Source organism: Coleofasciculus sp. F4-SAH-05 (assembly GCF_040222985.1).
In the GTDB taxonomy this organism is placed as follows: Bacteria; Cyanobacteriota; Cyanobacteriia; order Cyanobacteriales; family Coleofasciculaceae; genus Coleofasciculus; species Coleofasciculus chthonoplastes.
Genome location: NZ_JAVKBY010000097.1, coordinates 1 through 57,671 on the forward strand (window position 1 = coordinate 1; position 57,671 = coordinate 57,671).

Here is a 57,671-nt window from a genome sequence, read left to right on the forward strand (position 1 = left end):
TGATCATAACGCAGCTATCAACATAAAAAATAGAGCGGAGGGGCATCCCGTTCTTAAAGCTCAACGTCTCCTACGCAATAGCCGGATTGGTTGAGAAGCCTACACTATACCTGTACTCAGGTTAGTGTAGGAGTATGTCACTTTTGGTTCAAGGAACAGATGAGCAAATTCAACAAGCCGAAACCATTCTACGCGATCGGGGGATTGAGGAATGGGATATCTACAACAGTCCCAGCGCCCCCATGACCCACCCTGGCCGTGTCTTTCCATAGTTATAGCAACCGCCAAGCTAACTAACCTAGTTTGACAGAAAACCCTATCACCCATAGGATTGATAGTTCTAGTTAGCACTCAACGTGAATCCCTTCTGATCAGTCCAAGTTTGGCTATAAGTAGTTATATCTAAACTTGGTGCTGGTCTAGTCCTAAAAAATATGTCATCCATCCAACGATTGACCCCAAGCAAAAGTAAGCGTAAATTTCGTCTCGCCCTTTTGTGGGAACGAGCGGTTGCACTTGTGGCTTCGCTGAATTACCTATTGGTTTTGTTTGACTTAACCTACCTACCTCTAAGAGATTTTTGGCTACATGGGGAAGTCCAATTATTGAGTTTTGAAATCGGTCCATGGAGTTTTCCCGGTTTGCCCTTAGAGGTTCCCCTACCGCCGATTACCCAGTGGTATGACCCAATCAAGGGGATTCAACCATATCGAGACACCGAACAATATTTGGATAAGGTTAATGCATTGGAAGCGGAGATTGATGCAACCAATCTCAGAACAAAACTGAGGAGCTTACAATCTCCTGAAGTTACCCAAATTTTGGAAAATCTGCGCCAACGCAGCCTAGACATGATTGATACAAACCCTTTCCAACTTGCCAATAAAACGGGAGATTTGGAAAAAATAAAAAATAAGATGCGGGAGCATATTGACAATGACGAGGATTCTGCCAAAGAAGCCTTTAGAGAATTTTGGAGTCAAGCAAACTTCACCGCTAAAGACCCCCAGAATGAACTCGAATTTTTCAATGAAGAAATTCGTCCGCTAATTGAAGCCAACTACTACCGTCCCATTGGAGAAACAGGTGATTTTGTAGATTACTTTGGACTCCTCATTGACTTCCCGTTTTTCCTAATCTTTTTAACAGATTTCTTGGGTCGTACTTGGTTAATCAGTCACCACCGCACTGGGGTCAGTTGGCTCGATGCGATGTTATGGCGTTGGTATGACATCTTTTTGTTGATTCCCCTCTGGCGCTGGCTGCGAATCATCCCAGTGACAATTAGACTGGATCAAGCGAAGTTAATCGATATGAGTGCGATTCAGAAACAAGCGCGTCAAGGATTTGTCGCTGAAATCGCTGGCGATATGACCCAAGTGGTAGTGATTCAGATTATTAACGAACTCCAATCGTCCATTCGCCAAGGGGAGATAGCCAATTTTCTTCAGCAACGGGAAGTTCGCCCCTACATCGATCTCAACGAAACCGACGAAGTCGCAGCACTGACTAAGATCATGGTGCAGATGACAGTGAATCAAGTGCTTCCCGCCATCCGTTCCGATGTAGAAGACTTGCTAAAGTATAACGTGGACAAAATTTTGAATCAGTCTCAAGCGTATCAGGGACTAGAGAGAGTACCCGGTGTAGAAAGCATTCGCAATCAGTTAACCGAGCGACTGGTGCAACAAATCACCCAAGCGCTTTACGATGGATTAGAGAGTGCGATCGCAGATGATCCAGTTGGGGATCAAATTCTGCAACGGTTAATTCGTCATCTGGGCGAAGCTTATGGCTCTCAAATGCAGACCCAGAAAACCTTAGATGAAATTCAATACTTGCTCAACGCCTTCTTAGAGGAAGTCAAAGTTAATTACGTCGAACGTTTGTCCCAAGAGGACTTAGAAGACATTCTAGACCAAACTCGGGCAATTCGGCAAAAGCGACAGGTGTAGTTGAGGGAGATGAGGGAGATAGGGGAGATAGGGGAGATAGAGGGTTAACTCACGCGCCATGCCCTCTTGCCGAAGTGAAGGGTCAACACTCCACCGTCATCCCCCTTTGCTTGTGGTAACCCGATCCCACAACGTGCAAAGATTGCGCTAAACTCGAACATAGCAACGGAAGTCAATCTATCCTGATGTCGGCGTCTGGGGGAGCTATAAAACTGCTCCCAAGTACACAAGCAGGGTATAGATTGTGTTAATTATTGCTAGGACATCGGTCAAGAAACCGGGTTTCTTTGGGTGAAAGGTTGATATTGCGTTGTCATCCTGACGAGAAACCCGGTTTCTAGGAATACTTAACCGACGCTCTAGGCTTCTTGGCAGAAATTTTACCTGGAGGTGGGTTGAACCCACTTTTTTTGTTGAAGTTTTTCTATGACTCATCCCCTGATTCCACAACTAATCGATTTGGCAACCCCAGTAGCCGAAAAATTGGGATTGGAGTTCGTTGGGGCGGTGTTTCACACGAACAGACGTCCCCCTGTACTTCGGGTAGATATCCGCAACCGCGACGGCGATACGGGTTTAGATGACTGTGAACGCATGAGTCGGGCTTTAGAAGCTGAATTAGATGCCGTGGATCTGATTCCAGATGCTTATGTTTTGGAAATTTCTAGTCCTGGGATCTCGCAAGAGCTAACGACAGACCGAGACTTCATCGCATTTAAAGGATTTTCCGTGGTGGTTAACACCGCTGAACCTGACCAAGGACATAAAGAATGGCGAGGGAAATTAATTCGCCGGGATGATACCCGTGTATATATCAACCAAAAAGGACGGGCGATCGCCATTCCTCGCGATCAAGTGACTAAAGTACTGTTCGATGAGCAGGGTTAAACCTGTTTAGATCTTATGGAATTTAGTCATTGTTGAGCATGGGTTCTGTTGTTCACGACCCCTAATAAACAGTTTATGGAGATTTGCCTATGTCTATCGTTAATCTGCCAGGATTAAAAAAGATGATCGAAGAGATCTCTCAAAGCCATAATTTACCCAAATCAGCCGTCCAACAGGCACTGAGAGAAGCACTGATCAAAGGCTATGAGCGCTATCGTCGAGCGCAACGCATGGAGCGACCTCATTTTGATGATGAGTATTTTAACAACTTTGAAGTCGATTTAGATATCGAAGAAGAAGGATTCCGCATTCTTTGTACCAAAACCATTGTTGAGGAAGTTGGCAACACCGATCATCATATTTCCCTCAAAGAAGTTCAAGAAGTGGCATCAGAGGCACAATTAGGTGACTCGGTGGTTCTGGATGTTACCCCAGATCAACGTGATTTTGGTCGAATGGCTGCCATTCAAACCAAGCAGGTACTCTCCCAAAAACTACGAGATCAACAGCGCAAGTTGATCCAAGAAGAATTTGAAGAGTTAGAAGGAACGGTTCTCCAAGCCAGAGTGCTACGATTTGAGCGGCAATCGGTGATCATGGCGATTAGCAGCAGCTTTGGTCAGCCGGAAGTGGAAGCCGAACTGCCCAAGCGCGAACAATTACCCAACGATACCTATCGCATTGGTAGTACCTTTAAGGTTTTTCTCAAAAAAGTGCGTGAAGGTCCTCACCGTGGACCCCAGCTTGTGGTTTCGCGAGCTTCGGCTGGTTTAGTGGTCTATCTGTTTGCCAATGAAGTCCCAGAAATCGAAGATGAAGTCGTGCGAATCGTGGCGGTGGCGCGAGAAGCTAATCCACCTTCGCGTCATGTCGGACCTCGGACTAAAATTGCCGTGGATACCCTAGAGCGGGATGTTGATCCCGTTGGGGCTTGTATCGGCGCTAGGGGATCGCGCATTCAAGTGGTCGTCAATGAATTGCGTGGCGAAAAAATAGATGTGATTCGCTGGTCGCCTGATCCCGCTACCTATATAGCTAATGCACTGAGTCCCGCACGAGTAGAGGAAGTCTTATTGGTGAATCCAGAAGGGCGTCAGGCTCACATTTTGGTCGCGGAAGATCAGCTAAGTTTAGCTATTGGCAAAGAGGGACAGAATGTTCGCCTAGCAGCTCGTCTCACAGGTTGGAAGATTGATATTAAAGATATCGCCAAGTACGACTACGAAGCTGAACACCAGAAAATGCAGGAGTTACAAGCCGCGATCGCACAGAGGGAAGCCGAACTCGCTGATGAAGAAGAGGATGAGGAGCAACTAGAGAGAGAAACTTCCTCACCAGCCGAGTTAGAGGCAAAGGTGACAAATCCTCAATCCTTAGCCGAGGAGGAATTTGCTGAAGACAAGGAGGAATTTGCTGAAGACGAGGAAGAATTTGCTGAAGATGAGGAAGAATTTGCTGAAGACGAGGAAGAGGAGGATATTTTGTCCTAATCTTAGGAGGATCAAAGTAAGGTGGTAGATTCCTTAAGGGCGTTCATGAACCGCGCCTTACTTCGTGAAGACGCGGATTATGCCTTAAGAGACGTAAACATTTACACGAGTGGATTATCTCTATGAATCGTGTCCCAGTAATCAGTAAAGAAGGAAAGCCACTGATGCCCACTAAACCATCCAGGGCTAGACGGTGGATAAAAGAGGGCAAAGCTGTCGGGAAATGGTCAGATCTAGGCATTTACTATGTCCAACTTGCTTCAAGCACGGCGGAAGTAGTGCAACCGATTACTGTCGGAGTAGATCCCGGAAAATCGTATTCTGGCGTCGGTGTCCAGTCGGCTAAATGTACCCTGCTGCAATTGCACCAAAATCATTGTCCGAATCTTATGGAACCCAATTACCGACGTTGCCTAAGTTGTCGCCGGGTGGCTCAAAAACAAGCATTATGGCGAGTTGTGCGAATCCATCCATCGCGACAGGTAAAATTAGATCAGGGCATGGGACGTTCGGCTTATATCTGTCCTCAAGCGAGTTGTCTGGCAGCGGCTCAGAAAAAAAATCGATTGGGACGAGCGCTGAGGGCATCGGTTCCCGACGAAATTTATCAACGATTATGGCAACGTTTAGAACCTTGTCCCTGGAGCATCCAACGCCGCAGCGATTGAGCATAGCATCCAAAAAACTCCAGCAAGGCTCTCAATGAACCTAAGCAATCGCTAGGATGGTAAAGGAGTACCATTACTAATGGTGTTCGGAGGTGAGTCTGACCCTGATCAAGTTAACAACTCCTACCTGAGGAAGAGACTGAGGATCTAGGGATCTAGAAAATCTATCTAGTTTTGTTAAGATTTGTGTAAGTTAACTATCCAGGCTCTGATTAAGAGTGTAGAGATATCCAACTGGCTTACAGTCAATCAATGATCGCCTGTGTAACATGAGTTATTGGTGAGTTATCGAGTAGACTCTTAAAGACACCTTATTGATTTAAGCCAATCCGGCACGGAAACCAATGACCACGCACGCTTTCAATCATTTAGTTATGGTGTAACAATATGTACGACGGGGGAATAGTGGATGAACAACGGCAAAGTCAGAATTTACGAATTATCACGGGAATTGAATTTGGACAACAAGGACATTTTGAATATTTGCGAAGGACTTCATATTGCAGTCAAAAGTCACAGTAGCACGATTACAGAATCTGAAGCTGAGCGAATCAGAGCGGCGGCGGAAAAATATGCTGAGGGGATCACTAGCCTCAAAGGTCGTGACCAAACAACCTCAGCATCTGCTAACCATGCAGATGGACGCTCTAACAATAATAATCAGCGCAAACAGCAAATTTTGAGCGTTAAACCTAAGCCTCGTTCCAGTTTTAGCTCTTCCCAGGGATCAGAATCTGGGTCAAAGTCTTCTCAACCCCCCGTCAAGCCGACTGTGAATCCACCGCGTCCACCCGCCCAGCTTAATCGACCGACGACACCAGTGAATTTGCAGGAGGACGATTCTGAGTCAGAAACAGAAACAGAAACACCAACTCCATCTCAAGGGTCACAGGAGAACGATACTAAAGCTGAAGTGGAAGCAAAACCCAAACTTATCCAACCCCCCGTTCGACCAGCGTCACCGAAACCCAGTCAACCCACCCAGGTCGAACGACCGAAATTGAAGCGCGAACGATCGGATGAGACCCCTGTCGAGACGGCTAAGCTTTCTGAGCCGTCTGAATCGACGAGTGAGCCTCAACCGCAAACTCCGGCTAAATCTCCCGCCCCAGCTCATCCGAAACCTCCAGCTCAGCCTGTTCCTAAACTTCAATCTCCCCCCAAACGCTCCCGACCGACTCGTCCGGGTGAGAGTCCTGAAGTGGCGGCTATCGATTCGGGTGATCAAGAACAGAAGCAGGACGAGGTCGATGAGGGCGTAGAAACCCTTCTGGAACCACCGGAACTTAAAAATCTTAAAGTCAAACGACCCACGCCGCCACGTCAGTCGAAGAAACGAGAATGGATTGATGAAGAAGAAGATCGCGAAGGAGCTAAACCCGGAAAAGCGGCTAAGCTCAAGCGGCGACCTAAACTGATCGAAGAGGATGAGGAAGAGTTTGATGGTGACTACCAACAAGCTGACACTCCTTTGGCAGTCAGTATGTCGGTCGCTCGTCCTCCTAAACCTAAATCTCAAACGGGACAGACTCCCCCACCAACGGCAGCCAGTCAGGTTAGGAAAAAGCCAGAAGTTAAAACCGGCAGTAAACCAGAAAGTCGCGATCGCCGTCGTGAAAAGCAAGAAGTCGCTGAACGTCCCGAGCAAATTGTGCTAAACGATTCGCTAACCGTTCGAGAACTGGCGAATAAGTTGAACCTTGCCGAAACAGAAGTGATTAAGCAGCTATTCTTCAAGGGATTGGCAGTGAATATTACCCAAACCCTGGATCTGCACACCGCTCAAATGGTTGCCGAAGAACTTGGCGTTGATGTTCAGACAGAAGAAGCTGAATCGGAAGCCACTAAAGTGACCGAAATGCTGGATGCGGCTGACTTGGAATACCTGGTTCGGCGTCCACCCGTAGTCACAATCATGGGTCACGTCGATCACGGTAAAACCACGCTGCTGGATGCCATTCGCGAAACCAAAGTGGCACAAGGCGAAGCGGGAGGAATTACCCAGCACATCGGTGCTTACCATGTCGATGTGGAGCATGAAGATAAAGTCCAACAGGTGGTCTTCCTGGATACTCCAGGTCACGAAGCCTTTACCGCAATGCGGGCACGGGGAGCGCGAGTGACCGATATTGCCATTTTGGTCGTCGCCGCCGATGATGGGGTGCAACCGCAAACCCGAGAAGCGATCAGCCATGCTAAAGCCGCAGAGGTGCCGATTGTGGTTGCCGTTAACAAAATCGACAAGGAAGGGGCTCAACCTGACCGAGTGAAGCAGGAGTTAATGGAACATGGATTAGTCCCAGAAGAATGGGGCGGTGACACGATCATGGTGCCCGTGAGTGCAATCCAAAAAGAAAACTTGGATACGCTCCTGGAAATGATCCTACTCGTTTCTGACATTGAAGAACTCTCCGCTAACCCCACCCGATTAGCCAAAGGCACGGTCATTGAAGCCAACCTGGATAAATCCAGAGGTCCAGTTGCCACATTGTTAGTGCAAAATGGCACGCTGCGGGTGGGTGATACCTTGGTTGCGGGATCGGTCTTCGGTAAAGTACGAGCCATGACCGATGACCGAGGCAAACGAGTAGACGAGGCAGCACCCTCCTTTGCCGTAGAGGTATTGGGTTTAAGCGATGTCCCGGCTGCTGGTGATGAGTTTGACGTCTTTGAACAAGAAAAAGAAGCTCGCGCCGTTGCGGATACGAGAAGCCAAGAACAGCGAGAATCTCGTCTGCAACAGGTGATGTCGTCCCGTCGAGTCAGCCTGAATAGCCTCTCTGCCAAAGCTCAAGAAGGGGAACTCAAAGAACTCAACTTGATCCTGAAGGCAGATGTACAAGGTTCGGTTGAAGCCATTCTGGGTTCACTCAAACAGTTACCCCAAAATGAAGTTCAAATCCGAGTCCTATTAGCGACGGCTGGAGAAGTCACCGAAACCGATGTTGACTTAGCGGCGGCTAGTGGTGCGGTAATCATTGGCTTTAATACCACTTTGGCTCACGGCGCTCGCTCGGCTGCTGAACAAGAGAGTGTTGATGTGCGCGAATACAACATCATCTATAATCTCTTGGATGACATTCAAGCGGCGATGGAAGGGTTACTGGAGCCAGAATTGGTGGAAGAACCCTTAGGTCAAGTGGAAGTCCGAGCTGTCTTCCCCGTCGGTCGTGGTGCGGTGGCAGGTTGCTACGTGCAGTCAGGCAAAGCAGTGCGCAACTGCAAGATCCGAGTGCAACGTCGGGGTCAAATGATCTACGAAGGGGTGCTTGATTCGCTGAAGCGGATGAAGGATGATGTCAAAGAGGTCAATGCCGGATTTGAATGCGGTATTCGTGTTGATAGATTCAATGATTGGACTGAAGGTGACATCATCGAAACCTATAAGATGGTGAGCAAGCGCCGGACTCTATCAGCGACTTAGGTCAAAAGTAATTAGTCCTTGGTTCATCACTAAGGACTAATGACAACAGAGAAAGGATAACCTAATGCGTTCTTTTTGGTCTGAACCATTTTTGTGGATACATTTGGCGGGTTTAGCGGCACTGCCTCTCACGTTAGAAATTGTCGCCCTAGGGCTGGCAACGGGTGAACCCCTGTTACCTATCTGGCTAGAACTTCTGATTGTGGCAGCTATTGGTATTGCACCAGTGTTGTGGATGCAATTGACCCGCCCTTTTGACATTTTTAGCCTGCTCATCGTTGCTTTGACACCTGATCGCCTCACGGAATCCCAGCGACGACTGTTGAGCTTATTTAACCGGAAAACCAACCCGCTGCTAACGACTATGGCAGCAGGTTTTATGGTATGGGTACTGTGGCAAATTTATAGCATCGCTCCTTTAGCTGCAGGGGTCGTTCCCTGGACAGTTCAATGGCACATCGCTGGATTGGCTTTGGCAGGAGTTGGGTTTCTGGCAAGCCACTTATTTTTGCAAGTGCCTTTGAGTGTGGTTCAAGTTCTATTCACGAGCGAGGCGGAGTGGGCAGCAACTCAACCTTATCCAGTGGAAAAAATACCGGAAAACTTTACAGTACCAGGGTTTCGGGTCAAACAAATTTTACCTGCGATCGCCCCAGAGTCTTCCTCTGCTGAATCGTCCCCTGAACAAGTGGATTGAAAATCATGACTTACCCAAAAATTTGGGTAGGTTGGCAATCAGTTGTTGCAAATGTAACAATTTAAACAACCCAGCTCCGTTATTCTGAGAATAAGGTTAAAAAATAAAAATAACAGTTAAGAATTGCTACGAACTCATTCTGTTTAGCTCACGATAAAGGTTTATGAAAAGCACAACTGTATCCGAATCCAACCAAATTTCCACAGATAGTCCAGTTTGGGACAATCTCAAAGAAGCGATCGCAGCCAGTTCTGGATTTCAACGCTGGCAGATGGAGCATCCCGCCGCCCATCACCTTCAGGATCGCAGCTTGGAGCATCGGGTGCGTCGATATTTGCGGGATACCCTAGAGACTCTGGCTTATTAAAAAATCTGAGGCATACCCTCACTCAGGCGGGTAATCTGTTGCACGATTTCCGCTAAGCGATTGCCTTCAACATGAACATCGGCGGTTGGGTAGTTTTCCAGGATTTCGATCAGGGTGATTTGATTATCATTGAGCGCCGAGATCACTAAGGCAGATCGCAACGACTGGCGATTTGCCCGGTTAGTCGGAGTATGAATCACCTCACTCACTTGATCAAGCATTACTTCTCCCACAGGAGTATTGAGAATCCGAGAAAGCATAATCCCATTAACTGAAATGGGTTGGGTTAAAGTCGTCCGCAATTCCTCGGGTTGCTTCCCAGCCAAATCCAGATACGCTTGTAGAGAACGTGATAACTCACCTGTTTGGGCAAATGTCGAGAGTTCGGAAACCGATATCGTCTCTCGCAGAAAACGATATTTTAAGACGACGGATTCTGAGGCGTTAGCAGCCAAGCTATAAGACCAGACACCAAGGACAATGATCCCACTATACAGAAAACGTCGTAAATTTGATAAATAATTAAACATTTGAAAGATGAATAGGGAACAATCAACAATTAACAATTAACAATTCATAAATTAAGGTAATAAAGTGCCATCAGGCATAATAGCGTAGCTAAGTTTAGCGTTATTGAGGATAGTATTATCCAAGTCTGCCTCTCTCAAGTCAGCACCACTCAAATCAGCCCCCCTCAAATTCGCATTACTTAAATCCGCCGCCCTTAGTTCAGCAAGGCTTAAATTGGCACCAACTAGGTTAGTATTCGCTAGTTTAGCCAGACTTAATCCAGCGCCAGCCAGATTCGCACGAGTTAGATTCGCACCGATTAATGCAGCCACAATCAGATTAGCTCCAGTTAACTTCGCATCCGTAAGATTCGCAGAAACCAGACTCGCACCACTCAGGTTTGCATACTCAAGATTGGCACGTCTTAAATCGGCGCGGATAAGATTAGCACCAGCCAGATTAGCCCCCTTCAAATTCGTATTGCTCAAGAGAGCATCCGGCAATTGTACTCCACTCAAATCACACTCAACACAGCTACCTGTTTGTCGCAATTGTTCTAGGTGTGCTGGATTGAAGGCTGGTGCTGAGGGGTGTAGCCAGAGAGAGGCAAACAGGATGAGAGGGGGAAAGACTTTAAATCTCATGGCATGACGTTTGACTTTTTGATGATGGCTAACTGTGAGAACTAAACCCGACGCTCTAGAATCTATGACTCCTATCACCTAAAGCTTAGACTATCATCACAAAAAATTAACGGTTTGCATCACCAGCTCCTTAATTGAAATCACAGATAGTGAGAAGATACTGGCAGTTGACAGGTCAAAAGAGCGACAATCAGAGGAGTGGGTTATGCTAGAAAGACTACTGCTAGCGATCGCGGTTACATTCTCAGTGTATCTATCGGTAGACGGTGGATTTGACAAAACACCGATCCCTTCAGTCTTACAACTGCCAACTTTTCCCGAACAAAATTTGAGTCCATGGCAATAAACAAGCGCTATGACACTTAGCAGCGATTTATGGCAATCTAACCAAGACTTGGCACAGGAGTGCCTCGCACACCCTTTTGTCCAAGGTATCGCCACAGGAACACTTGAGCGCCGGAAATTTGCTTACTAATTTGCTTACTAATTTGCTTACTATTTGCTTACTATGTTGGTCAAGATGCGTAGTTATGGAATTTAGTTTTTGCTGTCAATTTACCAGCTTTTACAGCTTTGTCAATGAAATACAAAAACAATTTACCCTTAATATTAGCTTACAACTTGCTTGTTGTCAGCTAATAAACTGGCGATTCATCCCACGCTCAATCGAAGATTAGAGCGTGGGGAACCTATCGCCGGATAAGCTAAATGTTCCGACTGGGATGGATTTAACACGTTTCATAATCTCGCTAGCGGCGTTCTCGAAGAATTACGCCTGCATCAGAATTATGCCACAGCCTGGGGAGTCAACTTACACCAGATTGAACCCGCCGTAGCGACGCGGCGTTATACTGACTTCTTGTTGGCAACGGCTTGGGGACGTGAGATTGGTTTAATTACAGTAGCAATGACACCCTGCATGCGCTTGTATGCGTTTTTGGGTCAAGAATTAGCTAAAGATGGTATTCCCGAACACACCTATACGGATTGGATTCGCACGTATAGTAATCCAGAGTTTGAGCAGTTAGCGCAGCAACTAGAGAGGTTGACGGATTACGCCTCACTCTCAGCCACCGTCAAATCCAGCTATCGCTATGCTATGCTGTTTGAACGAGAGTTCTTTCAGGCAGCTTGGCAGATTAAAACATGACTAGGGCTTAGTGCTAATCACTAGCTTGATGGTTATATAGATTAATTAAATTCAACCAATAGACTCTATGATAAACCCTAATAACTGACTTGTGATGAAAAATTTTTGTATTTTGGAGCAAGGTGGTTTGTGCAACGAACAAATCACCATCGAAAAGAAAAATTTATTTACAACTGAATTTAGTGATTTTTATAGATTAAATTGGAGAACCGAAAATGACCCTTATGCTTTTATCACCCGAAAGAATATAACGTGGAGTGAAGGGCGCAGCTTCCTATACGAATGTGTTCCCAAGAATTATGATTATTATATATTTATAGATGACGATATTGTTTTTAATTCTGATGTTGAAGATATCGCGTCAACAATAAAAGAATTACTGATTGAATATAAACCACTTACTGGTACTTTTTTCAATTGGGAAAGCTGGGGCTTTAAAGGACATCTTAACAGGGAAGTAGCTCTGGCTAAGAAGGCTTTTCCCATTTCCGGTTACGATCAGCAAGTTCAGATTTTTTCAAAAAGCTTTGCTGATGTGATGTTTCCAGTGCCTTATCATGGGGCAAGGAGATCAATGTGGTATTCCCAATGGGCTTGTTACAAGCTTTTCCCTTTTAAACAGCTATGTCTTACAAAAATTCAAGTTAAGGGGGTTCGTAGTAGTAAACAAGCTAGCACTCAAAAAATTTTAAATTACATGACCTTTTCTCCCTATGACGAAATAACATTATTATTTAATCAGGATGTATTCGATAAATCTTTTAATTCCCCTAAAAGTCAGGTTGTTGCAAATAACTTAGCTATCTTCGATAATCAGCCAGATAAAACTGAAGTCAACATTTATTTGAGTGATTTAGCGAAACTTTATGACATCAATAATTTAAACTTTAAATACCGGACATCATTGGCAAATAATAGTTATAAACTAAGGCTTTTAGTCAAGCGATTACGCCAGCCCAGATATTTCATTAGAAAACTATATTCATCAGTCAGAAAAACATTATGAATTAATAAGTAATAAATATCAAGTTAGGAAATATCCGCAAATTAACTAAATTTCACTAGTCTAACATCTTGTTTAAATATGATAAAACCTACAACAAAACATCCAACCTTTCTAGTCATAGGAGCCCATAAAGCTGCCACAACATCTCTCCATTACTACCTGCAACAGCATCCAGAGGTGTATTTAATTCCAAACAAGGGTACGGATCTTTTAGCAAAACGTCATATCAGTTCCCTTGATGATGCAGGTGAATATCTCGCTCAATACGAAAATGCCCGCAGCGAAATTGCGTTAGGCGAAGTTTCTAGCGTGTATCTTCATGGAGAAGGAATTCCGGCAAGAATTAAGCGCTTATTCCCCAACGCTAAGCTTATTGCGGTACTTCGTAATCCTGTTGAAAGGGCTTACTCCCACGCTCTTTTCAATGAGGAAATCATAACAAAAGACAATATAGAAAGCATTCAGTTAAATATTTTAGAATCAAAAGAGTTTTTGCAACCCGGATACTACTATAAATATCTTAAAACCTATTTTGAGTTATTTGATAGAGAACAAATTCAATTAATGATTTATGATGATTTGGCAACTAAAAAAGATGATTTTTTTAAAGAAATTTTAATGTTTATTGGTGTAAACCCCAATTTTGAGCTGAGTGCCAATCGTCGTTATCACAAGAGTAAACTCAGTCGTCAAGGAATCATTTTGAATGTTGTGGAAGTTATTCGCGCTAACAGTAACATTAAAACTTATTTGAAGTTTTTCCTTAAGCCGGTATTCCCACAGATCAAACGCTTCGTTGCCCAAAAGACTGAAATGCCTATACCACCATTATCAGAGGAAGTGAGACGGAAACTTATTGAGATTTACCGGGATGACATTCTTCAACTACAAGAACTTACTGGATTAAATTGTTCCCATTGGCTGGTATAAATAGGGGCTGCTGCACAAAGCCGAAACTCTTATCAATAAATGCTTTGAGTGGTATTGACAGTTGGCTTTGTGCAAGGAAATCTGGTAAAATCGCTCAAAATTTTTGCATCATGATTAGGTAGATGTACAAGCTCAAGAAGACGAGAGAATTCGGAGTTAATTTATTATTAAAGCTTATAATTAGCTGGATTGTTAACAATAAACGATCATGTCTACTGTCGTCTGTATATAACTACTTAATCCATCAGTTGTGTCTAACCGACTTATTCAGCCGACCCTAAATATGTTAAACTGTAATTAGCTTTAAACGCTAATTACTATATTATTTTACTCAAATACCCTGAATAAAAACCCCTGAAACCCTTGTTTTTAAAACATGGCAATTATGGGCAATCGTCAGGACATGATATTACGGCTAATTTTTTTTTGAATCCGTTGCCACAGATTTTGCTGTTTCTGGATCTGTAAAAATTCATCATCCGGGATATGTTCACCAAGATAGCGATAATATTTCCAGATATCCCAATAGGGGCAACCTGGCTGGATGCGAATCCCTGCCCAGTGTAAATAGTCTAGCGGTTGATTGACATTCGGATCAATGAGGTGATGATCTTGAACCTGAAAATGTTTGCTACCCGCCCAACTTCCTGGGGCACCACCGGGGCGGCGCACGATATTAAATCGCTGGGGAACCTGCTTCAAGATCATATAGTTAATGATGGGTTGATCTGATGTTTTTTGGGAAAAGTCAAAGTATTCCGGATGTGATGCACATTCGGTGAATGTTTGATAGAGCGTTTCCTCTGATATCGTATTTTTCTTGGCTCCCCAAAATCCACCATTGAACATATCCTGAATATCATTCTCGCTAAATACACCGTCTTCTAAAACTTTTGGCGTAAATACATTTTTGATTCCACCGCTATGTTGATAGTCATAACAAATAAAATCATACTGATCTAAATAGTCGGTTGTCTCTATTATTTTATTAAAGACAACAATATCTGTATCAATATAAATAAATTTATCAAATGCACCAAACCAACAAGCTTGTTTACGGAATTGATTTGGGCGAGCAAAAAATCCTTTGCCAAATATTTCGTATAACTGATTGGAAAGACGTTCAATAAAGTCTAAGTCTTTATAGAGTTCTACCTGATAGGAGTCTTTTAAAATTTGAGCAATGGTTTGGTGATTATCATCATAAGGAATTAAGCAAATCGGCGTATCCGGATCATGCAAGCGGATACTTTTGAGCAGCGCGATCGCCTGTTCGATTACTTTGTCATTTGCTGTAATATAAATGCCGCGTTTTTTGGTCATTTGCTTGAGTTATATTAATAATTTTGGAGTTTGATTAAGATAATTTCAATTTTTTCAAGAGTCGCTGAGGTAAACTGGGAGGTTGATTGTAAGGTTTGGGTTTAGTGGTAAATTGTGGCTTTTTCTGTGGTTCGTGAAGATAGCGATAATGTAAAAACAAATCTCGATACGGAAAATCAATATTTTCGCCAGCACAGACTTTAGCAATTAATTGGGAAGATACGCCAATGTAGTGCATATAAGTAAGTCGATTGCCTTTATCATACAGAATATGGTCTTTTTCCTGAAAATGTGCTGAAGTTACACAACATCCTGTTCTTTGGGCTTGGGATAACTCTAACGCGAAATTATAGATCGATAAATTCGGTCGCATCATCATGTAGTTGAGGAGAGTTTGATCCGGTGCCATGGGATAAAGAACTTCAGCCTCTCCTGCTTCGAGTTGACCAATGATCCAGTTGCGCCGTTCTTGATCAAATAAGCCTTGTTTCGAGGCATAAAAACCCGAACAAAAGATTTCTGTTTTCAGTCTTTTGGGAGGGAAGAGTTCCGTTAGCTGGGGCGAATCAATATTATAGACATGAGTTAAGTCTTTGTGCTGAAAGTCATAAACCACACAGTCATTGTCCTGAAGTTTAGCCAAGATAAACTCGACAGGTGACATCAGCAATGTATCCGCATCCATATACAGGAAGCGCTCAAACGGGGCATCAAAAGCACAGTAACGCCGATGAGTACCGAATCGATGATAACCGCTACTACCAAGTTGACGCCAACGTTGGTGGGCTGTGGGATGACTATCCCAGGCAGATTGAGCAAACTGATCCCAGCCCTGGATGGACTCAAGATTATCATAGAGTTGAACGTTGGGACGACGGGCAATTTCCGCCGCAATTTTTGTCGTGTTGTCGTTGTAGGGATAGACACAGACAGGCATTTGTGACCCAACAATTGCCTCAATACTGTTGAGTAAGGCAACCAGTTGGTCGTAAACTGGGTCACTAGCTAGGGTACAAATTCCGTCCATGATGTTTAATCGAATTTAGCGACAAAATCAGATAACCAGTTCAGGAGATTGAGTTTGTGTAGGATGATTTGTCTGGCTTGTGCGATCGCGTCCTTGGCTTCATACCAAGCATCGGGGGTTGAGGTTACTTCTTTAATATAAGCGATGCTCTGCTCATCTAAGCTAGGGAGTCGCAAAAAGCTTCCCGGTGGCAGTAATTTATCCGCTGCTGAACCTCCGTAGTAAATGGGTAAACACCAGGCGAGTAAAGCATCCCAGAGTTTTTCGCTGACATACCAATCATTCCCGGCATAGTTTTCGATCGCGAGATTATAGTAGTACGGTGCCATGCCATGCCATTTGTTTTTCAGGCTACCCTTTGCCTGTGCCCAGTCGGGTAATCCGCGCCCGTAGAGGTCAAACTCAAATCCACTATCTTGTAGTGACTTCAAGAAGGCTAAACGTTGACGATGTTCAGGAGTACGATCAATTCCAGAGGTGATCCAACTACAAGCGTGTATTTTTTCCGGTGGTATCATTTCATTTAATTCTCGGAAGGAATTAGCGTGATACCAAATCGCGGGCATATAATCAGGGGTTGGGGCAAAATCATCGGGACCTGAAATGTAACCACAATACTCTTTCGCGGCTTCATAATTTGCCCGATTAGTTTGAACAACTTTTTCCAGGGGCGGTTCTCGTAATAAGTAGATGATTCGCTCTTTGGGAACGCCGCGTAACTGGGAGGCTACATCGGGTTTTGATGTCTTTTTTTGGCGTAAACGTTGCCACCAGGGAAGTTGGGGACTAGGTTTGGGAAAGGAATACTGGTACATGAGCAGAAAATCAGGCTCAGAGGCTTGGGAGAGCATTTGAATGTTATCCCAGATTCCACAAGGGTTTGGCGTTTGTTGCCATAGCCAGTCCGCTTGATTAAGCCCACGATAACTACTAATCATTCCGACAATTTTTCTGCCCATGTTTTTTTGTCAGTCTACCGTATTAGTCTTAGCATTTATTCTGTGAGTCAGCCAACTGAAAAGGATGATTGGGCGCAATGCTTTCGCCCCTACAATTTCTACACATAAGGCTAATCTATCTGGTTCAGGTGTATCACCCCACTGGCTCGGCACAGCTACAATGGGGTTTAAATTTCACCATTAAATCGGGCGCACGTCAGTCATCCGTGTCAACTTAAGGTAGAAAACCAATGCTGGCAAGGTTTTAAGCTGTGTCTATCTACTCCTCAACATTTCCCCCTCACCCCCAGCCCCTCTCCCCGGCGTGGGAGAGGGGTTTTCATTTGGTTATTTTTGTTATAACATTATTTTGTGATAAAATTATATTATCGCAACATAAACAAAAGAACGCCATGAAACCGTTACCCCCTCAATTCGACAATTCCCATACGCCCGAAACAACTGCCCAGCAAGCGTTAGCGGAATTTGGCATTAACCAACTCCTCTCTCGACTCAAGCATTACCGCGACATTGACTTCGATGCATTGCAAATGCACCTAACCGATGCAGAAGTCCATGCGATCGCACAGCTATTTATCCAAGAATTGATTCAAAGCCTCAACGGTAAACTCATCGCTGGTACTTTAAATACCCTGCGTCATGGTGAGGAGATGGAGGAGATAAGGGAGCAGGGGAAGCTGGGGGAGCAGGGGAAGCTGGGGGAGAATTTCTGTAGCCGCCATTTGCCATTCTCCACCCCTGGCTATAAAGAAGGCGATCGCGTTCAGTGGAAAACCGCTAATCCTGACTGGGGCGTAATTCTGGGGCGTTTCTATGACTACAATCACCATCAATGGATGGTTTATTACATCATCCAACTCGCCTCTGATTCTCCCAGTGCAGGTTGGGTAACCACGGATACGGCGGCTGAAGCGGATTTAGAAAAAATACCTGATACTGTTGAACCCAATCAAGAGAATGGCAACTCCTACCGTTATCCCACCCATTCTCGCCGGGGGATACCGCCCCTATCTGTGCAATGTCCAACTGAACGCTATTATCCCCGACGGCGACACAATCTCCGCCCCATTAACCAGCGGGAAAAATACATTATTGACCTGTATTGTTACTGTGAATTAGGGATGACGCCAAAGCAGTTTTATGGCAAATGGGATGTCACGTATGAGCAATTGTCTCATATCTGTTCCCGTTCCCTGGGGACTGTACAGAATTGGTTCAACCGAGGTCAAGGATATTACCCGCCTAAACCCGTTGATTTGCGCCATCTAGCAATCATGGATTTTTTGTTAGAGCATTTTGAAGAAATACCCCAATCTCTGATCAACCTGCTGTGTTCGTCTTGAGAATTGAGGGAGATGGGGGAGATTGTGTCGGGGCGGGTTTTACTATTATCGTTTGAAATGGTGCGTTACGCTTCGCTAACGCACCCTACACCAGCCCCGACTTTACATAAGACGAATGACGAATGACAAATGACGAATGACGAATGACAAATGACGAATGACGAATGACGAATGACGAATGACGAATGACAAATGACAATCAAACCACTTGTTCTACAATTAAGCCACCAGTTAAGAAAATTTTCGGTACATCCAGAATGCTGATCATTTTTTCCCCATAGACTGCTTTTCCTTGCAAATAGTCAGGATTTATGCTAATCATTTCAGGAGTCACGGCGATGATCTGGAGCCGATTCAGCAGGAACATCGATTCACGCACGTCTTCAACAATCACACCCGCCAAAATCTCCTCAATCTGCACAATCAGCGCTTTGGAACTTCGGGTTATCGGGGTTAAGGGCAATTTCAACACCGGGCGAATATCCACTAAGGTGACAATTTCCCCGCGCAGATTCATGTTTCCCACAATATGAGGGGGACAACAGGGAATCGGTGTCACCTGTTGGATATCGGTAAACTCCCGCACGATTCCTAAATCAATCCCGAATAATTGATCATTTAAAACAATAATCGTTAACGGTTTGACACTGGTTAAGTCTTGACTCTCGAAGGGAAGCTTGAGACTATTCGCTCGTTCTCGGAAAACCTCTCGTTCTTCGGGTGTCGCATTTGGAACAAATACGGCTTGTTTGGTAAGTAATTCTCCACTCGATTGATTTCGGTTAAGTTCTTGGTTGAGATAGTTCTCCACTAATTTAAAGGTGTGGCTATCTATTGAGCTTAACCAATTCTCTGGATCACTTAAAATAAGGATATCACCTGCATGGCGGGTGAGTCCACCAATGACGCCATTTTCGCTAACGGTTTGATTCGGCTCAAGTTCAGTGGTAATTTCATCTGGGGCTATCGTCAGGACTTCACAAACCTGATTCACAATCATCCCAACTTTGGTTTTTTCTCGTCTTATAACGATAATACTGTCGGTTAAACGATAGTTCGATGATTGTAAGCCAAGACTCTGATTAAAATCGATAACGGGTATCATTTCTCCCCGCAAATTGACCACGCCAATCATTTCACGCGGCGCTTCGGGAATGGATATTAATTCTGGGAGAGGAAAGACTTCCTCCACGTAAGCTGTACTGATACCATACAGCCGATCATTTAAACCGAAACTAAAATAGGAGTTGTCTGTCATGGGGAGTCTGGATCGATACTATTTAAAGAGGATTGGAGTTGTTTAATCAGTTCAGATGGCGTCAAATTGCCTAATTTTTGTAGGGGAGTATTGGGCGGTAACTGTTTGAGCAGATTCAATGCCACATGCTGCATTTTGATTGTATTTTTTTCTAGGTCATTTTCGAGGGTTTCCGGATTAAACGTTAAGGTGTAATCATCTTCAGTATCCCAAGTTAGCGGACTAGGGACATCGCCTAAAGGTGTATAGACTAAGCTCTCGGTTTGACGTTGATAAACTAAGGATTCGGGGAAAACATTGGTTTGAAACTGCTTTAAAACTTGACCATACAGTTCAGAATGCCCGGTAATCAGATAGCCTAAGGGCTGGAGGGCGTGGTAAAACTTATCCAAAACTTGGGCAATGGCGGAGGATTCAAAGTAGATAAAGACATTTCGACAAATAATTAAATCAAACTCTTGTAAATCTAAGTGAGCTTGTGGGAAAGGATCTTTGACTAAATTGATTTGTTGCCATTTCACTAATGATTTAATTTTGTCATCAATGTGGTAGTGATTCTTGATCGGCTTTAAATAGTTGTGTTTGATTTTGGGATCAATACTTCTTAATGACCAAGCCCGATAAATTCCTTGTTTTGCTTTGTCTAGCGCCTCTTGATTAATATCGATGCCAAAAATAACTAGGTTCCATTTCTGAATATCTGGAATCAGTTCGTTGAGCATAATCGCCAGGGAATAGGGTTCCTCTCCCGTTGAACATCCCGCACTACAAAGACGTAAGGTTTTATCGGCTTGATGGCGCTGGAGCAGTTCCGGTAAAATTTGAGTTTTGAGTAAATTACATTGCTCTTTATCGCGAAAAAAGTAACTTTCCAGATTAGTGAGCAAAACAACTAAATTGTTCCACTCTTGTTCGGCTTCTCTGGTTTGACAATTTAGCAGCAAATAATAATCTTCCGGAAAGGCTAGTTTAATTGCCTTCATCCTGGCGAAAATTTTGTCTTGTAAAGCGGCTTGATCTCGCTCTCGAATAACTAAACCTGTATGGTGAGCAATTAAGCGAATAAAGCCTTGTTTTATTTTAGGACTTAACTGTTTGGGTGTTGACACATTCATTACCTAATCGGTTTACTGTAGAATCGACTGTTTTTGTAAAAGTTCCAGCAACATTGGCGCGATCGCGTTCAGAGGTAAGACTTCCCTAGCTCCTCCTAATTCAATGGCTTCCTTGGGCATTCCGAAGATGATTGATGTGGCTTCATCCTGAGCAATGGTTAAACCCCCCGCTTGGGTAACTGTAAACATTCCTTGTGCGCCGTCTCTGCCCATTCCGGTTAATAATATGGCGGTTGTTTTCTTGCCATAAACTTTTGCTACTGACTCAAATGTGACCGTTGCTGATGGGCAATGTCCGTCTAAAGGCATGGCATCTGAACAAACAAAATTACCCTGATTATCTAATTTTAGCTGATGTTGTTCGGGAGGAAAATAAATAATTCCGGGTTGCGGTTTATTTCCCGATTTAGCAATTTTAATCGGCAGTTTACAGGTTTGAGATAACCAATCGATTAAGCCCTGTAAAAATCCATTACAAATGTGTTGTACACAAAGTATGGGAACCGAAAAATTGGCGGGAAGTTGGGAAAAAATTTCCTGCAATGCTGGAGGTCCGCCCGTTGATGTGCCAATGGCAATTATTTTAGGCTTCGGGTATGATTTGGTTGGAGCCGTGGTCAGATTGTTCAGATTAACGGCTTGGCGTGGCAGCGAATATCTGCGTTTTCGTTTAAAAACTTTAACCCCAGAAATGATACTAATTTTATTAACTAATTCCCGTCTAAATTCTTGGTTTTCTGTGGTTAAGCCAGCTAGAGGCTTGGGACAAATTTCGACGGCGCCAGCTTCGAGGACATCAAAGATATGATGGGTATCTTCCTGTTGTACTGATACACTCAAGACCAAAATGGGTAGGGGATGATGACTCATGACTTCAGTGGTTAATTCTAACCCATCCATCTGTGGCATGTGTAAGTCGGTACAAATTACATCGGGTTTAACTTGAGGAATTAGGCTCAATGCTTCTAACCCATTTTGCGCTTCTCCGACAACCTCAAGTTGAGGGAATTCATTGATAATTCGTCTGAGAATGACTAGGGATATTTTGGAGTCTTCAACTAATAGAACTTTAATCGTCATTTATTATTTGTTAGTCGTTGATAGTCTAAGGGTTTGTAGTAAGCGCTTTAGCGCTTGTGGCACTAAAGTGCCGACTACTTACGAACGAACGAAAGAAATGGTCTCAGGGTTTGTAGTAAGCGCTTCAGCGCTGATGGCACTAAAGTGCCGACTACTTACGAACGAACAAACGAACCTTAAGTCAATTAAACCAATCGGCTGATGGTTTCTAATAGAAACGCTTGGTTGAACTTACCTTTAATAATGTAAGCGTCCGCTCCGGCTTCTGCACCCCTTTGTTGATCGGCTTCTGAATCCAAGGTGGTGACCAAAATAATTGGTAAGTCTTGATATTCAGAATGCTGGCGAATCGTTGCGGTTAAAGATAACCCGTCTAAATGAGGCATTTCTACATCAGAAACTACGGCATCAAAATGACGGCTTTTAAGTTTGGTATAGCCATCTAATCCATCAACCGCAATCACCACTTCATATCCCGCCCCTTCTAAAAGTCGTCGTTCTTGAGTCCGAACTGGGAGAGAATCTTCGACTAAGAGAATCGTGGGTTTCGTTTGTATAACTGTATTGGCTTTAACAGAAACAGTTGCGGTAGTTTGCTTTTGTCCGGACTTAACTAAATCAGCCGGATTGAGAATCATACAAACGTCCCCAGTGGGGAGAATCGTTGCACCCAAAATATTTTTGACCCGCTTTAATAACGAACTTTGAGGTTTGAGGGGGATTTCTTGGGTATCCAAAAGTCGATCGACTAAAAATCCCGAAACTTCATCACCAACCTTGAGTAAAATACACGATCGCAAGTCAGATAGCGGTATTTCTTTTTTGGCGATAAGAGCGTAGGCGGGAGAGTTCGAGAGTTCCAAGACATCGGCAAGATTGGCGACGGGAACCCTTTGACCTTGCCAGTTTAACGTCTCCCGCCCATCAATAGTTTCTATTTCATCGGGGGAAAGGAGTAAACTGGTTTGGACGAATTCAATCGGGAGGGCTTGAACAATTCCCTGAACCTCGATAAATAAGGCATTAACCGTGGCTAAGGTGGTGCGAAGTTGGATGCGGAATGTACTACCTTGATTGGGAGTTGATTCGATCGCGATCGCGCCTTTGAGTCGTTCAATGTTTGTCCGGACTACATCTAAGCCAATCCCTCGACCAGAAATTTCAGTAATAAAGCTGCGGGTGGAGAATCCTGGGGCAAAAATTAGGTCATAAATTTGGCTGGGATTCATCCGTTCCAACTCATCGGGTTGGTAAAGCTTCCGTTTAATTGCGGTTTGCTTAATTTGTTCAATATCCAGCCCCCGCCCATCATCGGTGACTTCAATGATAATCGTATTCCCAATTAAATTACCCCGGAGCCAAATTTTTGCCCCTGGGGGTTTGCCTAATTTCTGCCGTTCTTCGGGTGTCTCAATCCCATGATCGATCGCGTTACGAATCAGATGGGTTAAAGAATCTTTAATATCTTCTAGAATAGTTTTATCCGCCGTCGTATCTCCCCCTTCAATGATTAACTCTACCTGTTTCGACTGTTTGCGGGCTAAATCCCGCACCATACGGGGAAATAACTGGAAGATAGTAGACAGCGGTAACTGGCGTAGGGTTTGAATTCTCTCCCGTAAATCCTCTGCAATTAAATCCAGGTTGGAGGTATTTTCCTGAGTGGCGGTGCGTAAGGCGTTAATCTTTTGATCTAAGAGTTCTTGAAATGGGTTAACTTCCGTAGCTGTCGCCTCACCGGATTGACGATAAAAGGCTTTCCAGTCTTGCCAAAGTGTCACCATTTCCTCAATTTCTGACGCGGCGTAAGCGATGCGAAGTTTTGTCACATTTAATTCTTCCGCTTGCACCATTAACGCATCTAAATCACGAGTAGGAACCCGAATCGTATCAATCCGGTAGGTGTCACTTAGGGTTGGGGTTTTGGGTGCTGGAGGTGGGGCGGGAGTCGGTACCGCATTCGGTAAGTTAGGAAGAGACACTTCCAGTAATTGGTTGAGAACCGCCGTAGTATTCACACCCTGATATTGACCCGTCACCGCTTCCTGTACCAGTTTACCCATCGCATCCAATCCTCGATACAAGCGATCGCTAATTTCTGGAGTTAGAATAGTTGGCTGGAGTTTAATCCCACCCAAAATCTCTTCAACGTGGTGGATTAAGGCTTCCACGGGTTCAACGCCGACGCTTCTGGAGTCTCCTTTTAAACTATGGGCTTCTCGCAATAATTCGTCTAATGTGGTTGAGTCATCCGGCTGCTTTTCTAATTGCAGTAACCCGGTTTCTAGCTTCTGTAAGCGTTCAAGGCTGGCGAGTTTATAAACATCCCGCATTTCCTCATCGTCAATAAACGTGGCGCTGAGGGGAGGTGGCGAGGGTGAAGATTGGACATCAGGTAACCCCACAATCGTTACCGAATCCCGACGAGAGACGGGATTAGATGATAAGGGTGTCGCCGATTTGGAGACAGGTATCACCGGGGGAGATTGGGCTGATGCTTCAATGGCGTCGATTAATTGGTGCAGCACTTGCACTGTATCCACACCCTGAAGTTGACCCGTTACCGCTTCATTGACTAAGCGACGGATGGCTTCTAATGCATCATAGAGGCTTTCACTGACTTTGACCGTAAAACCAAGTTGTCGATGTTTGATCCGATCGAGAATTTCTTCAATATGATGGACGAGGGTTTCCACCGATTCGACGCCAACGCTACGAGAATCGCCTTTGAGACTATGGGCTTCCCGCAATAATTGATCTAAAGTCGCCTGATCATCGGGATATTTTTCTAAATGCAGTAACCCGGCTTCTAAAATCTGCAACCGTTCGCCACTGGCGAGTTGATACACCTCTCGCAATTCATCATCGTCGATATAACTGTCGGCGAGTTGGGGTGGGGGAGACGGTTGAGGCGAGGTGGGTTTGGTTCCGTTATCGGTTGTCGGCTCAAGGGTATTGGTAAAACCCGCTCCGACAAGCCCTGGTTCGGCTTGAATTGGAGACGCCACAGCCGATTGTTGGCAATCTTCCAGCACCAGCATAAATTGTTCCAGCACCTCAGTGGTATCCACCGCACTGGGTTGACCGGTTATCGCTTCTTGGACTAATTTGCTAATTGCCTCTACTCCTTGATGTAAGGTTTGGCTAATATCTGGGGTAAACGCTGTGGGTTGGGATTTAAGGTTCTCGATAATTTCTTCTAGGGGATGAGCCAGAATTTCCACGGTTTCCACCCCAACGCTGCGAGAATCGCCTTTAAGACTATGAACTTCTCGGCGTAACTCTTCCCAGATTGCGTCGTTGTCTGGATTTTGGGCTAAATCATTTAACCCCGTTTCCAGGCTGTGCAATCGTTCACCACTGGTGAGTTGATACACCTCTCGTAATTCATCATCATCGATATAGCTTTCGGCGAGTTGGGATGGGGGAGACGGTTGAGGCGGGGTGGGTTTGGTTCCGTTATCGGTTGTCGGCTCAAGGGTATCGGTAAAACCCGCCCCGACAAGCCCGGGTTCCTCTTGAATTGGCGACGCCACAGCCGATTGTTGGCAATTTTCCAGCACTAGCATAAATTGTTCTAGTACCTGAGTGGTATCCACCGCACTGGGTTGACCGGTTACGGCTTCCTGGACTAATTTACTAATTGCCTCTACTCCTTGATGTAAGGTTTGGCTAACATCTGGGGTAAACGCCGTGGGTTGGGATTTAAGGTTCTCGATAATTTCCTCTAGGGGATGAGCCAAAATTTCCACGGTTTCCACCCCAACGCTACGAGAATCGCCTTTAATACTATGGGCTTCCCGGCGCAACTGTTCCCAGATAGCTTCATCGTCTGGATTTTCTGTCAAATGACGCAACCCAGCTTCTAGGGTTTGTAATCGTTCACGACTAGCCAGTTGATAAACTTCTCGGAGTTCATCATCGTCGATATAGCTTTCGGCTAATTCAGATGATTCAGCGCTCATATCCTCTCTCTCTAGAGGTTCTGATGGAATCTCTCTACCTGCGGCGTTCTCTGCTGGTTCACTAGCGAGTTGTTGAAAATGATCCAGTATTTCAGTTAAATTAACGCCGCTTGGTTTACCTGTTATTGCTTCCGCAATTAAAAGACGAATTGCATCTAATCCATGATCAAGACATTGGCTCACTGACGGCGAAAAAACCAGCTTTTGGCGTTTAATCCGTCCCAGAGTCCATTCTATGCGATCGGCAATGGTTTCGACAGTTTTAACGCCTAAACTTTTAGAGTCTCCTTTTAAGCTGTGAACATCTCGCAGCAACTGTTCTAAGGTTGTTTCATGCTCTGGATTTTTTTGTAGATGGTGCAAACCGACAGTGAGTTTCTTTAGCCGTTCTTCACCCGCCGTTTTATACAGATTTCGCAGTTCTTCGTCTTCTATGATCATGATTAGTCATTTGTCATTTGTCCTTTGTCATTCGTCATTTGTCATTCGTCATTTGTCATTTGTCATTAGTTATTTGTCAAGTCGGGGCGGGTTTATTTACATCTGGGTGTAACCGAAAAGATAGTAGTGAAACCCGCCCCTACACAATTTGCTCTAGCTTCCAGACGTTCCACCGGAACGTCTCTACAAGATCCCTAGACGCGCCATGGCGCGTCTCTACATCACCCCGGCTCAGTTAAACCATCTCTTGCAATTCCAGAGAGGTTTCGTTCAGTTGCTGAGTCCCGATCTTGGTTTGATTAATTCCTGTGGCGGTTTCTTTTGCCCCCTTATTAATGGTTTCCATCGCTTCAACGACTTGTTGAATCGCATCGACTTGCTGTTTTAAGTTCAGCGATATTTGTTGGTTGTTTAGCACTACTTTGTCCACCGCATCGGCTACACCGGTGAACGCTTCATTAGTTTTTTGGGCAATTTGCACACCGGATGCCACGGTTTTGGTTCCTTCATCTGTCACCATTACAGTTGAGTTAATCGCGCTTTGAATTTCGGACACCAGTATGCCAATTTTGTCAGCCGATTGTTGACTTTGATCGGCTAATTTGCGAATTTCATTGGCAACCACAGAGAAGCCTTTCCCATGTTCTCCCGCACGCACCGCTTCTACGGAGGAATTGAGGGCTAACATATTGGTTTTGTTGGCTAATTCAGACACCAACTGGGAAATACTACCAATTTGATTTGCCTGTTCAGAAAGACGAACAATCTGTTGTGCGATCGCGCCAACTTTATTTTCCAGAGTGTACATCCCTTCCAGGGTTTCACCAACCGCTTGGGTTCCCCCTTTCGTCAGATCCAGTGCTTTCTGGGCGGCGGCTACAGCAGCCTTGGCTTGTTCAGCAGATTGTCGGGAGGAGGCTTCTAACTCATCCATGGTGGTAGTGGTTTCATTCACCGAAGCCGCTTGCTGACTCGCCACCCGTTCTTGTTCTTCTAAGGTGGAAAAGATTTCTTGGCTAGCGGTGGAGATACGAGTCACAATTTGTTTAACTAAATCTGCCAGTTGACGAGTTCGGAAAACGCCCACGGGTAACACAGCGGCGAGGGAGATTAAAATAATCAGCGTCGCTACCACTTTAAAAGCCGTCACAGACGCAAAAACTGTGCTTTTGGGAACAGTACGGATAGCCACTAAAAAGCCAGGTTGATTGGGATCTGGATCAACGGTGGCGTAGCTGATTAGCTCATTGCTTCCTGTACCAATTAATCCCTGTTTACCTTGCAGAATTTGTTCAACGATTTGGTCAGAATAATCCTTTGCCAAGGTTTCGTCATTATCCAGATCAAATCCCCATTCTTTCTCATCGTTGGGATGAGAGAGATAGTAGCCCTCTGCATTAACCAGTAAGGCGGTTTCGCCCTTGCTTAAATTGGCATCCTCGATATATATGAGAAACTTGTTAGCAAAAACATTGGCAATCACAATTCCCTGTTTTGTACCGGCTGCATCAGCAACAGGTGTGGCGTAGCGAATTACTGGTTTAAACGGGGTTTCAATTTTTCCTTGTTCTTGATTTAAGTTAACCGGGGAGACATAAACCTCACCTGGATCCAGTTTCATCGTTTCCACAAAATAGTCGCGATCGCCTTTATTTTGCAACTCAGATTTGGGGATAACTGTCGTTGTTGTTCCATCGGAATCAACCCTGACCACTTCCTGACCATTTTCGTCAAGAAATCGCAGCTGCATATATTGAGACTTCGCCTGCATTAGACTCTCAAAAATGGTCTGGGCTTGGTTTACCCAAACATCAGCCGACTGATTACTTTCGGAATCCGTTCCGCCACCGTCTTGCGATCGGATAATCCCTTGAATAGCGGGGATTTTGCTCAGAAACAAGACATCCTCATTAATCCCATCTAAGACAGCATCAATATTTTCGGCATCATCAGTAACCCTGTCCTCAAGTTTAGTTTCCGAGACTTCGGATAAGGCAGTCGAGGACGAAAATATCCCATAAAGTCCCACAATTGAGACGGGAATAAGACTGCTAAAAAACAGCAGCAATAAGATTTGATTCTGAAGTTTTTTCTGGTTGGATAAATTTTTGAGAAAAGTCCTCAACATGGCTGGTTACCTACCACTCTAGATTCCGTTGAACAAATCCATCTCCCTTCCGGAGACGGGAGGCGAAAAAATACAGTCCATTCATTTCCTTGGAGCTCCCCTAGTCTTCTGTTTTGCCAGATTAGGGGGGATGGGTTTTTACCCGAATACTCTTAGCACAGGGATGAAATTGGTTACATCTTTACCGATAAATTCACTCAGGGCATTTTTCCTAAAGGATAAGCCAAACGTATGCTGCAAAATCGTAAGTCTGTCAAGGTGTAGGTCATCGCAGGATACTTGCTGTTTAGTTCAGTTGAATTTAAGTTTGCTCGTTCAACATAATTTAGAGATAACCCTGGTTTAGCCAATCTGTAGGACGAGAGCCTATCATCGTTTTTGGCTGAATTGAGAATAGAAAGTCAGCCTGTACACAAATGCTGGGTTTGAGCAAGATTGAAGCCAAATAACCTGACGAGCTATTGGCTTTGATTGATATACATTCTATAGGAGCGTTTAACCCAGACCACTAGAGACACCCAGCTTTTTTATCCGATCAGACTGTTTTCGACATCATTCCTATGCTATTGCACTGGATGTATTTTCGGCAACAAATTTATCAATTGTTTATAATTTATGGGCAATAAATAAAAAACAGTATTCAAGTTAATTAGTTTTCTATTTGCAGAATTAAAATTTTATCTTTAAGCCAACCAAGCTCTATATGAAACCCTGACTTATTCAGCGAATCGTCAGACAAGAATGACATACATTTGTCATACATTTATGGATAATGTATTACGAGAAATAGTATCAGGATAAAGTCTATGTTCGTAGTAGGGGATGCGAGCCCCTGATTTTATAGGTTTTCCGGGCGTAAGATTAATTCATCAAATAAAGTGAGCCACGTCACTACACCCCACTTACACCTCAAGCCACGCCAGTAGCCAGTAGGTTGGGTTGACGCTTGTTACCCAACAGGCTAACCCCTGTGCAGCGCAGCGGAAATTACCCGCCCGTTAACAAGGGACAATCAGATACCCCCAACCTGAGTGCCTTCTGATACTGAAGTTAGGTTGAATGGCACTGACTGGTATGTTGGTGGGCAATGCCCACCCTACGCTATATCAAGAGTTTCGGCGAGCCAAAAATGCAAATTTTCAGTACCATTAAAGTTAGGTTACTCTACCCTTCAAGTTCTCCTAGGCGAGTACGAGAAGTCTCAGCCTACTTACCTCAACCCAACCGACAAAAGTATTCTTGCCTAAAATGGTAAAAATGAGTTTCCTGTAGGAATTGCATCATGGTGGAACCGGGGACAGCTTTGAGTAGTGTCGGCGCTTTAATCGTTAAAAACTTAGAACTCAAGCAGATTTGGCTGAAATTACAGCAGGAAAAGCTGGAAGAATACGTTAACGATTTTTTCAAAGACTGCCTCAGCAAGGGGGTACTATTAGCCTCACCGGATGTCCTCAAGAAATCCTTACTGGAAGCTTTAGCCCAATTCTTGAAACTAATCGAAGATGAACTATTTGAATGTGAGTTAACGGGAGCAGAAATCCGCGACACCTATCAAGTCGAAATCGGGCGGTTTATCCGAGATGACGAGGTAAAACCGCTATTGGGAAAAGCCTTTGAAAAAGATTGCCGAGGAATTGACGCCAATCAACTAAGAACCATTTGGGTACAGCGCTATTCACCCAATATGCCGACTGGGTTTAACTGGGATGGGATTGCCAAGAAATATGTCAAGGAAGTGAAACGCCTTGTCCGAAATTCGCCAAAATTAAAGGAACTGTTAGAATTAGAGATTCAGGAATCCATAGAAGAAAAAGTTCGAGAAATTGCTGGAATTCCTCCGGATTTTAATTTACCCAAATATCAAGAGGGATTACGGGAACGCTACAGCAACTTAAATCTATCCAGTTTAGACACAACAGGCTGCGCCTATAACCAACTGAAACTCTGGCGACTCTTCATTCCCCAAAATGTGCGACAAGTTCATCAGGTATTACCCCAAGTCTATGAACTCCCCAAAGAACATCAATGGCGACTGCGAGAGAGTAATCAACTTGATACAGATATATCCATCGAAGAGTTAACCGACTATAAACAGGTTTATTCTCAACAGCCGATTTGTTCTATCAGAGAAATTATTCAAGATAAAGATAACTATCCCTATCTGGTGATTCTCGGTGATCCGGGTTCAGGTAAGTCTACCTTATTGCAATATTTGGCATTAGAAAGAATTAGCCAGAGGCTGGAAAAATGACCCAGACACCTTACCGATTCTCAAACAAAAAGCCCAATCTGATGACGATTGGCGTGTGCGACTTGCAGCAGTGGAAGAATTAGCCAAAGGCTGGAAAGATGAGCCATGGCTATTTGAATTATTACGCGCTCGCGCTCTGAATGATCCCTTTGTGCGAGAGAAGGACTGGCAAAACAATCCTCGGCAATTAGCACTTCATATCATTATCAAACAATATCCTAACCATCCCCAGACTCTACCCTTGCTGTGCGACAGAGCCGAAAATGATCCTGATGAGCAAGTTAGGAATTTTGCTCAGAATAAATTGGCACAATTAGAGAATTAAAATACTTAAATATGCTATAATATTAGCCATAAATTTTATTTACAGAATCCAATCTAAACAACGTTAGTGTTAAGTGAAAAGGCACTGACTTTAGAGTTTGTAGTCAGCGCTTTAGCGCTTCTGGCACGCTTCGTGCCTACTACGAACTTAATTCAGCGACATTCGTGTTAAATGTGTAGGGGCGGGTTTCACAACTATCTTTTTGGTTGCACCCAGATGTGACTAAACCCGCCCCGACTCAGATGTTTATAATTCCCCTGAAAACAAAGGGCGACCCGATCGTCTGTAGGGGCGGGTTTTACCGATAACATGATCTTCAAAACTGGTAACTTATGTAAACCCGCCCTGTTTCTGGAGTTGTCAATTTATGCAAGCGGGTCGCCCCTACAGGATAATCTTATTAGAGATGCAAATTTTGATACAATTTAATCAATATCCCTCAACGACAACACAACAACATATAACTAAGTAAATTCTACTTAGGTTTTAAGACTATGACACTCGCCAAAGAAGAAATCATTTATCCCTCTAGTGATGGTAAACCCATGGCAGACAGCACCCTTCAATATCAATGGATTACCAAAATCCAAGGCGGCTGTGATGCTTTATTTAAAGATGACCCCAATGTATTTGTAGCCGGAGATTTACTTTGGTATCCAGTTGAAGGCAATAACACCATCTCCCAAGCGCCCGATGTTATGGTTGTGTTTGGCGTACCGAAACGCGATCGCCGTTCCTACCTACAATGGCGCGAAAATAATATCCCGCCGCAGGTTGTCTTTGAAATCCGTTCCTATCATGACAGCCAGACCAAAATGGATAAAAAACTGGCATTTTATAACCGTTATGGTGTGGAAGAATATTACCTCTATGATCCAGACAATAAAAACTTGAGAGGGTGGCAAAGAATAGAGGGACTATTAGAAGTCATTGAACCCATGTCCGGCTGGGTCAGTCCTCGCTTAACGGTGCGGTTTGAATTAACAGAAACAGGGTTAGAATTATATCGACCAGATGGGCAACGGTTTTTGTCCTATTTAGAATTAGAACAACAGCGAGAACAAGAAGCGCAACGCGCTGAACGGTTAGCGGCAAAATTGCGGGAGTTGAATATTGATCCAGATAGTCTTTAAGGCAATTTAGAGGTTTGTAGTTGCGCTGTCTTCGCCATAAACGTTCCCATCGTTTACTACAACAGTCATGGTGCGTTACGCTACCCTTTGAGAACGCTACGCGAACGCTAACATACCCGATAATTTAGCTCAGTCAAACCGAAACTATCAGGGGAGGCAGAGCCTCACCGCAGGCATTCCCAGCCCTCACCCCCAGCCCCTCTCCCAAGCTTGGGAGAGGGGAGCAAGAGGGGAGCAAGAGGGGAGCAAGAGAGTCCGGTTCCCCTTCTCCCCTGGGTGGGAGAAGGGGTTAGGGGATGAGGGGGAAATAATAAAAACGTGCAGGTACACAGCCCTAAAACCGGGCGCACGTCTGTGCGCCCCTACGATAAAATAATTTATCAATTTCGCCGATATAACATCCCCGGCAACTGCGACACTAACCCCTCTAATTCCAACTGCAACAAAACACCGGAAATCTCCGCTACTGTCATCCCCGTTTCCTGAACAATCACATCCAAAGGCGTCGGTTCAATCCCTAAAACCTGAAACACCTTTGCCAACTCTGGCGCTAACTTCGGCGTCGCTTTAACAGGTTCTGGCTCAAATAAAGATAACTGTTTCCCGCTATCCAATTCCGGTATCGCTCCCAACATCTCTAACAAATGCCCTTCACTCAAAATCACACTTGCTCCCCGATTCAATAATCCCAAACATCCCACCGCATTAGGATTATCCAAGGAACCCGGTAACGCATAGACATCCCGACAAAACTCATTGGCTTGATACGCCGTAATCAACGCCCCTGATTTTGTTGGCGCTTCCATCACTAAAACCGCCCGACTCAACCCGGCAATAATGCGATTGCGTTGGGGAAAGTGGGGACGATTCGGCTTGGTTCCGGCGGGATATTCACTTAATACTAATCCCCGGTCTAAAATAGTTTCATACAGTAATTTATTCCGGGGTGGATAAATCACATCAATTCCTGTGCCAAAAACCGCTACCGTTCTCCCACCCGCCTCTAAACATCCCTTGTGGGCTTCGGTATCAATCCCGGCTGCCATTCCAGATACGATAGTAAAGCCCTTTTTTGCCAGCGCTGCACTAATTTTTCTCGTCCAACGCTTGCCATAATCCGTCGGTTCACGAGTTCCGACGATCGCAACCATCGGCTTCATCCCCTGATTTTCCTGCTGATCCACTTGTCCGCGATAGTACAATACGGGCGGCGGACTGGGAATCTCTAGTAATAAGCGGGGGTAGTCGGGATCAGTGGGTGTCCAGAAATAGGGATTTTTGATACAGTGTTGTTCCAGAAACTGTTGGGGATTGAGGTGCGATCGCGTCTTCTCCACAGCCTGAACTAATTGCCGCCCAAACCCTTCCACTTGACCCAACTCCCTGGCTGGAGACGCCCAAGCCTCTGCTAATGTGTCAAAATGCTGCTGTAGGCGTCGCAGTAACACCGGTCCCACACGCGGGACTTGTGACCAAGCTAACCAATAAGCGCGATCGTCTGCCAACAGATTATCCTCCCTATCAGTGTTAAGAGTTGCCTCTCCCCACCACAATACTTATTCAACAGCCTCTAATTAGAACTCAATTAAGAATTAATTGCATTAACAGGTACAATAATCATCTGTCTACTCCAGTGCAGCATCGTAACCCTGAGTGAACCCCTGGCAATAGCAACGGGTCACTGATCAAGGGTCGCGGCTCACTGGGACTCAACCTAAATCACAAAAAGACTGGTTCACTAATGAAAATTACTAGACGTAGTATAATTGGACTCTGCTCTGGACTCGCCCTGTTAGTCGTTGCAAGCTGTTCAAATCCCAACGAACCCGCCGATACTGCAAGTACAGATGGCGCGGCTGAAAACACAGCCGATGCGGGAGAAATTAACCTCTATTCCGCCCGCCATTATGACACCGATGATGCCCTCTACGAGAACTTCACCGAAGAAACGGGAATCGAGGTGAACCTGATTGAAGGAGACGCCGATGAGTTGATCGAACGGATCAAGAGTGAAGGCGAAAACAGTCCGGCGGACGTATTAATTACCGTTGACGTGGGGCGCCTGTGGCGGGCACAAGAGGAAGGCTTGTTACAACCCATTTCCTCAGAAACCTTAGAATCAGCCGTTCCCGCCAATCTCCGTGATCCCCAAGGAGAATGGTTTGGGTTATCCAAACGGGCGCGAATCATTGTCTATAACAAAGAGAACGTTCAGCCAGAGGAACTCTCCACTTATGAAGCCTTAGCCGAACCCGAATGGAAAGGACGAGTGTGCATCCGCAGTTCCGAAAATATCTACAACCAATCCTTAGTCGCCTCTAAAATCGAAGGCAAAGGGATGGAAGAGACAGAAAACTGGGTCAAAGGCTTAGTGGATAACTTTGCCCGTCCCCCCGAAGGAAATGACACGGCGCAAATTAAAGCCGTAGCCGCCGGTCAATGTGATGTTGCGATCGTTAACCATTACTATTTAGCCCGTCTCAAAAAATCCGATGCAGCCGAAGATCAAGACGTAGCGGAAAAAGTAGACGTGTTCTTCCCTAATCAAACCGCCGATGGGACTCATATCAACATCAGTGGTGGTGGTGTAGTTACCAATGCACCGAACCAAGAGAATGCCGTTAAGTTTCTAGAGTACCTGGTGACACCCGAAGCCCAGGAAATCTTTGCCAATCAAGCGAATGAGTATCCTGTCGTAACAGATATGGAACCCAATCCCGTTGTGGCTGACTTTGGCGACTTCAAAGAATCAGAGTTAGATGTCGTCAGTTATGGAGAAAAGAACCCAGAAGCCGTGAAATTAATGGATCGGGCAGGATGGAAATAATCCTAATCCTGTAACCTGTAGGACAATGCTTGCGAATGTGATAAAAGAACGCTCAAAGCCAATAAAATCGTTAGCGGCTCTAACGTATTTCGGTCATTCCAGGGCAAAATGTTAAATTCGCTAGCAGCATCCTGTAGGGGCGGGTTTCACTACTATCTTTTCGGTTGCACCCATAAGTGACTCGCGCCCGCCCCGGCTCAGGTTTCTATACTTCTCGTGAAAAGTCAGGATATACCGTAGGGTGGGCAATGCCCACCACCCTTAAGTTGGTGACATTCAACCAAAAGGTGTATGACCTCAGGTACGCATAGAGGTAGACTAAAAAGTAATCAACAGTTGAGGGGAGCAGATCAGGTTTGTACAAGATGTTCAAGCTCACCTGCTCTCGTTGGGTTTTGTTCCTCAACCCAACCTACTTGCGTTGACATACACCCGCCCTTGAGTACCAAAACCGAGCGTGTAATCAGTGCTACTACCCTCGGACATCCCCAGCCCGATCGCTCTCATAAATCCGTGAAATCAGTGTGACCAAAATCCCAAATCTCCACCCCAATCTCTCTATATAAATCCGCGAAATCAGTGTTATGGCAGATTCAATTATGGAAAACCGCGACTACACCCTAATCATCGATAAAAGTGGCAGCATGTCAACGCCTGACCAACCCGGTGGGCAAACCCGTTGGTATACCGCCCAAGAATCAACTCTCGCCCTCGCCCGAAAATGTGAACAGTTTGACCCCGATGGTATAACCGTTTACCTTTTTTCCAGTCGCTTTAAACGCTACGATAACGTTATCTCAGACAAAGTGGGACAAATCTTCTTAGAAAATGACCCCATGGGACGGACTGACTTGGCTAGTGTACTTCAGGATGCACTGAATAGCTACTTTCAGCGCAAATCAGCCGGACAAACCAAACCCGAAGGCGAAACCATTTTAGTCATCACCGATGGGGAACCGGACGATCGCAAAGCTGTGATGCGAGTGATTGTGGAAGCGTCGCGTCAGATGGATCGGGATGAAGAATTAGCCATTTCTATGATTCAAGTCGGTAACGATCCCACAGCCACGCGATTTCTCAAGATTCTCGATGATGAATTGCAAGGGGCGGGTGCCAAATTCGATATCGTTGACACCGTTACCCTGGATGATATGGCAGATATGACGTTACCTGAAATCTTGTTGAATGCGATTCAGGATTGAACCTTAAGCGGGGCGGGTTTACTAAAGTTATTGGTTTGATTAATAATGTTATCAGTTAAACCGTCCCTACTAGCCGAAGTCTTAGTCAATGCGATCATCGATTAATCGCTAATCCGCTCATTTTACTTTTTCGGTTGGGTTGAGCGAAGTCGAAACCCAACCTAATACGAATGTAGCTGACTTAAGCTGGGTTCGTAGTAAGCGCTTTAGCGCTTACTACAAACTCTAAAGTCAGTGCCATTTAACCTAATACGAAGGTCACTGATTTAAGGTTGGTGGGCATTGCCCACCCTACGGTATATCTAACCCAACCTAATTGTAGTTTGCGGGCAACTGTGGCTTTTGGGGGGAGTTCCTGTCCGATGAAAAAGCAAGCCAATACATTCAGTCATCTCACCGCAAAAGACAGAGTTTATCTCTCCTTTCCCGGACAGCTTCTCGTTGATAAAAAGCTGCTTCACGGCAAAATTTTAGACTTTGGTTGTGGTTTGGGTAATGATGTCAAACTTTTGCGGCAAAAAGGCTTTGATATCACCGGATATGACCCCTACTATTTCCGCGAATACCCCACGATTAAATTTGATACCATCCTCTGCTTTTATGTGTTAAATGTTCTCTTTGCTGAAGAACAAGCAACGGTTCTCATGAACGTTTCCCATTTATTGAAACCTGGCGGAAAAGCGTATTATGCCGTGAGGCGAGATCTAAAAAAAGAAGGATTTCGAGAACATTATATTCATAAAAAGCCCACCTATCAGTGCATAGTCAAACTCCCATTTCAATCCATTCACCTAGACGAGTATTGCGAAATTTACGAATACGTTCATTATAACTATCAAAGACATTCAGAAAATAAGTGCATCTTTTGTAACCCCCGCAGAAGTCTGCGAGTCCTAACCGAGTCAGCCACAGCTTATGCCATGTTCGATGGGTATCCAGCTAGTAAAGGTCATGTTCTGGTGATTCCTAAACGTCATGTTGCCAATTATTTTGATCTGGACTTTAAAGAACAATCCGCTTGCTGGTTCATGGTTAACAAAGTCCAAGAGTTTTTAACCGATCAATTTCATCCCGATGGGTTTAATGTGGGATTCAATGTGAATCGAGAGGCGGGACAAAAAATGATGCACACCAGTATTCATGTTCTCCCGCGTTACCAGGGAGATGTTATGGGTAAAAAGGGAGGCATCAGATATGCGATTCCCAAACGAAAATTTTAATCTGAAGTTCCCCCTCTGCAAATGTACTAAGTCACGCATCGTAAGAAAGTTTATTTCAATCTTAATGTTCCTTAATAAACAATATTGGGTTTACCGAACTTAACTTAATCCCATCAATGATACATCTGTAGCCGAAGCAGGTAGTGACCCAGGCGCACCTTACCAGACCAGAGTTCATAGTCAAGTTCCAAGCTTTGGGGTAAGGGGTATCCCTCTAGTTTCAGCATCCGGGTATAATTTCGCAGTTGCAAAGACTGATGGTTCTTTGTCGCCTTTTCATGAAGCCAATAGCGACTGATACCATAAACCCCTCGCTCCCAACGGTGACGATAACTTAAGTTATCGTTTGCCTGCATCGTCATAATCATCCGATAGGGGGAAATTTCTAGCCACAAGAGTCGCTGGGGAGTGCGCTTAACGACATCCGTGGGGCTAGTTTGGGGAGGGTGTCGGAATTCCCATTCCGGGAGTGGGGGTTCTCTCAAGAGTAAGTGAAAGCGATCGCGTTCTTTTTGATACAGCGTAGCCGCCGTTTCGATCGTGAACCAAATCGGCAGATCCGTCGATACAACCGAAAGGCAAACAGGTAAGCGGTGATGTGTGAGCATGGATCTTACAATGTAAAAGCAGACGGATAGCATACTTTCCTACAAACCCCGTGACCGCAATCCGGGACTAAAAAGCCAACTAGATACCTTCTGATTCGTGGATATGCTCATTTTAAGATAGGTACGATAGAAGCGGTGTAGAGACGTAGCATGCTACGTCTCTACACCGCCAACCCCTTTCCCTATTCAATCCCTTTTTCCGATTTTCTAGCTCGTCTCGCCTGTTTACCAAACGCCAGAAATCCAAAAATCAGCCAAGCGACGAGAATCCCGCTAGTGAGAAACAAGATGGACACTAGACCGAATTTAGCAATTAGACTTGGTGCGGCTGCGGTGAATAATCCACCGCCAACAATGGGTTCAAAAAATAACTGTTTGTAGGCAAAACTTTCAAAGGCACCAGAGCGATTGTCGGGGTCAACCATTCGCAATAATAAAATACCCGTTGCCGTGACTCCCATCGATTGTCCTAAATCACCTAGCCCCCGTTCAAACCAGTAAGAGGGAATCACGCGAGGGGCGAGATAAAGGAAGGCAAAAATATTCCAAGTTATCCCAGCGACACTCAGCAGCAGAAAAGAACCGAAGTTTTCTCCGAGTACGGTTAGAGAAATGGTGGCTAAGGCGGTAACGACAACAATATCTAAGGCGACTCCAGCAATATTATTCATTAAAGGGCGAATAATTAGCGGATGCAGTCCTAACCGTTCCATGAGTAACTGGACAATAATTCCGCCTACTAGCGCCATGGGAAAGAGGGGGACATAAGTCATCATTTCAAATCCGCCTATACCCCATGTCACTGACTCGATCCAGATTAATCCTTGCAGAAGTAACCAACCGATCGCGATCGCTAATCCAACAAAGCCGAAGTTCAGCGATAGCGGATCAATCAACATATTCCGCATCAGTCGAGATCGCGCCCTGCGGATTTGCGGGGTTTCACTGTGGGTGTAATCTTCAAACCATTCCGGTTCAGCTACATTTTGCTGAATGCTTTGGACATAGCCTTTACGTCTTCCCCAATTCGCCAGTACCGTTCCCGTGACAATCCCCGACACAATCCCTACCGTGGCTAATCCTACCGCTAAGTCAGCGCCATCGGGAAACCCCAACTCTTGAAACGTTCCCGCCATCCCTGCGGCTGTACCATGTCCCCCTTCAAAGGCGATTTCAATTAAAGCCGCCGCTGTCGGATCGATCCCAAATAAAGGGATGAGGATCAGCAATGTGAGTAAAATACCCACCACATATTGTCCCCACGCCAGACTTTGCCCAAATACAACTTGAGGTGCGGCTTTATTCCAGATGTCTCGGGGATGGGGAATCGATTCACCCAAAAACAAGGCGGCGAAGACAATATTGATGAATACCCCAGGAGACTGTGACCACACCTCCCGAATGGATTCCGGAAAGACGCCATTGGCTAGGGGTGAACCTGAACCCGCGATCGCACCCAGAACCTCAGGTCCCAACACCAGCGCCACCACGCCAGCGACGATGGATTCGGGAATGTAGAGTTTCTGTATCCAGCGGACTTTTTGGTGAATCAACCGCCCCACCAGAATCAGGAGTGCAACCAAGATAAAGGCAAACAGGGCATCTTTAAGATTAAGCATGGAAAAACAAACGTTGCTGTAATGTTTTAAGTCTGTATTGATTTAGTCACAGATAGAGGGAAAATTTTATGCAAAAGTGAGCGGACTGTTACAAATCTTTAAAATTCCTCGGATCAGAATCAGTAGCGGAAACCAGGCAGAGAGTTCCAGAGTACAAAGCGGCAAAAATAATTTATGATGTTATAAATCAGCTTAATTTAGCAAACATTTTTTAAACGGAAGTTTAATAATCATCTCAGTTCCGACATCCGGTTGAGAAACACACTCCAACTCACCGCCATGCTGATTTACCACAATTTGATGGGCAATTGATAGCCCTAATCCTCTACCTTTACCCACAGGTTTTGTGGTGAAAAACGGATCAAATATTCGAGGTTTTACACTGTCGGATATGCCAATTCCATTATCAATAATACAAATAATTACTTGACCGTCGTTTTGCAGAGTCGTTTGAATTTTAATCGTTGGGATAGTTTGAGGTAAATATCTGTTATCTTGCTCTTTTTCTTGATCCATTTCTAAAGCATCAATAGCATTATTAATAATGTGGATAAAAACCTGATTAAGTTGTCCTGGATAGCATTCAAATGGGGGCAGGTCGCTGTATTCTTTTATGATTTTAATTCCGGGCTGTCCGGCGGAAGTGGATAAGCGATGTTGGACTAGAAAAAGAGCGCTTTCTATTCCTTCATGAAGATCGACTGGTTTCCGTTCAGCTTCATCGAGCCGGGAAAACTTCCGCAAGGATAACACCAATTCTCGTAGGCGTTGAGTGCCGACTTTCATCGAAGCCAATACTTTGGGAAAATCTTGGCTTAAAAAGTCAAGATGCACATCAGTTATTTTGTCTTGCAGACGCGGACTCGGATGGGGATACTCTTGTTGATAGGATTCAACTAGATCGAACAAGTCTTGGCTATAGTCCTCGATGTAGGATAAGTTGCCATGAATGAATGTAACTGGATTATTAATTTCATGAGCAATTCCAGCGATCATTTGACCCAAGCTGGACATTTTTTCACTCTGAACTAATTGAGATTGAGTTTGCTTGAGATCGTGCAGAGCTTGTGAAAGTTGTTTGTTTAATTGATGCAGCCGTAATCCCGAACGCACCCTGGCTTGCAATTCACTGGGTTCAATGGGTTTTGAGAGAAAATCATCCGCCCCCGAATCTAACCCTTGGACGCGATCGGCGACTTGTTCACGTATGGTTAGTAGAATCAGAAAAATGGTTGCTAATTGCGGATCTGCCTTGATGCGGCGGCACAGTTCTAAGCCATCGAGTTTAGGCATCATCCAATCGCAGATGATTAAGTCAGGTTTAAGTTTTTGGGTTTGTCGGAGTGCCGCTTCTCCATCATCCGCTAGCAGAACTTCATGACCTTCACTCTCTAACAATTCTTGGAGAATGATTTGGACGGTTATATCATCATCAACGGCGAGGATTTTTGCCATGGTTATTTGTCATTTGTCATTTGTCATTTGTCATTAGTCATTTGTCATTGGTCATTAGTCATTTGTCATTAGTCATTGGTCATTTGTCAGGGAAAAGGAAATTTATGATTTATCATTCATGTTGCGGATGTATTCGCAAGCCGCAGTTAGTTGTCGTTCTAACTCAGTAACGTTTTCTTTGATCGCGGCTAGAGAACCGGAACGTCCATGGTTTTCGACTTGGGCGGCTAATTCTGCGATCGCGTCCATGCCTAAATTGGCACTTGATCCTCTCAACCGATGGGCTTTGGCATAGATTTGTTCATAATCTTCGGCGGCAATTCCGGTTTGGATATCTTTTAAATCCGCTTCCGCATGTTCGATAAAAGCGTGCAACAGTCGTTCTTGAGCCGATTTTTTACCGAGGGTGACACGCTCAAGGTGTTCCCAGTTAATTGGGGAAGTGTTGAGTGTTGAGTTAATGTCTTCCTTACCATCTGCCATCTGCCCTTTGTCCTCTGCCTTCTCGTTTCCTTCTTTCATCTGCCCTTTGTCCTCTGCCTTCATAGAGTCATCTGCCATTTGCCCTTTGTCTTCATCATGTCTAATCTTGGTTGCCCAATACTCTAACCGTTCGCTCAACATTTCCTCATCAACAGGTTTACTGATATAGTCATCCATACCAACTGCCGCACATCGTTCTCGATCTTCAGGAAACGCATGAGCGGTTAGAGCAATAATAACCGGATGAGTGCTACCGTAACGCTCAATCAATTTAGTGGTAGTCGCATAGCCATCCAGAACAGGCATCTGACAGTCCATGAGAATGATATCGTAGGAATTTTGCTCGACTAATTCCAGGACAACTTGACCATTGGGGGCGCAGTCAGCCTCATAACCTAACATCTGTAACTGATTGAGAATAACTTGTTGATTGATCGGGTGATCTTCAGCTAAGAGGATATTCAGAGGAGTCGCAGGTTGTTTATGAGTGAAGTCTCCAGTCGTTGTATGTTGGGCTAGTTCTTCCTCCTGCTGTTCTTTAATCATTTCGGGCGCTACAGCCGCCATTAAACTATCAAATAGCCGTGAGGCTCTCACAGGCTTGAGCAAATAACTCGCCGCTCCCATAGACAGTAATTGTTCGACTTGATCCCGTTGATTCATCGGTGTCATCACCACGGCTTTGGTATGGCTCAACGCTGAATCAGAGCGAATAGTTTTAATCAGGGACCCATCCTCGATTTGGGGCAGTTGCCAATCACAGATCACCACATCATAAGGCTGGTTAACCGCAGCAGCTTGGCGCAGGGCATCTAGGGACAGTTCTGCGGAGTTGGCTTCATCAATCCCAATTCCCCAGGTATTGACTAAGTAACGCACTGATTGGCGGGTAGTGCGACTTTCGGAAACGACCAACAGTTTTAGATGGGTGAGGGCAAAGGGAGTGGTGGGAGATTCAGCGTTCGTTTGGGTGTCAAATTTTGCCGTAAACCAGAACGTGGACCCTTTACCCACCTGACTTTCCACGCCGATTTCGCCGCCCATCAAATCGACCAACTGTTTGCAGATAGCTAACCCTAAGCCTGTGCCGCCATATTGACGAGTGGTCGAGTTATCAACTTGGGAAAAGGATTGGAAGAGTTTTTCTTGACCTTCTGGGGAAATGCCCACTCCTGTATCGGACACGGCAAAGTGGAGCGTGGCATTTTTGGAGGTAGCGGTTTCTAAGGTGACATGGATAACCACTTCCCCTTGGGGTGTAAACTTGAGGGCATTATTTGCTAGATTTAACAGAACCTGTCGCAGTCTAGCCGGATCACCTTTGAGTTGTCGGGGGACTTGGCGGTCAATTAAGGTTGCCAATTCTAACTTCTTCTCTTCGGCTTGAGTGGCTAGCACATCAAGAACCGATTCGATACAGCCATCTAGGTCAAACTCAATGGTTTCGAGTTCCATTTCTCCAGCTTCTAGCTTGGAGAAATCCAGAATATCGTTGATGATGGTCAGTAAATGGTCAGCACTACGGCGAATCGTTTGGGCATAGTCTCGCTGTCGCAGCGTGAGTTGAGTCTGTAACAGGAGTCCCACCATGCCTAAGACGCCATTCATCGGCGTGCGAATTTCATGACTCATGTTCGCCAGAAACTTGGACTTAAACCGTACCGCTTCCAGTGCCGCTTCTCTGGCTTCGACTAATTCGTTAATCTGGTCGGTGGCAATGACAATCCCACCCACTTGACCATTCGGAGTATACCAGGGGTTAATTGCCCAGCGCATGTAAACGATAGAACCATCGCTACGTTCCCAGACATCTTCTGGGTTAGTGATCACTTGCCCCGTGAGCGCCCGTTGATGAATCTGCTTCCAGTGTTCCGGTACATCTGGGATCATCTCGTAATGGCAGCGACCAATGATGGATTCCCCCTCAAGCCCTTGCACCGTGAGCCACTTTTGGGAATGAGCCATATAGCGCATTTCCTTGTCAAACATTGCCATTGCCATGGGCGCACTGGCGATCACTTGTTGCAGTTGTCGGCGTTCTCGCTCTAATGAGTCTAAGGTATTGTCGAGAAGTTGGATTTGATCTTGGGTTTTCGTGTAGAGATGGGATTGGGTGCAAGCACTGGCAATTTGTTTAGAAATGGCTTCTAATAGTTCGATGTCGCTGGGACTCCACGACCAACTTGTGGCGTGGATACAGATTAAATAGCCCAAGAATCCGGTTTGAGGACGGATGGGAATCGCTGAATAGTGACCATTTTCCAGGATATAGGTTTCCTCTGAAGAGGTAGCAGGATGGGACGAGAAAGGGTTATCTGGGGTGTTTTCTAAACCAGCATTATCTGATTGACCATTGATCATGGATACTTTAAAATCAACGGTCTCACCCTTGCGTAACTGAGTCTCTAAGTTACCGGACGTCGCTATCTTTAACTGTCTACATTCGCTCGATAAACCCTCCTCCGTGTACATATATGCAATTCTTAACGTCTGATTGTCGAGCAACCAGCCGAAAATGACTCGTTCTAAGCCCAGCAGCGATGTCAATTCTTCTAAAGTAGCGGGTAAGGTGCGATCTAGGTCGAGTGAGGAATGAATGCGATTGGTCAAGCGATTGAGCAGTGCTTCTTTGGCGGCTTTAGCCCGTGTCATCTCAAAGAGTTTCACCTGTCGCCTGATGAAAAATATGGCAACGAACAAGAGGGCAACCAGAACGATAGCTAGCAAGTTGAGTGACCAGATTGGACTTTCTATTTTCTCATTGTTCATGACTAAGGCAATTGACCAGTTTGCCTCTTCTAGGTGGACATACGCCACGTAAACGGATTCCCCGAACAAGTTTGCCTGTTGAATTCCTTGTTCTTGGTTCACCATCTGGCGAGCGATCGCGGCTAGATCCGGTTCGGTTGACTCCAGTAAACTGGAATCAGGTTTTCTTTCAGTTCCTAAGGGTTTTTCCTCTGGATAAACAATCGGCACGCCTCTAGAGTTGAGGGCAAAGGCGTAGCTATCCTTGCCATAGGATATATTTTCAACAACTTCTTCCACACGCTCAATATCGATCGCACCCGCCGTTGTACCAACGGTTAGGGGAGGCTGAGGGGGCATTGCCACAATCGGGGCGGCAATGGCAATAATCGGTAATTCGGTCGCCCGACTGATTAGGGGATCAGAGACATACACTTTTCCCGCCATCGCCTGTTGGAAATGTTGGCGATCTTGAACATTCCCCTGACCTTCATTGCTGCTTTGAAAGGTTCCATCCGCCCTGATCACAGAAAACGAGGTAAAATCCCGGCTGCGTTGGACTTCTCGTTGCAAGTACGGTTTAATCTGCGACCAGTCCATCGATCGCAGGATCGGGGTACTGGCGATCGTTTCGACTTCAGCCTTGCGCGTGGCTAACCAGCGATCGATTTCACTGGCTTCTGCTTGCACTGAATTGAGCGCGTTTTGTTTGATGTTTTCTAGGATTAGCTGGCGCACGCCAAAATAGCTGACTGCGGCGACAGCGCCAATCGCTACGGTGGTTAGACCCACTACCATCCAAACTAGAAAATGACGGGGACGCCAAGACTTATGAGGCTGTGCCAACGGTTGCTGATGATTATCTTGGGGGGTCGTTTCTAGAAAGGGTGGTTTGTTCATCATTGGTCAAACGTCAAAACTATTGACTGGGTTTAGCTTGGGGGATCCGTGTTAGACCTTGAGCGCTAACCATTGAGCTAGGCGCTGTTCGTCGTCGGCGCATGATTCGCCACGATCAGGTTGGATATGAGTTGTCGCTTATAGTTTCAGTCCTTCGCTCTTGGGCTACTGATTGGATATCCCAACCCCATCTGAAATTGATCGTGATTAGCGCAAGAACGACAGGAGTGTGGCTTTGATGTCAAGGTCTTAGCTTTTTAACAGTTCTCAAAAGCTATTACAATAAGCTAAAAATGTAAAGAACTCGATAACTTCTCTTATTTTACATAGTCCTCAATCATCTTTACCAACAAATTTTGATCATTCCCTTCTCTACGCTTATTGCTCCCATTTTTTGTTTAGTGAGGTATAATGTACATCGAGTTTGTTTGAGTATTTATGCTCTCTCTGGCTCCAAAAGAGGGAAAAGGTTAATACCGTTTTAGCTGGGGAATTGTCGAATCCTGGTTGAGTGGTTAGTTCAGCCTTTTCGTCGCCTCAATAAAACTCAATCATATAAGATAAACTTAAGCGATTGGTAACAAAAGTTTTGATGTCAAGTTTCCACCACAATTCACCGTAAGTGTAATGATTTGAGCTTCCATCAAGGACATTGCAGCAGACGATATGCCTGTTCCTGGATTCACCGGATAGGCTGGAAAACAAGCGGCGCTTAGACTCAGACGTAATCCATTCCCTTTGGTAATTTTCATACAAGTCGGCTGGAGTTCAATCCTAACAGGTTTTATTTCTTGACCCAGACTTACAGTCGCATACCCCTGAGTGAAATTATAAACCATCCCATTCGGAAGCACTTCAGATAACACGGCACAGAGGTCAAAACTGGATGTATCGGAATAGCAAAAAACCTCAATTGCAACATCACCCATTAGATGTAAATCTTCAGCAAACGGTGCCGAATTATACGTTAAAACATCGGTGCGACTATCAATTGCAGACCGATCAAACGACCCAGCCGGGATTGTCGCATGACCTCCCCACGCTGGAACTGGACGCCACGGATCATGAACAAATACATCGGTTGCAGCAGGTAATACAGGCAATTTTGCCGGAGATTCAGATTGGGGAATAATATCAAGTCCGCCTAAACTATCATTATTCCCTTCTTTCTGACCTTCTGCCTTGTCTCCACCCAAGCGTGAGTCTTCCACCGGACAGGATAGGAGAGTCCCGGAATCGTCTCGCACACTGGCTAAACCTGTACTGCTAAGAAAGTAGGATTTCTGATTATCTTGTAACCACGAATCAAAATAACGCCATTGATTACTCCCCATTTCAAATAAATAGACAGGCGGTTTGTCCAACAATCCGGTATCAATCCCCTTGAGAAACTGGTCAAACCAACGCACTTGTAACCTATCCACAGGACTTACCGCCTCTGCGCCAAAATCTCTTGCCCCAACTTTCCTTCCCCAAGGCAGATGCGCCCAAGGTCCTATAATCAGATGCTGGGGAAATTTACTCCGATTTGCCAGGTCTTTATAGAGACGCAGATTACCCCGCAGATACGGATCAAACCAGCCACCAATATGCAGCATCGGCAAGTCTACACCATCGAGGTTAGGTGAGAGTTTTTGCCAATAATCTCCGGGTTCAGGATGATTTAGCCATTCATCATAAAAAGAATTTGGTGTATATTTATTTAAACATTCGGTAAATCGGGGAGATAGGTCATAAAAGGGCAAATTGCGAGATGCCGCATAGAGAATTTGATAGGCAATCGGATCATTTTTAAATCGGGCAGTTTCGGCGGCTAACTGTACACCCCACCCAAAATTAATGTGGAAACAAAATGCCCCATTTTCATACGCCCAATCTGCATATAAATCATACGCCATCATTGCCGGACAAATTGTTTTCAACGCGGGCAGATTTGCTGATGCCGCATACAGTTGAGTCATCCCCTGATAAGAAAAGCCATACATGCCCACCTGTCCGTTGCTACCGGGTAACTGCGACACCCAGTTAATGGTATCAATTCCATCAGCAACCTCGTGGGTAAATAGCTGAAACTCTCCCACAGATGTCCCCCGTCCCCGCACATCCTGAATTACGACAATATACCCCTGGGCGGCATACCAGAAGGGATGGGCATAGACGACAGTGGATGCGATCGCTTTTCCGTAAGGTTGTCGCATCAGGAGTACGGGCAAGTCTGTATCAGTATCGGGATAGTAAATATCAGCATCTAGGCGAATTCCATCGCGGGTTAATATTGATGCGGTTTGTTTATGAATTTTTGTCATTTGTCATTTGTCATTTGTCATTTGTCATTTGTTATTGGCATAATAAAAAAAAGAATAGTTTACTGATAATATTAATATGACAGCCAATCCTCGCGTTACCGTCTGGAATGAGTATCAAGTGGAAAAACAACAACCTGAGGTTGCCAAGATTTATCCTGATGGAATTCATCACGCGATCGCGCAACAAGGGATTAGGGATTGGAAAAAAGGGAAAGTGTAGAGACGCGCCATGGCGCGTCTGTCATGGCGCGTCTGTAGGGGCGGGTTTAGGGACTTTCTTTTGGCTATTGATAATAACATTTGTGCAAAACCCGCCCTGACTGTTCCAGACGTAGTATACTATATCTCTACCACCCTACCCTATTCCCTGTGTCCTAACACGAAACCACAGCATCAGTACGTCCTAATACACGAAAATCTTCCTCATCCAAATCTACAGGTATACCGCTGCGAATAAGTTCGACAAAATCCTCATTAGGAACCATAAAACATAACGCATATAAACGACCTTGACCTGTATTTATAATTTCATGAATACCCGTTGGCGGGACTAATAAACTATCTCCTGCCCGAAATGGCACATTTTTGCCATCACAACGGGCAATTCCTTCCCCTTTAAGGATAAAAAACATTTCTACAGCAATTTGATGACGATTCGGGGGAGTTTTGCCGCCTTGATCAAAAATCTCCACACAAACGGTTAGTGATGAATCCGCGATCGCCGGATCAAAGATAATGGCTAAACGGTTGCTATCCTGGGGACTAATGCGATAGGATTGGTAGTCCTTGGGGGATTTCATAACGGGAATCATACAACGGGATTCCATGGGAATTTTCTCCTAAAATTGTTCATTTGTCATTGGTCATTTGTCATTGGTCATTTGTCATTGGTTATTTGTTATTTATCATTGGTCATTCGTCAACCGTGATTATTTCCTTCTCCCTTGCTACTTTACTCCTTCCCTTCTGCCTTTTTGGACTAGGCTTTTATCGCTTTAAGCAGTAATTGAGAATCGCTGGTAAAGCCAAAGCATTGATTAACATTATAAATAGTGGCTTTAAAGCAGTAATCAGGAGACGTTGTTGCCGCACAATCTTTGAGCAAAACACAATCATACCCCAGGAAGTTAGCATCTTGTAATGTTGCCATGACACATTGATCAATGTTGACGCCAGCAAAGAAAAGAGTGGTTTTGCCCATATTGCGTAAAATACTATCTAAGGGAGTATCCCAGAAACCACTCATGCGATATTTGTCAATATAAATATCTTCGGGTTGGTGGTTTAATCCATCCACAATTGCGGCAGCCCAACTGTCTTTCGTTAGCACTTTTGCCCCATTTTTGGGCAAGGGATCACCGAGTCCAATTCCTGCACCTGTGGGATTATAAACATGGCGCAATCCAGCACTGATATTGAGTAAGTCGGGACGATTTCCCCAGTTCACCCAAATCACAGGAACATTCATATCTCGTAACTGAGGAAGCAACGCGGTTAGGGATGCAATTGGAGTACGGGCGGGGGTTACGTCTACGCCAATATGGGCTAACCAGCCATCGGGATGACAGAAGTCATTTTGCATGTCGATGATCAGGATGGCAGATTTGACTAAATCCAGGCGCAGGCTTTTGGTTTCTGTGGTGAGGGTAATGGGGTGAGGGGTTAGGGAGGGGCGAGTGAGATCCGCGATCGCATCATTCACTCCCCAAGCATTGGGGGCGACACCTAATGTCCGTAACGGTTGATTCATGATAGTTCAGTCATGATAGATACGCCAATCATTGTACCCAGGATTGCACGGCTGACTAAACATAAGCCAAAATAGAAGAATGCGATCATTGACATGTCTAATGCGATCGCGCTTCGCCAGGGGACATACCATTAAAGTGAATAGCACTGACTTTAGAGTTTATAGTAAGCGCTAAAGTGCTTCTGACACGCTTCGTGCCTACTACGAACAAAGTATTGATTTATCAAGTTTTATCCGTGAGTTTTACTAGGTTTAATCGGGTTTCAGATCAATTTGAGCGATATTTATGAAAACGTCAATTTTGCCGATAGTGAGGAATAGAAGTATAGTGGCGAAATGTCATGCTGAACGGAGCGACAGCGGAGTGAAGCATCTCGACCTAAGTAGTAGAACGGTCAACAACCCCACCCACAAGGGGATGGGGCATCTGTATAATAAGCTGTTCGGCATTTCTTTTTACTCTAGAACATAACGTTTGGCACTTATTCCACCGTGACTGATTTTGCCAAATTCCTAGGCTGATCCACATCTAAACCCCGCCGCGCCGCAATATGATATGCCAAAAGTTGTAAAGGCATTACTGCCAAAATTGGAGACAGTAATTCTTCAACAACGGGTACCGATAATAAAATATCAAAGGTTTGAGCCGCTTCTGGATCATGCATGGGTGTCACCCCAATTAATCGCGCATCTCGCGCCTTGGCTTCTTGGGCATTAGATAGCACCTTTTCATACACAGTACCCGGCATCGCGATCGCAACCACGGGTACTTTAGCATCTAAGAGGGCAATGGGTCCGTGTTTCATCTCCCCAGCTGGATACCCTTCGGCGTGAATATAGCTGACTTCCTTAAGCTTCAACGCCCCTTCTAAGGCAATGGGGAAATTAATCCCACGCCCCAAAAAGATGAAATCTTGGGTTTCGTCAAACTCATGGGCTAATTCTTCCAGATAATGTTCCTGACGCGATAACACCAACTCAATCTGGGAGGGAAGTTGACGCAACCCAGCAATAATTTCGGCAATCCGTGACGGGGGTAGGGTTTGGCGTTGATAGGCTAAATCCAGAGCTAAACAGTAAAATACCACCAATTGAGTGACAAAGGTTTTCGTTGCCGCCACACCAATTTCCATTCCCGCAAACGTCTCAATAATATGCGGGACTAAATGCGCCAGAGAACTCTCGGAACGATTGGTAATCCCCACCAGTCGCGGCTGATACTCTTGTCCTAAACCAGTACGCCGTCGTTTTTCCATCTCCAACGCCGCTAAGGTATCAGCAGTTTCTCCCGATTGAGTAACGCCAAGGGTGAGGGTATTGCGCGTCAAGGGTGAGGGGGCATAGCGGAATTCTGAGGCATATTGTACCATCGTGGGAATTCCAGCGAGTTGTTCGATCAGGTATTTCCCCACCAGACTGGCGTGCCAACTGGTACCACAGGCTAATATCTGGACGTGTTCTAAGTTTTCATACAACGACTCAGGAAGTCCCAATTGTATCGGCGTGGTTATGGATGGGGTGTCTCCGGCGACTGGGTTTTGATCAGGTATTGGGCTACTGCTATCATTTTCTCCCGCAGACCAATCACTGCTAATATAAGCTTCTAAACAAGTTCGCACTACACCCGGTTGCTCAAAAATTTCTTTGAGCATGAAATGACGGAATCCCTGTTTTTCGACTTGTACGGGATTCCAGTTGAGGGTGCGGGGGAATTTGCGAAGACGTTCCCCAGCAAAGTTATAGACTTCTGCCCCTAGGGGGGTTAACCGTGCCAGTTCCCCATTCTCTAGGTTCAATACCGCATGGGTGTGGGGGACGAGGGCGGGAGTATCGGAGGCACAGAAGAATTCCCCTTGACCAAATCCCAGGATTAAAGGAGCCTGTTGTCGTGCGACAATCAGTTCATCGGGATAGTCGGCACAAATAATCGCGATCGCAAACGCACCATGGAGTTGATTCACCGCTTGGCGCACGGCGTCTAGGAAGGCATTCGGGTGTTGAAAATCCGGGGTTGAGGGTTCGGGGAGAAACTCGGCAATCAGGTGGGGAATCACTTCGGTATCGGTATCAGAACGGAATTCATGTCCCCGTTTTTTCAAGTCTTCCCGTAATTCCCGATAGTTTTCCACGATGCCATTTTGCACCACCGCCACGCGCTGATGGGTATCGGTATGAGGATGGGCATTATATTCTTCCGGTTTTCCGTGAGTTGCCCAACGGGTATGTCCAATACCAAGTCGGGCTTGGTTATCGGTACGTTCCAGTTTTTCTCGTAAATTGTAGAGTTTGCCTTTAGCGCGAACGCACTGAATCTCCCCTTCCCAAACGGTGGCAATTCCGGCAGAATCATAGCCTCGATATTCGAGTCGTTCTAACCCTGCCATTAAAATATCTGTTGCTGGTTGCGTGCCGATATAACCGACGATTCCACACATTGAACTGCTCACTCCTCAAACATTATGCCTTCAACGTGTTCGCGGGAGTCCTCGGATTCAACGAAGTAATCCGAGGAGGGATAGCGGGACGCTGGAAGAATGGAGACGTCCATCTCCTTTACGCTACACATAAGCCGTTATTCCTCCTGATTAACTCGACTTTACTGGGGGCAAATTGCCCAATACGTTTCCAGGTGTAGTCACAAACAGAGATATTTTTGGTATCTTTAGTTTTAGTGAATCCGCCGACGTAGCCAATATAGACTTTTCCGGCTTTTTCGGCTTTTACCAAGTCACCAATCCTAACTCCAAACGGGGTGATTGTCCCACCTTTGCGCTTCCTTTTTCCTGACTTGTCCGGCACTTCAAAGTGCAATTGACGGCGGAAAAAACCATACTCTTTCCCCCGTTTTACTGCGCCAGGACGGGTAATGATTTTGAATGGGGAGGGAGTGATATTGACGCTGCCAAAGTGAGTGTAACCGCGAGAGTTAGAGCCATTAAACGGGACATACTTGATGAAATACCCGCAAGCCAATGCCACTCCATCAACTGCGTGGGTCTCCGGTTTGGCTATAGATTTGTTGGTCTTATCCTTCTCTAGACCTAGTTGGCTTCGGAGTTGAGATGTGCCGTTCCCATCCTTTGAGAAGCCTTCGCGGACGTAGACAGGGGCGATTTTTTCCATCTGGGATATTGCCCAATTTTGACCAGTCATCACCGGAGAGAAACCTTTGCCCGACTTGGCGCGTTTGCGTTTGGTCTGGTCTATGTCAGCTCTAACTCGCTCATAGCCAATTGCAGTTACCGGGAATATCGCCGCCAACTCTTTGACTACCCTTAACTCCAACTGCCGTGAGGCTTTAATGGATGGGGGGAGTTTGCACTGTTTGCGATTGTCGAACCTGCATTGGCGGTGGTTACGCAGTTTAAACGGAACGTCCCGGTTAATCCTTCTGCCTCGCCGAGACCGTCGTAGCATGGCGCGGGTCTCCATCCGCTTTTTAACGCGACCAAATGGAAGGATAAGATGCAATTGTAGCAGGGTACATTTAGCTGACTGGACACCGACGCCAGAGTACGATTTTCCCGGATCTACCCCAACAGCAATCGGTTGCACTGCTAGGCGCGATGGTGCGGTAAGTTGAACGTGGTATACGCCCAAGTCCGACCATTTCCCGACCGCTTTGCCCTCTTTTATCCACCGCCTAGCCCTGGATGGCTTGGTGGGCATCAAGGGTTTTCCCTCTTTACTAACTACTGGAACACGATTCATAGAGATAATCCACTCGTGTAAATGTTTACGTCTCTTCAGGCATTGGCAAGGGTGTGTCCTGGATTTACCCAGTCAAGAGAGATTCCTGAACCTACATTTAAGCTGAACTAGAGAAACGTTCAGAAGTGATTGTCCCTTACCAACTCATGCCCTATTCATGTACAGACCGTCCAGGGAAGGTCTCTACTGCCAGGTTATCTCTGGCAATCCGCGTCTTCACGAAGTAAGGCGCGGTTCATGAACATCTTATGCGATACAGGCTAGAGGGCAACCCGTGGGAACGTCAAGAATCGTTACCAGGACTTACACAGACTTGACCGTTAAACCACTTATGTCGAAGGGACACGGCAGATCGTGTCCCTACGAAATTTGCCTTTTTGTATTCAAATTTACTGAAAAATTGGCAATTTTTAGTAGAGATACAGAAGCATTACCATGCAAGCCACAGCTCGAATATCAATGCCCCTGTATCCCTACAATGGTATAGATTGGTCTCAAAATACCCTTAGTAGGCAAGACCCATACTGCGGGTGGTTTCAGCGCCAAGATAAACCCGAACGCTCAAGAAATCAGTTGGACAAGCGGTTTCGCAGCGCTTGCAACCGATGCAGTCTTCGGTACGTGGAGACGAGGCAATCTGACCAGCTTTACAGCCATCCCAGGGTACCATCTCCAACACATCAAGGGGACAAGCCCGCACACATTGGGTGCAACCGATGCAAGTGTCGTAAATTTTGACGCTATGAGACATAGAATAACGACTCCAAACGAGAGTTATCAGTGATTGATTTAGATATCCTCCCCACGCTAACCCTAATTAAGGATAGTCAGGGATTCTAATGGCATACTGTTTACCTGATGACTCAGGTAAGGTGGTCACAGTCCCAACTTTTGACAAGCCCCCGTTATCCCTTATTCAAGTTAACGGTAGGTTCTGTGACAGTACGCAATCTATTATTGCAGATGGATCTGCTCACACACGGGCGATCGCTCTCGCTGTCTAATCAACGATTATGACAGGAGTATTCTCGCCGATCGCAGTAAGGCAGACAATGGATTAAGGCTTAGTTTACCGCAGCACTCTCATCTGTTTGAGGATTAAGTTACAGAACTTCAAACTCTGTAACATTTGCGGGGAACTTAAAGCGGACTAATAAAGAATAATGGCAAAAAAGTCAAGTACAATTATGTCATCAATCTTAGAAAACAAAGACCAACAACATCCCCAAGAAAAGAGCGATCGCGCCCTAGTGGATCGTCTCTTGGAAATCAAAGCAGATCCGACAGATTATCAGTTGACCGAATTGGCGCGATTACGGATTCGCTATTCTCGGTTTCCTGGCGCTAGAGAGATTCAACAGGGGCTCGAACGGATTCTCCAGCAGTGGAGTTTAACCGAAGACAGGTTATTTGAGTTAACCCGTCAAATTCACAGCCAGGGTCACGTTTATAAGCAACCTAAATCGGTCGAGACTCCAGATGACTGGAGTTAAAGTGTTACCCAGGTGATTATCATTCTCATTCAGATCTTCATTCTCAATAAGCCTGTCAATAAGCTCTCATCTTTTTGAGGCTTGAGGGGGGTAATGCAATGTAAGCCAAGCTTTTGAGCTGCTTGTCACCCCTTCAGGCTTTCAACATTTGCGTTGTAGTCTAAAGTCCAGTTAGAGTCTTTAGCCTTTAATCTTGTTTCCAGCTAACCTCTACCCTATTCCTAAACCTGAGAATTTCCCTCAGGGTTTATGTTTGCTTCTCGCAATAATTGTTCTAATCGATTAGCACGTTCAATTGCATTTGCTTTAGCCTGACGTTCTTGTTGCAGTTGTTCTTGTGCCGTTAACAGTCTCTCCTCTGGATTCAAATATCGCTCTCCTTGGTCATCATACCAATATAACCATTCTCGAGTAATTCCTTGGTAGGTTCCTTCCTCTCGACCGATGCCTAAATTCAGTTCAGATAACCAAATCGGTTCACCTTCCAATAATTGATAGTCTCCAGCTTCTAGCTTGTACACTTCTAAACGAGGTTTTCGTTTTCGGAATGGGTTATAGATAATATAGTACAAAACACCTAGTTTAATATAGTCTTTTTTCTTCTGCGTATATTCTCTGCGTCTCGTTTGCGATACAACTTCTAACACCATCATGGGAATTTTTTGTTCTTCCCATAACACGTAAGATAAACGTAAATCTGAATCAATGATTCTGGGAACTCCTAGACTAAGAAAAGCATCAGGAACAATGGCGGCTTCATCGGGAGCATAATAAATTCCCATGTCAATTCCCAAAAACCAATCCATTCTTTCTGACCAAATTAAGGCTAAAATCGCTTTAAGTAGGCTAGGTACTAAATTTTGTAATTCGTTGTCCACTGGTGTATCATCAGAATCAGGTAAGTCTTCAGCCGAAGGTAAACATTGTTTAGGATTATAGTTAACTAACATATTGTCTCAAATAATTTAACGTTGTACTGACTAAAGCTGGGAAACATCCTGGATTACACGGTGTTATCCTCACCCTACTGGCTATCAGAATCCGTTGTTGACTTTTTAGGAATTGGCGGCAATTTTTTCAGGATATGGTGATGGTGATTCAGTCGATGTTTAGACTTAGTTAACTCCTCATCAATAGATTGTGGATTAAGCTCACGGGATTTATCCACGACCTGAACCGCCGCCGTTGTAATTTCAGCACTGGCGGATTCTACAACTTGTGCCACCTCAATTTGCTGTTCCAATTGTTCCGTGGAAGAAACAAGTTCACTAAGTCCATTGACTAACTCTTTTAGATTTTGACGGAACGCCGGATCACCCGTTAAATCTTCCAAATCTGATGTAATCTTTTGCGTATTTTCAAAGGTTACCCGTGCTGAATCTAATAGCTGTTGCAATACGATAGCAGTGCTGGGACTGTCCAGAGAATTGGAGATATCGCGTAGATCAGCCGATAACTCCGCTGCATTAGCAGAGAGGGCGACTAAATTTTCGGAGGCGGTTTCGACGTTTTCAATGATGGTGCTGACATCCGCTTGATCGACTTGTGCATTGACTAAATCAATCGTCGTGTTGACATTTTCTAGGGTTGGTCTCAAGTCGCTTAACAGAACGCCCAACTGTTCGCTGGTTTGACTCACACTGGTTAACGTTCCGACTAAAACTGCTCGATTTCTGGTGACTAAATCATTTGTTGAGGCAATTAATCGATTGAGTTGCACAGCTGTCTGACTAAATTGATCCGCTGTATCGCCAATGCGTTGAGTTGTCTGGGTAGCCGCTGTGGTGATCGCATCAGACGCCTGAGAAAATCCGCCGACTTCTTGACGCACGGAACGCGATAATAAGGATAATTCACCCGCAAGTTGAGCGATACCACTGGCGGCGAGGGAGGCATTTTGGGCGAGAGAGTTGATGTTATTAAAAAATAGCGGATCGGTATAGATGGTGGTCAAGCGATCAGTATTGCGGAGAAGTTCAATAAAGCTAACCCCAATCTCACCCTCAATCTGCTCACCACTACAAATAATCACATCCGAATTGCATTCAGACTTCAGAGGGTTCATCGACTGAATATTCGAGGACACTTCCCGAAGTGGGGTAATATCTACCGAGGTTTCGCCAATTAAACCCGATTGATTGGCTTCAATGGCAACATCCTCTGGGATCACTAAGTCTTCTGATGCAATTTCGATGGTGACATCAACGCCGTTGGTTGTGGCTTGAATATCAGTAATGTTGCCCACATCAACCCCCCGATAGCGCACAGTGGCTCCTTCTTTCATCCCGGCGACGTTAGGAAAATTAACGACAAAGCTGTAACTGCGATCGCCAAATTTCAAACCCCGAATCCAAATCGCCAAGCCAGCAAGCACGGCGAGTCCAACTAGAATTAATAAGCCAACGGAGCCTTCTCGAATGGTTCGCGATCGCATGGTTTCTCCTCACTGTACCCTTATGTGGTAAATTGGCGGGCATTTGCCGGGATAGATGACAATGGCAAATGACCGATCAAGCCCTTGCCTTTATCCTAACCAACCACCTGAATTGGTCCGCTGGTACTGGCACTGAAAAATTGTCGCACCAGAGGATTATCTGTTGTATCAATCTCGCCGATAGGACCTTGCCACTGTACCTTGCCTTTGTAGAGAAACACAATTCGGTCAGTGGTACGGCGAATGGTACTATCTTGGTGAGTGACCATTACGTAAGTCTTACATCCGCCTTCAACACATTGCAGTTGACGAACTAAATCTTCAATCACAGTAGACGCGATCGGATCAAGTCCAGCCGTTGGTTCGTCATAGAGTAAAATTTCGGGGTTATCTTGGGGATTATCGGGGTTCGTCATAATCGCCCGGGCAAAACTCACCCGCCGCCGCATCCCGCCTGAAAGTTCAGCCGGATAGCGATCGGCAATTCCGGGTAACCCCACCATCTCTAGCTTCTCATCCACTAATTCCCGAATCCGCTCATCAGACAGTTTAGAATGCTGGTAGAGGAAAAACCCCACATTTTCACGGATGCTTAGGGAGTCAAACAAAGCAGACTGCTGGAACACCATACCGATGCCAATGGGATCTTTTGCATCTTCAATTAAACCCGAACGCTTTTGTCCTTGCACATAGACTTCACCCCCATCCAGTGGCATTAAACCCGCCATCATGCGTAGAATCGTAGATTTACCCGTCCCAGAGGGTCCAATAATACCTAAGGCTTCGCCCTGATAAATCGTCAGATCAACATTATCCAGGATGACATTACCCCCAAAGG

General features: G+C 45.2%; 48 protein-coding genes and 3 pseudogenes (1 of these 51 running past the window's edge). 26 read left to right on the forward strand and 25 right to left on the reverse strand.

The window, feature by feature from the left end; translation table 11 throughout:
- From RIG27_RS12310 to RIG27_RS12355, 10 genes and pseudogenes are all read left to right on the forward strand, one after another.
- Positions 1 to 94 (forward strand): annotated as a pseudogene (locus RIG27_RS12310) (RNA-guided endonuclease InsQ/TnpB family protein); the annotation flags it as partial.
- A 40-nt stretch (positions 95 to 134) separates the two neighbouring features.
- The gene (locus RIG27_RS12315; RefSeq protein WP_446345486.1) at positions 135 to 272 is read left to right on the forward strand and encodes a hypothetical protein; all 138 of its coding nucleotides are present in this window, start codon (positions 135 to 137) and stop codon (positions 270 to 272) included.
- A 162-nt stretch (positions 273 to 434) separates the two neighbouring features.
- Positions 435 to 1,955 carry a hypothetical protein gene (locus RIG27_RS12320; RefSeq protein ID WP_446345488.1) on the forward strand — a complete coding sequence of 507 codons (1,521 nt, stop codon included), beginning with the start codon at positions 435 to 437 and terminating at the stop codon, positions 1,953 to 1,955.
- A gap of 426 nt (positions 1,956 to 2,381) precedes the next feature.
- Positions 2,382 to 2,843 carry a ribosome maturation factor RimP gene (rimP, locus tag RIG27_RS12325; RefSeq protein WP_446345490.1) on the forward strand — a complete coding sequence of 154 codons (462 nt, stop codon included), beginning with the start codon at positions 2,382 to 2,384 and terminating at the stop codon, positions 2,841 to 2,843.
- A gap of 89 nt (positions 2,844 to 2,932) precedes the next feature.
- Complete coding sequence (gene nusA, locus RIG27_RS12330; protein WP_446345492.1) at positions 2,933 to 4,333, forward strand: transcription termination factor NusA; 1,401 nt, start codon at positions 2,933 to 2,935, stop codon at positions 4,331 to 4,333.
- 122 nt (positions 4,334 to 4,455) lie between these two features.
- Positions 4,456 to 4,707, forward strand: a pseudogene (locus RIG27_RS12335) (RRXRR domain-containing protein); the annotation flags it as partial.
- A gap of 15 nt (positions 4,708 to 4,722) precedes the next feature.
- Positions 4,723 to 5,001 carry a YlxR family protein gene (locus RIG27_RS12340; protein ID WP_446345592.1) on the forward strand — a complete coding sequence of 93 codons (279 nt, stop codon included), beginning with the start codon at positions 4,723 to 4,725 and terminating at the stop codon, positions 4,999 to 5,001.
- Positions 5,002 to 5,410: 409 nt separating this feature from the next.
- On the forward strand, positions 5,411 to 8,425 hold the full coding sequence (infB, locus tag RIG27_RS12345; RefSeq protein WP_446345494.1) for a translation initiation factor IF-2: 3,015 nt from the start codon (positions 5,411 to 5,413) through the stop codon (positions 8,423 to 8,425).
- A gap of 64 nt (positions 8,426 to 8,489) precedes the next feature.
- Positions 8,490 to 9,122, forward strand: a complete 633-nt coding sequence (locus RIG27_RS12350; RefSeq protein WP_446345496.1) for a low-complexity tail membrane protein — start codon at positions 8,490 to 8,492, stop codon at positions 9,120 to 9,122.
- 163 nt (positions 9,123 to 9,285) lie between these two features.
- Positions 9,286 to 9,489 carry a hypothetical protein gene (locus RIG27_RS12355; RefSeq protein ID WP_446345498.1) on the forward strand — a complete coding sequence of 68 codons (204 nt, stop codon included), beginning with the start codon at positions 9,286 to 9,288 and terminating at the stop codon, positions 9,487 to 9,489.
- Here RIG27_RS12355 and RIG27_RS12360 read toward each other — a convergent pair.
- Positions 9,486 to 10,019 (reverse strand): alpha/beta hydrolase, encoded by a 534-nt coding sequence (locus RIG27_RS12360; RefSeq protein WP_446345500.1) that lies wholly within the window; start codon positions 10,017 to 10,019, stop codon positions 9,486 to 9,488. The genes RIG27_RS12355 and RIG27_RS12360 overlap by 4 nt on opposite strands.
- Positions 10,020 to 10,070: 51 nt before the next feature.
- Positions 10,071 to 10,643 carry a pentapeptide repeat-containing protein gene (locus tag RIG27_RS12365; protein WP_446345502.1) on the reverse strand — a complete coding sequence of 191 codons (573 nt, stop codon included), beginning with the start codon at positions 10,641 to 10,643 and terminating at the stop codon, positions 10,071 to 10,073.
- Positions 10,644 to 10,848: 205 nt separating this feature from the next.
- On the opposite strand from RIG27_RS12365, the gene RIG27_RS12370 reads away from it, so the two are divergent.
- From RIG27_RS12370 to RIG27_RS12390, 5 genes and pseudogenes are all read left to right on the forward strand, one after another.
- Positions 10,849 to 10,989, forward strand: a complete 141-nt coding sequence (locus RIG27_RS12370) for a hypothetical protein (protein ID WP_446345504.1) — start codon at positions 10,849 to 10,851, stop codon at positions 10,987 to 10,989.
- Between the two features lie 9 nt (positions 10,990 to 10,998).
- Positions 10,999 to 11,118, forward strand: a complete 120-nt coding sequence (locus RIG27_RS12375; RefSeq protein ID WP_446345506.1) for a hypothetical protein — start codon at positions 10,999 to 11,001, stop codon at positions 11,116 to 11,118.
- Between the two features lie 228 nt (positions 11,119 to 11,346).
- Positions 11,347 to 11,793: pseudogene (locus RIG27_RS12380) on the forward strand (TenA family protein); the annotation flags it as partial.
- A 94-nt stretch (positions 11,794 to 11,887) separates the two neighbouring features.
- Positions 11,888 to 12,799, forward strand: coding sequence for a hypothetical protein (locus tag RIG27_RS12385; RefSeq protein WP_446345508.1), 912 nt, complete (start codon positions 11,888 to 11,890; stop codon positions 12,797 to 12,799).
- A gap of 78 nt (positions 12,800 to 12,877) precedes the next feature.
- Complete coding sequence (locus RIG27_RS12390; protein ID WP_446345510.1) at positions 12,878 to 13,729, forward strand: sulfotransferase; 852 nt, start codon at positions 12,878 to 12,880, stop codon at positions 13,727 to 13,729.
- Positions 13,730 to 14,125: 396 nt separating this feature from the next.
- On the opposite strand, the gene RIG27_RS12395 is transcribed toward RIG27_RS12390, so the two are convergent.
- Genes RIG27_RS12395 through RIG27_RS12405 form a run of 3 tightly spaced genes read right to left on the reverse strand, consistent with a single transcriptional unit; the run spans position 14,126 to position 17,038 of the window.
- Complete coding sequence (locus tag RIG27_RS12395; RefSeq protein WP_446345512.1) at positions 14,126 to 15,052, reverse strand: Npun_R2821/Npun_R2822 family protein; 927 nt, start codon at positions 15,050 to 15,052, stop codon at positions 14,126 to 14,128.
- A 34-nt stretch (positions 15,053 to 15,086) separates the two neighbouring features.
- On the reverse strand, positions 15,087 to 16,079 hold the full coding sequence (locus tag RIG27_RS12400) for an Npun_R2821/Npun_R2822 family protein (protein ID WP_446345514.1): 993 nt from the start codon (positions 16,077 to 16,079) through the stop codon (positions 15,087 to 15,089).
- Between the two features lie 5 nt (positions 16,080 to 16,084).
- Entirely contained in the window at positions 16,085 to 17,038 is a 954-nt protein-coding gene (locus RIG27_RS12405; protein WP_446345516.1) for a glycosyltransferase family 10 domain-containing protein, read from the reverse strand.
- 392 nt (positions 17,039 to 17,430) lie between these two features.
- On the opposite strand from RIG27_RS12405, the gene RIG27_RS12410 reads away from it, so the two are divergent.
- Positions 17,431 to 18,381 carry a hypothetical protein gene (locus RIG27_RS12410; RefSeq protein WP_446345518.1) on the forward strand — a complete coding sequence of 317 codons (951 nt, stop codon included), beginning with the start codon at positions 17,431 to 17,433 and terminating at the stop codon, positions 18,379 to 18,381.
- Positions 18,382 to 18,446: 65 nt separating this feature from the next.
- On the opposite strand, the gene RIG27_RS12415 is transcribed toward RIG27_RS12410, so the two are convergent.
- The 6 genes from RIG27_RS12415 to RIG27_RS12440 form a co-directional block, all read right to left on the reverse strand.
- Positions 18,447 to 18,584 (reverse strand): hypothetical protein, encoded by a 138-nt coding sequence (locus RIG27_RS12415; RefSeq protein ID WP_446345520.1) that lies wholly within the window; start codon positions 18,582 to 18,584, stop codon positions 18,447 to 18,449.
- Positions 18,581 to 19,639, reverse strand: coding sequence for a chemotaxis protein CheW (locus RIG27_RS12420; RefSeq protein ID WP_446345522.1), 1,059 nt, complete (start codon positions 19,637 to 19,639; stop codon positions 18,581 to 18,583). The genes RIG27_RS12415 and RIG27_RS12420 overlap by 4 nt, the downstream gene beginning before the upstream one ends.
- Positions 19,636 to 20,748, reverse strand: a complete 1,113-nt coding sequence (locus RIG27_RS12425; protein WP_446345524.1) for a CheR family methyltransferase — start codon at positions 20,746 to 20,748, stop codon at positions 19,636 to 19,638. Before RIG27_RS12425 ends, RIG27_RS12420 begins: the two co-directional genes overlap by 4 nt.
- Positions 20,749 to 20,766: 18 nt before the next feature.
- Positions 20,767 to 21,834, reverse strand: coding sequence for a chemotaxis-specific protein-glutamate methyltransferase CheB (cheB, locus tag RIG27_RS12430; RefSeq protein ID WP_446345526.1), 1,068 nt, complete (start codon positions 21,832 to 21,834; stop codon positions 20,767 to 20,769).
- 185 nt (positions 21,835 to 22,019) lie between these two features.
- Positions 22,020 to 26,240 carry an Hpt domain-containing protein gene (locus RIG27_RS12435; protein ID WP_446345528.1) on the reverse strand — a complete coding sequence of 1,407 codons (4,221 nt, stop codon included), beginning with the start codon at positions 26,238 to 26,240 and terminating at the stop codon, positions 22,020 to 22,022.
- A gap of 235 nt (positions 26,241 to 26,475) precedes the next feature.
- Complete coding sequence (locus RIG27_RS12440) at positions 26,476 to 28,368, reverse strand: methyl-accepting chemotaxis protein (RefSeq protein WP_446345530.1); 1,893 nt, start codon at positions 28,366 to 28,368, stop codon at positions 26,476 to 26,478.
- Between the two features lie 1,282 nt (positions 28,369 to 29,650).
- On the opposite strand from RIG27_RS12440, the gene RIG27_RS12445 reads away from it, so the two are divergent.
- From RIG27_RS12445 to RIG27_RS12455, 3 genes are all read left to right on the forward strand, one after another.
- Positions 29,651 to 30,619 (forward strand): hypothetical protein, encoded by a 969-nt coding sequence (locus RIG27_RS12445; protein ID WP_446345532.1) that lies wholly within the window; start codon positions 29,651 to 29,653, stop codon positions 30,617 to 30,619.
- A 55-nt stretch (positions 30,620 to 30,674) separates the two neighbouring features.
- A complete protein-coding gene (locus tag RIG27_RS12450; RefSeq protein ID WP_446345533.1) occupies positions 30,675 to 30,944 on the forward strand; it encodes a hypothetical protein in 270 nt (89 codons plus the stop codon).
- Positions 30,945 to 31,438: 494 nt separating this feature from the next.
- Positions 31,439 to 32,077, forward strand: a complete 639-nt coding sequence (locus RIG27_RS12455; RefSeq protein ID WP_446345535.1) for a Uma2 family endonuclease — start codon at positions 31,439 to 31,441, stop codon at positions 32,075 to 32,077.
- A 380-nt stretch (positions 32,078 to 32,457) separates the two neighbouring features.
- On the opposite strand, the gene dprA is transcribed toward RIG27_RS12455, so the two are convergent.
- A complete protein-coding gene (dprA, locus tag RIG27_RS12460; RefSeq protein WP_446345537.1) occupies positions 32,458 to 33,582 on the reverse strand; it encodes a DNA-processing protein DprA in 1,125 nt (374 codons plus the stop codon).
- 236 nt (positions 33,583 to 33,818) lie between these two features.
- On the opposite strand from dprA, the gene RIG27_RS12465 reads away from it, so the two are divergent.
- The 3 genes from RIG27_RS12465 (at position 33,819) to RIG27_RS12475 (ending at position 37,326) form a co-directional block, all read left to right on the forward strand.
- On the forward strand, positions 33,819 to 34,904 hold the full coding sequence (locus RIG27_RS12465) for a Fe(3+) ABC transporter substrate-binding protein (protein ID WP_446345539.1): 1,086 nt from the start codon (positions 33,819 to 33,821) through the stop codon (positions 34,902 to 34,904).
- Between the two features lie 596 nt (positions 34,905 to 35,500).
- Positions 35,501 to 36,106, forward strand: coding sequence for a vWA domain-containing protein (locus RIG27_RS12470; protein ID WP_446345594.1), 606 nt, complete (start codon positions 35,501 to 35,503; stop codon positions 36,104 to 36,106).
- Positions 36,107 to 36,468: 362 nt separating this feature from the next.
- Positions 36,469 to 37,326 (forward strand): bifunctional class I SAM-dependent methyltransferase/HIT family protein, encoded by an 858-nt coding sequence (locus RIG27_RS12475; protein ID WP_446342263.1) that lies wholly within the window; start codon positions 36,469 to 36,471, stop codon positions 37,324 to 37,326.
- Between the two features lie 113 nt (positions 37,327 to 37,439).
- Here the strand turns inward: RIG27_RS12475 and RIG27_RS12480 are convergent, their stop codons facing one another.
- The 3 genes from RIG27_RS12480 to RIG27_RS12490 all read right to left on the reverse strand — a co-directional run bounded on the left by RIG27_RS12480 (position 37,440) and on the right by RIG27_RS12490 (position 40,951).
- A complete protein-coding gene (locus RIG27_RS12480) occupies positions 37,440 to 37,934 on the reverse strand; it encodes a hypothetical protein (protein WP_446342265.1) in 495 nt (164 codons plus the stop codon).
- Between the two features lie 182 nt (positions 37,935 to 38,116).
- On the reverse strand, positions 38,117 to 39,553 hold the full coding sequence (locus RIG27_RS12485; protein WP_446345541.1) for a sodium/glutamate symporter: 1,437 nt from the start codon (positions 39,551 to 39,553) through the stop codon (positions 38,117 to 38,119).
- A 192-nt stretch (positions 39,554 to 39,745) separates the two neighbouring features.
- The gene (locus tag RIG27_RS12490) at positions 39,746 to 40,951 is read right to left on the reverse strand and encodes a sensor histidine kinase (RefSeq protein ID WP_446345543.1); all 1,206 of its coding nucleotides are present in this window, start codon (positions 40,949 to 40,951) and stop codon (positions 39,746 to 39,748) included.
- 3 nt (positions 40,952 to 40,954) lie between these two features.
- Here RIG27_RS12490 and RIG27_RS12495 point away from each other — a divergent pair, with 3 nt between their 5' ends.
- Positions 40,955 to 41,080 carry a hypothetical protein gene (locus RIG27_RS12495; protein WP_446345545.1) on the forward strand — a complete coding sequence of 42 codons (126 nt, stop codon included), beginning with the start codon at positions 40,955 to 40,957 and terminating at the stop codon, positions 41,078 to 41,080.
- 30 nt (positions 41,081 to 41,110) lie between these two features.
- On the opposite strand, the gene RIG27_RS12500 is transcribed toward RIG27_RS12495, so the two are convergent.
- Together RIG27_RS12500 and RIG27_RS12505 are read right to left on the reverse strand one after the other, a co-directional pair.
- Positions 41,111 to 45,142: a response regulator gene (locus tag RIG27_RS12500; protein WP_446345547.1), complete on the reverse strand. Its 4,032-nt coding sequence runs from the start codon at positions 45,140 to 45,142 to the stop codon at positions 41,111 to 41,113.
- 563 nt (positions 45,143 to 45,705) lie between these two features.
- Positions 45,706 to 47,445, reverse strand: coding sequence for a CocE/NonD family hydrolase (locus RIG27_RS12505; RefSeq protein WP_446345548.1), 1,740 nt, complete (start codon positions 47,443 to 47,445; stop codon positions 45,706 to 45,708).
- A 76-nt stretch (positions 47,446 to 47,521) separates the two neighbouring features.
- On the opposite strand from RIG27_RS12505, the gene RIG27_RS12510 reads away from it, so the two are divergent.
- Complete coding sequence (locus RIG27_RS12510; RefSeq protein WP_446345550.1) at positions 47,522 to 47,665, forward strand: hypothetical protein; 144 nt, start codon at positions 47,522 to 47,524, stop codon at positions 47,663 to 47,665.
- A gap of 154 nt (positions 47,666 to 47,819) precedes the next feature.
- Here the strand turns inward: RIG27_RS12510 and RIG27_RS12515 are convergent, their stop codons facing one another.
- Entirely contained in the window at positions 47,820 to 48,272 is a 453-nt protein-coding gene (locus RIG27_RS12515; protein WP_446342277.1) for a cupin domain-containing protein, read from the reverse strand.
- Positions 48,273 to 48,298: 26 nt separating this feature from the next.
- On the opposite strand from RIG27_RS12515, the gene RIG27_RS12520 reads away from it, so the two are divergent.
- Positions 48,299 to 48,451: a hypothetical protein gene (locus RIG27_RS12520; protein ID WP_446345552.1), complete on the forward strand. Its 153-nt coding sequence runs from the start codon at positions 48,299 to 48,301 to the stop codon at positions 48,449 to 48,451.
- On the opposite strand, the gene RIG27_RS12525 is transcribed toward RIG27_RS12520, so the two are convergent.
- The 4 genes from RIG27_RS12525 to psaC form a co-directional block, all read right to left on the reverse strand.
- Entirely contained in the window at positions 48,425 to 49,195 is a 771-nt protein-coding gene (locus RIG27_RS12525) for a cysteine hydrolase family protein (protein ID WP_446345554.1), read from the reverse strand. The genes RIG27_RS12520 and RIG27_RS12525 overlap by 27 nt on opposite strands.
- A gap of 482 nt (positions 49,196 to 49,677) precedes the next feature.
- Positions 49,678 to 51,630, reverse strand: a complete 1,953-nt coding sequence (glmS, locus tag RIG27_RS12530; RefSeq protein WP_446345556.1) for a glutamine--fructose-6-phosphate transaminase (isomerizing) — start codon at positions 51,628 to 51,630, stop codon at positions 49,678 to 49,680.
- Between the two features lie 118 nt (positions 51,631 to 51,748).
- On the reverse strand, positions 51,749 to 52,906 hold the full coding sequence (locus RIG27_RS12535; protein ID WP_446345558.1) for an RRXRR domain-containing protein: 1,158 nt from the start codon (positions 52,904 to 52,906) through the stop codon (positions 51,749 to 51,751).
- 505 nt (positions 52,907 to 53,411) lie between these two features.
- A complete protein-coding gene (psaC, locus tag RIG27_RS12540; RefSeq protein ID WP_006616272.1) occupies positions 53,412 to 53,657 on the reverse strand; it encodes a photosystem I iron-sulfur center protein PsaC in 246 nt (81 codons plus the stop codon).
- Positions 53,658 to 54,093: 436 nt separating this feature from the next.
- Here psaC and RIG27_RS12545 point away from each other — a divergent pair, with 436 nt between their 5' ends.
- Positions 54,094 to 54,399 carry a DUF3288 family protein gene (locus tag RIG27_RS12545; RefSeq protein WP_006099781.1) on the forward strand — a complete coding sequence of 102 codons (306 nt, stop codon included), beginning with the start codon at positions 54,094 to 54,096 and terminating at the stop codon, positions 54,397 to 54,399.
- A 221-nt stretch (positions 54,400 to 54,620) separates the two neighbouring features.
- On the opposite strand, the gene RIG27_RS12550 is transcribed toward RIG27_RS12545, so the two are convergent.
- The 3 genes from RIG27_RS12550 to RIG27_RS12560 all read right to left on the reverse strand — a co-directional run.
- Positions 54,621 to 55,349: a Uma2 family endonuclease gene (locus RIG27_RS12550; protein WP_446342284.1), complete on the reverse strand. Its 729-nt coding sequence runs from the start codon at positions 55,347 to 55,349 to the stop codon at positions 54,621 to 54,623.
- 74 nt (positions 55,350 to 55,423) lie between these two features.
- On the reverse strand, positions 55,424 to 56,833 hold the full coding sequence (locus tag RIG27_RS12555) for an MlaD family protein (protein WP_446345561.1): 1,410 nt from the start codon (positions 56,831 to 56,833) through the stop codon (positions 55,424 to 55,426).
- Between the two features lie 95 nt (positions 56,834 to 56,928).
- A protein-coding gene (locus RIG27_RS12560; protein WP_446345596.1) for an ABC transporter ATP-binding protein crosses the window boundary here: on the reverse strand, positions 56,929 to 57,671 show its 3' portion. It continues 40 nt past the right edge of the window; the window shows 743 of its 783 coding nt (coding positions 41-783); its start codon lies beyond the right edge, outside the window — the gene reads right to left on this strand; its stop codon occupies positions 56,929 to 56,931.

Bases quoted from the DNA above. Each gene is read 5' to 3' on its own strand.
- RIG27_RS12315 (WP_446345486.1), top strand. From the start codon at position 135: ATGTCACTTTTGGTTCAAGGAACAGATGAGCAAATTCAACAAGCCGAA.
- RIG27_RS12320 (WP_446345488.1), top strand. From the start codon at position 435: ATGTCATCCATCCAACGATTGACCCCAAGCAAAAGTAAGCGTAAATTT.
- rimP (WP_446345490.1), top strand. From the start codon at position 2,382: ATGACTCATCCCCTGATTCCACAACTAATCGATTTGGCAACCCCAGTA.
- nusA (WP_446345492.1), top strand. From the start codon at position 2,933: ATGTCTATCGTTAATCTGCCAGGATTAAAAAAGATGATCGAAGAGATC.
- RIG27_RS12340 (WP_446345592.1), top strand. From the start codon at position 4,723: ATGGAACCCAATTACCGACGTTGCCTAAGTTGTCGCCGGGTGGCTCAA.
- infB (WP_446345494.1), top strand. From the start codon at position 5,411: ATGAACAACGGCAAAGTCAGAATTTACGAATTATCACGGGAATTGAAT.
- RIG27_RS12350 (WP_446345496.1), top strand. From the start codon at position 8,490: ATGCGTTCTTTTTGGTCTGAACCATTTTTGTGGATACATTTGGCGGGT.
- RIG27_RS12355 (WP_446345498.1), top strand. From the start codon at position 9,286: ATGAAAAGCACAACTGTATCCGAATCCAACCAAATTTCCACAGATAGT.
- RIG27_RS12360 (WP_446345500.1), bottom strand. From the start codon at position 10,019: ATGTTTAATTATTTATCAAATTTACGACGTTTTCTGTATAGTGGGATC.
- RIG27_RS12365 (WP_446345502.1), bottom strand. From the start codon at position 10,643: ATGAGATTTAAAGTCTTTCCCCCTCTCATCCTGTTTGCCTCTCTCTGG.
- RIG27_RS12370 (WP_446345504.1), top strand. From the start codon at position 10,849: ATGCTAGAAAGACTACTGCTAGCGATCGCGGTTACATTCTCAGTGTAT.
- RIG27_RS12375 (WP_446345506.1), top strand. From the start codon at position 10,999: ATGACACTTAGCAGCGATTTATGGCAATCTAACCAAGACTTGGCACAG.
- RIG27_RS12385 (WP_446345508.1), top strand. From the start codon at position 11,888: ATGAAAAATTTTTGTATTTTGGAGCAAGGTGGTTTGTGCAACGAACAA.
- RIG27_RS12390 (WP_446345510.1), top strand. From the start codon at position 12,878: ATGATAAAACCTACAACAAAACATCCAACCTTTCTAGTCATAGGAGCC.
- RIG27_RS12395 (WP_446345512.1), bottom strand. From the start codon at position 15,052: ATGACCAAAAAACGCGGCATTTATATTACAGCAAATGACAAAGTAATC.
- RIG27_RS12400 (WP_446345514.1), bottom strand. From the start codon at position 16,079: ATGGACGGAATTTGTACCCTAGCTAGTGACCCAGTTTACGACCAACTG.
- RIG27_RS12405 (WP_446345516.1), bottom strand. From the start codon at position 17,038: ATGGGCAGAAAAATTGTCGGAATGATTAGTAGTTATCGTGGGCTTAAT.
- RIG27_RS12410 (WP_446345518.1), top strand. From the start codon at position 17,431: ATGAAACCGTTACCCCCTCAATTCGACAATTCCCATACGCCCGAAACA.
- RIG27_RS12420 (WP_446345522.1), bottom strand. From the start codon at position 19,639: ATGACAGACAACTCCTATTTTAGTTTCGGTTTAAATGATCGGCTGTAT.
- cheB (WP_446345526.1), bottom strand. From the start codon at position 21,834: ATGACGATTAAAGTTCTATTAGTTGAAGACTCCAAAATATCCCTAGTC.
- RIG27_RS12435 (WP_446345528.1), bottom strand. From the start codon at position 26,240: ATGATCATAGAAGACGAAGAACTGCGAAATCTGTATAAAACGGCGGGT.
- RIG27_RS12440 (WP_446345530.1), bottom strand. From the start codon at position 28,368: ATGTTGAGGACTTTTCTCAAAAATTTATCCAACCAGAAAAAACTTCAG.
- RIG27_RS12445 (WP_446345532.1), top strand. From the start codon at position 29,651: ATGGTGGAACCGGGGACAGCTTTGAGTAGTGTCGGCGCTTTAATCGTT.
- RIG27_RS12455 (WP_446345535.1), top strand. From the start codon at position 31,439: ATGACACTCGCCAAAGAAGAAATCATTTATCCCTCTAGTGATGGTAAA.
- RIG27_RS12465 (WP_446345539.1), top strand. From the start codon at position 33,819: ATGAAAATTACTAGACGTAGTATAATTGGACTCTGCTCTGGACTCGCC.
- RIG27_RS12475 (WP_446342263.1), top strand. From the start codon at position 36,469: ATGAAAAAGCAAGCCAATACATTCAGTCATCTCACCGCAAAAGACAGA.
- RIG27_RS12480 (WP_446342265.1), bottom strand. From the start codon at position 37,934: ATGCTCACACATCACCGCTTACCTGTTTGCCTTTCGGTTGTATCGACG.
- RIG27_RS12485 (WP_446345541.1), bottom strand. From the start codon at position 39,553: ATGCTTAATCTTAAAGATGCCCTGTTTGCCTTTATCTTGGTTGCACTC.
- RIG27_RS12500 (WP_446345547.1), bottom strand. From the start codon at position 45,142: ATGATGAACAAACCACCCTTTCTAGAAACGACCCCCCAAGATAATCAT.
- RIG27_RS12505 (WP_446345548.1), bottom strand. From the start codon at position 47,445: ATGACAAAAATTCATAAACAAACCGCATCAATATTAACCCGCGATGGA.
- RIG27_RS12510 (WP_446345550.1), top strand. From the start codon at position 47,522: ATGACAGCCAATCCTCGCGTTACCGTCTGGAATGAGTATCAAGTGGAA.
- RIG27_RS12515 (WP_446342277.1), bottom strand. From the start codon at position 48,272: ATGGAATCCCGTTGTATGATTCCCGTTATGAAATCCCCCAAGGACTAC.
- RIG27_RS12525 (WP_446345554.1), bottom strand. From the start codon at position 49,195: ATGAATCAACCGTTACGGACATTAGGTGTCGCCCCCAATGCTTGGGGA.
- glmS (WP_446345556.1), bottom strand. From the start codon at position 51,630: ATGTGTGGAATCGTCGGTTATATCGGCACGCAACCAGCAACAGATATT.
- RIG27_RS12535 (WP_446345558.1), bottom strand. From the start codon at position 52,906: ATGAATCGTGTTCCAGTAGTTAGTAAAGAGGGAAAACCCTTGATGCCC.
- psaC (WP_006616272.1), bottom strand. From the start codon at position 53,657: ATGTCTCATAGCGTCAAAATTTACGACACTTGCATCGGTTGCACCCAA.
- RIG27_RS12545 (WP_006099781.1), top strand. From the start codon at position 54,094: ATGTCATCAATCTTAGAAAACAAAGACCAACAACATCCCCAAGAAAAG.
- RIG27_RS12550 (WP_446342284.1), bottom strand. From the start codon at position 55,349: ATGTTAGTTAACTATAATCCTAAACAATGTTTACCTTCGGCTGAAGAC.
- RIG27_RS12555 (WP_446345561.1), bottom strand. From the start codon at position 56,833: ATGCGATCGCGAACCATTCGAGAAGGCTCCGTTGGCTTATTAATTCTA.